Source organism: Streptomyces sp. 1-11 (genome assembly GCF_007176755.1).
Lineage (GTDB): Bacteria > Actinomycetota > Actinomycetes > Streptomycetales > Streptomycetaceae > Streptomyces.
The window spans coordinates 510022-565533 of the sequence record NZ_BJTV01000003.1; the positions used below are offsets into that span (position 1 = coordinate 510022).

Annotated in this window: 52 protein-coding genes, 4 tRNA genes and 2 pseudogenes (2 of these 58 cut by a window edge); 26 read left to right on the forward strand and 32 right to left on the reverse strand. The window is 73.3% G+C overall.

The window, feature by feature from the left end:
- The 3 genes from TNCT1_RS09370 to TNCT1_RS09380 form a co-directional block, all read right to left on the reverse strand.
- A protein-coding gene (locus TNCT1_RS09370; protein ID WP_143630351.1) for a DUF5926 family protein crosses the window boundary here: on the reverse strand, positions 1-716 show its 5' portion. The gene continues 250 nt to the left of window position 1, outside the view; 716 of the gene's 966 nt are visible here — the first part of the coding sequence; it begins with the start codon at positions 714-716; its stop codon lies beyond the left edge, outside the window.
- 144 nt (positions 717-860) lie between these two features.
- The gene (locus tag TNCT1_RS09375; RefSeq protein ID WP_143630353.1) at positions 861-1499 is read right to left on the reverse strand and encodes an ATP-binding protein; all 639 of its coding nucleotides are present in this window, start codon (positions 1497-1499) and stop codon (positions 861-863) included.
- A 202-nt stretch (positions 1500-1701) separates the two neighbouring features.
- Complete coding sequence (locus TNCT1_RS09380; RefSeq protein WP_143630355.1) at positions 1702-2529, reverse strand: glycerophosphodiester phosphodiesterase; 828 nt, start codon at positions 2527-2529, stop codon at positions 1702-1704.
- A 337-nt stretch (positions 2530-2866) separates the two neighbouring features.
- On the opposite strand from TNCT1_RS09380, the gene TNCT1_RS09390 reads away from it, so the two are divergent.
- Positions 2867-4432, forward strand: coding sequence for a S1C family serine protease (locus TNCT1_RS09390; RefSeq protein ID WP_143630357.1), 1566 nt, complete (start codon positions 2867-2869; stop codon positions 4430-4432).
- 109 nt (positions 4433-4541) lie between these two features.
- Positions 4542-4628: transfer RNA gene (locus TNCT1_RS09395), tRNA-Ser, on the forward strand.
- Between the two features lie 143 nt (positions 4629-4771).
- Here TNCT1_RS09395 and TNCT1_RS35500 read toward each other — a convergent pair.
- Positions 4772-4933 (reverse strand): hypothetical protein, encoded by a 162-nt coding sequence (locus TNCT1_RS35500; protein WP_160160381.1) that lies wholly within the window; start codon positions 4931-4933, stop codon positions 4772-4774.
- Positions 4934-5321: 388 nt separating this feature from the next.
- On the opposite strand from TNCT1_RS35500, the gene TNCT1_RS09400 reads away from it, so the two are divergent.
- Entirely contained in the window at positions 5322-5726 is a 405-nt protein-coding gene (locus tag TNCT1_RS09400) for a nuclear transport factor 2 family protein (protein ID WP_143630359.1), read from the forward strand.
- A 579-nt stretch (positions 5727-6305) separates the two neighbouring features.
- Here the strand turns inward: TNCT1_RS09400 and TNCT1_RS09405 are convergent.
- From TNCT1_RS09405 to TNCT1_RS09415, 3 genes and pseudogenes are all read right to left on the reverse strand, one after another.
- A complete protein-coding gene (locus TNCT1_RS09405; protein ID WP_143630361.1) occupies positions 6306-6971 on the reverse strand; it encodes a YdcF family protein in 666 nt (221 codons plus the stop codon).
- Positions 6971-7296, reverse strand: a pseudogene (locus TNCT1_RS36200) (UTRA domain-containing protein); the annotation flags it as partial. The gene TNCT1_RS09405 and the pseudogene TNCT1_RS36200, both read right to left, overlap by 1 nt.
- Positions 7297-7412: 116 nt before the next feature.
- Positions 7413-7820, reverse strand: a complete 408-nt coding sequence (locus TNCT1_RS09415; protein ID WP_216856601.1) for a hypothetical protein — start codon at positions 7818-7820, stop codon at positions 7413-7415.
- Positions 7821-8335: 515 nt separating this feature from the next.
- Here TNCT1_RS09415 and TNCT1_RS09425 point away from each other — a divergent pair.
- A complete protein-coding gene (locus tag TNCT1_RS09425) occupies positions 8336-8641 on the forward strand; it encodes a hypothetical protein (RefSeq protein WP_143630365.1) in 306 nt (101 codons plus the stop codon).
- 376 nt (positions 8642-9017) lie between these two features.
- Positions 9018-9494, forward strand: coding sequence for a hypothetical protein (locus TNCT1_RS09435; RefSeq protein ID WP_143630367.1), 477 nt, complete (start codon positions 9018-9020; stop codon positions 9492-9494).
- Positions 9495-9536: 42 nt separating this feature from the next.
- Here the strand turns inward: TNCT1_RS09435 and TNCT1_RS09440 are convergent, their stop codons facing one another.
- Positions 9537-9947, reverse strand: a complete 411-nt coding sequence (locus TNCT1_RS09440) for a VOC family protein (protein WP_143630368.1) — start codon at positions 9945-9947, stop codon at positions 9537-9539.
- Positions 9948-10159: 212 nt separating this feature from the next.
- Between TNCT1_RS09440 and TNCT1_RS09445 the strand changes: the two genes are divergently transcribed.
- Positions 10160-11386, forward strand: a complete 1227-nt coding sequence (locus TNCT1_RS09445) for an MFS transporter (RefSeq protein WP_174266206.1) — start codon at positions 10160-10162, stop codon at positions 11384-11386.
- Positions 11387-11503: 117 nt separating this feature from the next.
- Here TNCT1_RS09445 and TNCT1_RS09450 read toward each other — a convergent pair whose 3' ends face one another.
- Positions 11504-12370, reverse strand: a complete 867-nt coding sequence (locus tag TNCT1_RS09450; RefSeq protein ID WP_143630370.1) for a bifunctional DNA primase/polymerase — start codon at positions 12368-12370, stop codon at positions 11504-11506.
- A gap of 556 nt (positions 12371-12926) precedes the next feature.
- On the opposite strand from TNCT1_RS09450, the gene TNCT1_RS09455 reads away from it, so the two are divergent.
- The gene (locus TNCT1_RS09455; protein WP_143630372.1) at positions 12927-13484 is read left to right on the forward strand and encodes a SigE family RNA polymerase sigma factor; all 558 of its coding nucleotides are present in this window, start codon (positions 12927-12929) and stop codon (positions 13482-13484) included.
- A gap of 142 nt (positions 13485-13626) precedes the next feature.
- Complete coding sequence (locus TNCT1_RS09460; RefSeq protein WP_174266207.1) at positions 13627-15285, forward strand: long-chain fatty acid--CoA ligase; 1659 nt, start codon at positions 13627-13629, stop codon at positions 15283-15285.
- A gap of 88 nt (positions 15286-15373) precedes the next feature.
- Here the strand turns inward: TNCT1_RS09460 and TNCT1_RS09465 are convergent, their stop codons facing one another.
- Positions 15374-19861 carry a PAS domain-containing protein gene (locus TNCT1_RS09465; RefSeq protein ID WP_143630374.1) on the reverse strand — a complete coding sequence of 1496 codons (4488 nt, stop codon included), beginning with the start codon at positions 19859-19861 and terminating at the stop codon, positions 15374-15376.
- A gap of 402 nt (positions 19862-20263) precedes the next feature.
- A complete protein-coding gene (locus tag TNCT1_RS36205; protein WP_235902445.1) occupies positions 20264-20656 on the reverse strand; it encodes an SSI family serine proteinase inhibitor in 393 nt (130 codons plus the stop codon).
- A 407-nt stretch (positions 20657-21063) separates the two neighbouring features.
- On the opposite strand from TNCT1_RS36205, the gene TNCT1_RS09475 reads away from it, so the two are divergent.
- The 3 genes from TNCT1_RS09475 (at position 21064) to TNCT1_RS35510 (ending at position 21719) form a co-directional block, all read left to right on the forward strand.
- Positions 21064-21154: transfer RNA gene (locus tag TNCT1_RS09475), tRNA-Ser, on the forward strand.
- Between the two features lie 196 nt (positions 21155-21350).
- Positions 21351-21423, forward strand: a tRNA-Arg gene (locus TNCT1_RS09480).
- Positions 21424-21548: 125 nt separating this feature from the next.
- Positions 21549-21719 (forward strand): hypothetical protein, encoded by a 171-nt coding sequence (locus TNCT1_RS35510; RefSeq protein WP_160160383.1) that lies wholly within the window; start codon positions 21549-21551, stop codon positions 21717-21719.
- 218 nt (positions 21720-21937) lie between these two features.
- Here the strand turns inward: TNCT1_RS35510 and TNCT1_RS09490 are convergent, their stop codons facing one another.
- Positions 21938-22216, reverse strand: a complete 279-nt coding sequence (locus TNCT1_RS09490) for an SHOCT domain-containing protein (protein ID WP_143630380.1) — start codon at positions 22214-22216, stop codon at positions 21938-21940.
- 167 nt (positions 22217-22383) lie between these two features.
- Positions 22384-22875 (reverse strand): MarR family winged helix-turn-helix transcriptional regulator, encoded by a 492-nt coding sequence (locus tag TNCT1_RS09495; protein WP_143630382.1) that lies wholly within the window; start codon positions 22873-22875, stop codon positions 22384-22386.
- Between the two features lie 89 nt (positions 22876-22964).
- On the opposite strand from TNCT1_RS09495, the gene TNCT1_RS09500 reads away from it, so the two are divergent.
- The 7 genes from TNCT1_RS09500 (at position 22965) to TNCT1_RS09530 (ending at position 31542) form a co-directional block, all read left to right on the forward strand.
- Positions 22965-23330 (forward strand): HGxxPAAW family protein, encoded by a 366-nt coding sequence (locus TNCT1_RS09500; protein WP_143630384.1) that lies wholly within the window; start codon positions 22965-22967, stop codon positions 23328-23330.
- Positions 23331-23402: 72 nt separating this feature from the next.
- A complete protein-coding gene (locus tag TNCT1_RS09505; protein ID WP_143630385.1) occupies positions 23403-24281 on the forward strand; it encodes a DUF2797 domain-containing protein in 879 nt (292 codons plus the stop codon).
- Between the two features lie 118 nt (positions 24282-24399).
- Positions 24400-25137, forward strand: coding sequence for a response regulator transcription factor (locus TNCT1_RS09510; protein ID WP_174266208.1), 738 nt, complete (start codon positions 24400-24402; stop codon positions 25135-25137).
- Positions 25137-26780, forward strand: a complete 1644-nt coding sequence (locus TNCT1_RS09515; RefSeq protein WP_143630387.1) for a cell wall metabolism sensor histidine kinase WalK — start codon at positions 25137-25139, stop codon at positions 26778-26780. The genes TNCT1_RS09510 and TNCT1_RS09515 overlap by 1 nt, the downstream gene beginning before the upstream one ends.
- A gap of 14 nt (positions 26781-26794) precedes the next feature.
- The gene (locus tag TNCT1_RS09520; protein ID WP_143630388.1) at positions 26795-28333 is read left to right on the forward strand and encodes a bifunctional glycosyltransferase family 2/GtrA family protein; all 1539 of its coding nucleotides are present in this window, start codon (positions 26795-26797) and stop codon (positions 28331-28333) included.
- Positions 28330-30528, forward strand: coding sequence for a glycosyltransferase family 39 protein (locus TNCT1_RS09525; RefSeq protein WP_143630389.1), 2199 nt, complete (start codon positions 28330-28332; stop codon positions 30526-30528). Before TNCT1_RS09520 ends, TNCT1_RS09525 begins: the two co-directional genes overlap by 4 nt.
- A gap of 255 nt (positions 30529-30783) precedes the next feature.
- Positions 30784-31542 carry a TetR/AcrR family transcriptional regulator gene (locus TNCT1_RS09530; RefSeq protein WP_174266209.1) on the forward strand — a complete coding sequence of 253 codons (759 nt, stop codon included), beginning with the start codon at positions 30784-30786 and terminating at the stop codon, positions 31540-31542.
- Positions 31543-31651: 109 nt separating this feature from the next.
- Here the strand turns inward: TNCT1_RS09530 and TNCT1_RS09535 are convergent, their stop codons facing one another.
- Positions 31652-32122 carry a PPOX class F420-dependent oxidoreductase gene (locus TNCT1_RS09535; RefSeq protein ID WP_143630390.1) on the reverse strand — a complete coding sequence of 157 codons (471 nt, stop codon included), beginning with the start codon at positions 32120-32122 and terminating at the stop codon, positions 31652-31654.
- A 204-nt stretch (positions 32123-32326) separates the two neighbouring features.
- On the opposite strand from TNCT1_RS09535, the gene TNCT1_RS09540 reads away from it, so the two are divergent.
- Positions 32327-33025, forward strand: coding sequence for an ANTAR domain-containing protein (locus tag TNCT1_RS09540; protein ID WP_143630391.1), 699 nt, complete (start codon positions 32327-32329; stop codon positions 33023-33025).
- 103 nt (positions 33026-33128) lie between these two features.
- Here the strand turns inward: TNCT1_RS09540 and TNCT1_RS09545 are convergent, their stop codons facing one another.
- The 3 genes from TNCT1_RS09545 to TNCT1_RS09555 all read right to left on the reverse strand — a co-directional run bounded on the left by TNCT1_RS09545 (position 33129) and on the right by TNCT1_RS09555 (position 37087).
- Positions 33129-33950, reverse strand: coding sequence for a YceI family protein (locus TNCT1_RS09545; protein WP_143630392.1), 822 nt, complete (start codon positions 33948-33950; stop codon positions 33129-33131).
- 103 nt (positions 33951-34053) lie between these two features.
- On the reverse strand, positions 34054-36579 hold the full coding sequence (locus TNCT1_RS09550; RefSeq protein WP_143630393.1) for an MFS transporter: 2526 nt from the start codon (positions 36577-36579) through the stop codon (positions 34054-34056).
- Between the two features lie 13 nt (positions 36580-36592).
- The gene (locus TNCT1_RS09555) at positions 36593-37087 is read right to left on the reverse strand and encodes a MarR family winged helix-turn-helix transcriptional regulator (protein WP_143630394.1); all 495 of its coding nucleotides are present in this window, start codon (positions 37085-37087) and stop codon (positions 36593-36595) included.
- A 205-nt stretch (positions 37088-37292) separates the two neighbouring features.
- Between TNCT1_RS09555 and TNCT1_RS09560 the strand changes: the two genes are divergently transcribed.
- Positions 37293-37490, forward strand: coding sequence for a hypothetical protein (locus TNCT1_RS09560; RefSeq protein WP_174266210.1), 198 nt, complete (start codon positions 37293-37295; stop codon positions 37488-37490).
- Between the two features lie 131 nt (positions 37491-37621).
- Here TNCT1_RS09560 and TNCT1_RS09565 read toward each other — a convergent pair whose 3' ends face one another.
- The 8 genes from TNCT1_RS09565 to TNCT1_RS09600 all read right to left on the reverse strand — a co-directional run bounded on the left by TNCT1_RS09565 (position 37622) and on the right by TNCT1_RS09600 (position 42259).
- Complete coding sequence (locus TNCT1_RS09565; RefSeq protein ID WP_143630396.1) at positions 37622-38557, reverse strand: RNA polymerase sigma factor SigF; 936 nt, start codon at positions 38555-38557, stop codon at positions 37622-37624.
- 313 nt (positions 38558-38870) lie between these two features.
- Positions 38871-39707: an RNA polymerase sigma factor SigF gene (locus TNCT1_RS09570; protein WP_143630397.1), complete on the reverse strand. Its 837-nt coding sequence runs from the start codon at positions 39705-39707 to the stop codon at positions 38871-38873.
- Positions 39708-39882: 175 nt separating this feature from the next.
- Positions 39883-40176 carry a Dabb family protein gene (locus TNCT1_RS09575; protein ID WP_143630398.1) on the reverse strand — a complete coding sequence of 98 codons (294 nt, stop codon included), beginning with the start codon at positions 40174-40176 and terminating at the stop codon, positions 39883-39885.
- A 10-nt stretch (positions 40177-40186) separates the two neighbouring features.
- Positions 40187-40366 carry a hypothetical protein gene (locus tag TNCT1_RS09580; RefSeq protein WP_143630399.1) on the reverse strand — a complete coding sequence of 60 codons (180 nt, stop codon included), beginning with the start codon at positions 40364-40366 and terminating at the stop codon, positions 40187-40189.
- A 187-nt stretch (positions 40367-40553) separates the two neighbouring features.
- Positions 40554-40638: transfer RNA gene (locus tag TNCT1_RS09585), tRNA-Ser, on the reverse strand.
- Between the two features lie 45 nt (positions 40639-40683).
- Positions 40684-41115, reverse strand: coding sequence for a tRNA adenosine(34) deaminase TadA (tadA, locus tag TNCT1_RS09590; RefSeq protein WP_143630463.1), 432 nt, complete (start codon positions 41113-41115; stop codon positions 40684-40686).
- A gap of 56 nt (positions 41116-41171) precedes the next feature.
- Complete coding sequence (locus TNCT1_RS09595) at positions 41172-41708, reverse strand: hypothetical protein (RefSeq protein WP_143630400.1); 537 nt, start codon at positions 41706-41708, stop codon at positions 41172-41174.
- Positions 41709-42040: 332 nt separating this feature from the next.
- On the reverse strand, positions 42041-42259 hold the full coding sequence (locus TNCT1_RS09600) for a hypothetical protein (protein ID WP_373920464.1): 219 nt from the start codon (positions 42257-42259) through the stop codon (positions 42041-42043).
- A 97-nt stretch (positions 42260-42356) separates the two neighbouring features.
- Here TNCT1_RS09600 and upp point away from each other — a divergent pair, with 97 nt between their 5' ends.
- The gene (upp, locus tag TNCT1_RS09605; RefSeq protein ID WP_143630401.1) at positions 42357-42992 is read left to right on the forward strand and encodes a uracil phosphoribosyltransferase; all 636 of its coding nucleotides are present in this window, start codon (positions 42357-42359) and stop codon (positions 42990-42992) included.
- Between the two features lie 18 nt (positions 42993-43010).
- Here upp and TNCT1_RS09610 read toward each other — a convergent pair whose 3' ends face one another.
- Both TNCT1_RS09610 and TNCT1_RS09615 read right to left on the reverse strand, forming a co-directional pair.
- Positions 43011-43652 carry a LytR C-terminal domain-containing protein gene (locus TNCT1_RS09610; RefSeq protein ID WP_235902447.1) on the reverse strand — a complete coding sequence of 214 codons (642 nt, stop codon included), beginning with the start codon at positions 43650-43652 and terminating at the stop codon, positions 43011-43013.
- 96 nt (positions 43653-43748) lie between these two features.
- Positions 43749-44045, reverse strand: a complete 297-nt coding sequence (locus TNCT1_RS09615; RefSeq protein ID WP_004943146.1) for a type II toxin-antitoxin system VapB family antitoxin — start codon at positions 44043-44045, stop codon at positions 43749-43751.
- 115 nt (positions 44046-44160) lie between these two features.
- Here TNCT1_RS09615 and TNCT1_RS09620 point away from each other — a divergent pair.
- A pseudogene (locus tag TNCT1_RS09620) lies at positions 44161-45736 on the forward strand (helicase HerA-like domain-containing protein).
- A 17-nt stretch (positions 45737-45753) separates the two neighbouring features.
- Here the strand turns inward: TNCT1_RS09620 and TNCT1_RS36635 are convergent.
- The 4 genes from TNCT1_RS36635 to TNCT1_RS09635 form a co-directional block, all read right to left on the reverse strand.
- Positions 45754-45879, reverse strand: a complete 126-nt coding sequence (locus tag TNCT1_RS36635; protein WP_268894160.1) for a hypothetical protein — start codon at positions 45877-45879, stop codon at positions 45754-45756.
- Between the two features lie 46 nt (positions 45880-45925).
- Complete coding sequence (locus tag TNCT1_RS09625; RefSeq protein ID WP_143630402.1) at positions 45926-46246, reverse strand: hypothetical protein; 321 nt, start codon at positions 46244-46246, stop codon at positions 45926-45928.
- A 77-nt stretch (positions 46247-46323) separates the two neighbouring features.
- On the reverse strand, positions 46324-46992 hold the full coding sequence (locus TNCT1_RS09630; RefSeq protein WP_143630403.1) for an HdeD family acid-resistance protein: 669 nt from the start codon (positions 46990-46992) through the stop codon (positions 46324-46326).
- Positions 46993-47053: 61 nt separating this feature from the next.
- On the reverse strand, positions 47054-47656 hold the full coding sequence (locus TNCT1_RS09635) for an HhH-GPD-type base excision DNA repair protein (RefSeq protein ID WP_143630404.1): 603 nt from the start codon (positions 47654-47656) through the stop codon (positions 47054-47056).
- A 137-nt stretch (positions 47657-47793) separates the two neighbouring features.
- Between TNCT1_RS09635 and TNCT1_RS09640 the strand changes: the two genes are divergently transcribed.
- From TNCT1_RS09640 to TNCT1_RS09655, 4 genes are all read left to right on the forward strand, one after another.
- On the forward strand, positions 47794-49935 hold the full coding sequence (locus tag TNCT1_RS09640; RefSeq protein WP_143630405.1) for a penicillin acylase family protein: 2142 nt from the start codon (positions 47794-47796) through the stop codon (positions 49933-49935).
- Positions 49928-50524 carry a GNAT family N-acetyltransferase gene (locus tag TNCT1_RS09645; protein WP_143630406.1) on the forward strand — a complete coding sequence of 199 codons (597 nt, stop codon included), beginning with the start codon at positions 49928-49930 and terminating at the stop codon, positions 50522-50524. Before TNCT1_RS09640 ends, TNCT1_RS09645 begins: the two co-directional genes overlap by 8 nt.
- Before the next feature lie 110 nt (positions 50525-50634).
- Positions 50635-52494, forward strand: coding sequence for a copper resistance CopC family protein (locus TNCT1_RS09650; protein WP_143630407.1), 1860 nt, complete (start codon positions 50635-50637; stop codon positions 52492-52494).
- Positions 52495-52516: 22 nt separating this feature from the next.
- Complete coding sequence (locus tag TNCT1_RS09655) at positions 52517-53131, forward strand: poly-gamma-glutamate hydrolase family protein (protein ID WP_143630408.1); 615 nt, start codon at positions 52517-52519, stop codon at positions 53129-53131.
- 146 nt (positions 53132-53277) lie between these two features.
- Here TNCT1_RS09655 and TNCT1_RS09660 read toward each other — a convergent pair whose 3' ends face one another.
- Positions 53278-55512: the 3' portion of a SpoIIE family protein phosphatase/ATP-binding protein gene (locus TNCT1_RS09660; RefSeq protein ID WP_143630409.1), read on the reverse strand. The gene runs 564 nt beyond the window's last position; 2235 of the gene's 2799 nt are visible here — the last part of the coding sequence; the start codon falls outside the window, past its right edge; the stop codon is at positions 53278-53280.

Below are 55512 nucleotides of genomic sequence, written 5' to 3' on the forward strand. Positions count from 1 at the left end.
AGAGCGTCCAGAAGCTGCTCCTCCGGATGCGGCATGACCCAGCGCAGGTGGTTCTTCTCCGGGGTCTCGCACCAGTAGGCGGCGTCCACGCCGGACAGCTTCACGGTCGGGATGGCGGCGGCGTTGGCGCGCTCCAGGGAGGCGGCCACCTCCGGCGTGGCGTTCTCCGCGTCCGGCACCCAGAACTCGAAGCCGCTGTGCACGACCGGCTCGAACGCGCCTTCCGGGTCGAGCAGGTCCTGCAGTCTCGGGCCCTCGGCGGGCGCGCGGCGGCCCTCCACCGGCGAGCCCGGGTCCGCCTCGAGCGCCCGCTGGAGGGTGTCGGCGAGGTCGCGGCTGATGTCGCCGGAGGGCGTGTCGTTCTGCAGGCCGAGCAGGACCGAGCCGTCGTCGCGGCGCAGCGCCGGCCAGGCCATCGGCAGCACCGTGGCCAGCGTGACCGACGGGACGCCCTCGGGCAGGCCGCCGGCCAGGGGCAGTTCTACGGTGGCGGCCGGGACCAGCTCGCGCAGCGCCACCCAGTCGCACTCGCCGGGCAGCCCCTCGAACGGGCGGCGCACCAGCTCGGTCACGGCGTGCGCGGCGGCCCGGCCGTGGCACGCCTTGTAGCGCCGGCCGCTGCCGCAGGGGCAGGGCTCGCGGGCGCCGACCACCGGGATGTCCCCGTTTGCCTGCTGCGGGCGCTTGGCCTTCGTCTGGGGTCGCTTCTTGGCCATCGTGGGGTCTCCCGGTTACGGCTCGTCTCGTACGGGCGGGAGCCTAGTCGTTCGCGCCTTGACCCACGGGAACCTGTGGACAACGGACACGCGGGCGCCACCGACGGCGTACGGCCGCGGGCCCGCCGGCGGGCCGCTCGGGCCTCAGCCCAGTTCGTCGAGGGCGTCAGCGAAGTCGAGTTCGGCCATGGCCGGGACCGGGGAGGCCGTGACGCGCGTAGCGAAACCCCCGCGTCGGCACCCGGCGTCCGGATCATGGACGTCGTCGTGGACCACGACCCACACCGTCACCTCGCCCTGGACGTCGTCCCGGACGCCCCAGTCGTCGGCGAGCGCCGTGATGATGTTCAGCCCGCGGCCGCCGTGCGCGGTGACCGACGGAGTGGCCGGGGCCGGGCGGGTCGGGCCGCCGCCGTCCGTCACCTCGACGATGAGCCGGCCGCGCGCGTCCACCTTCCACGCGGCGCGCACGGCGCCGTCCCCGGCCGGGACGTCCCCGAGCGGCCGGCCGTGTTTGCAGGCATTGCTCAAGAGTTCGGAAAGGATCAGTACGGCGTCGTCGACGACCGACTCGGACACTCCGCCGCTGCGCAGTTGCGCACGCATGCGGTGTCTCGCCTTCCCCACGCCCGCAGGGCCATGGGGAACGGCCATGCTCGACGACGTGGGCACCTCCTGTGCCACCACCAACGCCACCCCCGAGACCTCCTTAGCCCCACGCCACGGTGTGGATGCCCCAATGGCCTGTACCGGAAACCGGCCAGTCCTCTTCCGCTGACGCATTCGCAACGACCGCACACGCGACGAACGCGCCGGAGCACTCCCTGTGACGAGTCGGTGACTCTGTGGCTGGATCTCATGGGTGTGGCCGAGAAGGGAGGATGCTGCAGCCCTCCGCCCGGGGTCAAGAGGTGCGCACCGGTCCTTACCCGGCTTTTGCGCCCCGCCGTGAGCGGTCGTAGCCGGGTCCTCGGGTTCCCTGTGCTCAGCGGCCCAGCCGGCTCAGCACCGCGCGCGGGCGGTTGGTGATGATGGCGTCGACACCCAGCCGGACGCACAGGTCGACGTCGGCGGGCTCGTTCACGGTCCAGACGTGGACCTGGTGACCGGCTCGTTTCAGCCGTTCCACATAGGCCGGGTGGCTGCGCAGGATGCGGATCGAGGGGCCCGCGATGCGCACGCCCGCCGGAAGTCGGCCGTCGCGCAGCCGGGGTGAGACGAACTGCATCAGGTAGACCGCCGGCAGCGTCGGCGCCGCGGCGTGCACCCGGTGCAGCGAGCGCGCCGAGAAGCTCATGATCCGGACCTGCGACTCGGCGGCCGTCGCGGGAGAGTCCAGTCCGAACCGTTTCAGCAGCTGCAGCAGCCGCTCCTCGACCTGGCCCGCCCAGCGCGTGGGGTGCTTGGTCTCGATGGCCAGCTCCACCCGCCGGCCGGAGTCCGCGACCAGTTCGAGCAGCCGCTCCAGGGTGAGCACGGAGGTGTCCGCCGGGTCCTCCGGCCGGTGCTCCCAGTCCGGTTCCTCGTCCCGTCCGTGCCAGGCTTCGCGGGTCTTCCAGGAGCCGAAGTCCAGCCCGGCCAGATCGGCCAGCTCCAGCGCGGACACGGCCCCGCGGCCGTTGGAGGTCCGGTTCACCCGCCGGTCGTGGACGCAGACCAGATGGCCGTCGGCGGTGAGGCGTACGTCGCACTCGAGGGCGTCCGCCCCGTCCTCGATCGCCTTCTTGTACGCGGCCAGGGTGTGCTCCGGCGCGTCCTCGGAGGCCCCCCGGTGGGCGACGACCTGGATGGTGTGCTGTGGTGCGTGGGTCACCGCGTCATGGTGCCACCGACGCGGGGTACACGGGGGCGGCGCGAGGCGGCGGCGGTCGCCCCGCGCGGCGAAGAGGCATCCGTTATGCGGGATCGCGAAACGTTTGCGAGAAAAATCCTATATAAAGAGTGGTCCTGGACCCACAGCCACCGCTTATGGTGCTCTGACGGCCCGTGGGAAAAGCTGACTGCATACAAGAGGAACACCGAACCATGCAGCGCTGCCGCACCGGGCCCGTGCCGCCCGGGCGACCGGCGCGCACGCCACGACGGGCGTGCCTGAGCGAGTGTGTCCGAGTGCGACCTGGAACAACAGCCGTGGATCGAGGAGAAGAGCTGTGAGCACCGAGAACGAGGGCAACGCGGTACCCCCGGCCCCGTCCGCACCTCCCGTGCCGGTGGCATCTCCCGCTGCTTCCCCGCAGGGCTCCGCGCCCGACGGGGGCTCGCCGACGGCTCCGCTGCCGCCGGTGCCCCAGGGCAGCCCGGCCGCCCCGGAGCAGCCCCCGGCGCCCGCGGCGCAGGCCCCCGTCGGCCCGCCGCAGGGCGCCCCCGACGCCCAGCAGCCCTACGGCGCACCCGGCGCCGGCGCCCAGCAGCCCTACGGGACCCCCGGCGCCCAGCAGCCCTACGGCGCACCCGGCGCCCACCAGGCGTACGGCGCCCCCGCGGCCGACGGCTCCTGGCCGCCGCCCACCGGCGCGCCCTCCTACGGCGACGGCGGCTCCGGCGGCGACGGCGCGGCCTGGGGCTCGTCCTACCAGCAGCAGCCCGCCCCCAAGCCCCGCAACGGGCGGGGCGGTCTGGTCGCCGCGGTCCTGGTGGCCGCGCTGGTCGCGGGCGGCCTCGGCGGCGGCATCGGCTACACCCTGGCCAGGGACAGCGACGGCTCCGGCTCCACCACCGTGTCCGCCTCCGACGGCGCCCAGATCAAGCGCGCCCCCGGCACCATCGCCAACGTGGCCTCCAAGGCGCTGCCCAGCACGGTCACCATCGAGGCGGAGAGCACCAGCGGCGAGGGCGGCACGGGCACCGGGTTCGTCTTCGACACCCAGGGCCACATCGTCACCAATAACCACGTGGTGGCCGACGCGGTGAACGGCGGCAAGCTCACCGCCACCTTCCCGAACGGCAGGAAGTACGACGCCGAGGTCGTCGGGCACGCCCAGGGGTACGACGTCGCCGTCATCAAGCTCAAGAACGCCCCCTCCGACCTCAAGCCGCTCGCCCTCGGCGACTCCGACAAGGTGGCCGTCGGCGACGAGACCATCGCCATCGGCGCCCCCTTCGGGCTGTCCAACACGGTCACCACGGGCATCATCAGCGCCAAGAACCGCCCGGTGGCCTCCAGCGACGGCAGCTCCTCCAGCAAGGCGTCCTACATGAGCGCCCTGCAGACCGACGCGTCGATCAACCCCGGCAACTCGGGCGGCCCGCTGCTGAACGCCGGCGGCGCGGTGATCGGCATCAACTCGGCGATCCAGTCCACCGGCAGCGGCGGCGGCTTCGGCTCCGGCCAGTCCGGGTCGATCGGCCTCGGCTTCGCCATCCCGATCAACCAGGCCAAGTACGTCGCCCAGCAGCTGATCAAGTCCGGCAAGCCGGTGTACGCCAAGATCGGCGCCTCCGTCTCCCTGGAGGACTCCACGTCCGGTGCGAAGATCACCGACCAGGGCGCGGCCGGTTCCGCCGCGGTCGAGTCCGGCGGCCCCGCCGACAAGGCCGGCCTGAAGCCCGGTGACGTCATCACCCGGCTCGACGACCACGTGATCGACAGCGGTCCCACCCTGATCGGCGAGATCTGGACCCACAAGCCCGGCGACAAGGTCTCGGTCACGTACAAGCGGGACGGCCAGGAGCACACGGTCGACCTCACCCTCGGCTCCCGGGCGGGCGACAGCTGACGTCCCGCGCGTCGGGTGCCGCGCGCGAACCCGCGGCACCCCTGTGTACCCACGGCCGCGCGCCGGGCCGGTAATGTGTACGCGCGCCGCCGATCACGGGCGGCCGCGGGGAGGCGTGCCCGAGCGGCCTAAGGGAACGGTCTTGAAAACCGTCGTGGCAGCGATGTCACCGTGGGTTCAAATCCCACCGCCTCCGCACGATGAGCAGTGAGAACGGCCCCTGACCTGGTGAGTAGGTCAGGGGCCGTTCTCGCGGGCATCGTCCGCCAGCGACCGTTGTTCCCCGCTGTTCCCCGACCGAACGGGCACGGAAGGGGCACGCCTACCTACCGGCCGTCTCTAGACGGCAAGCAGCCCGGCGAGCATCAAAGCCGCGACCGCAGCGACGACCCGCGGTTTCCTCCAGCCCGGTCCCGAAGCCTGGCGGGTCAGCTCCCAGATGATCACCAGACTGCCACCGAGGCCCAGCGCGCTCCGCAGCAGGAACAGGGCGGTGTGCACAAGAGCCTCCAATAGCCTCCGAACGGTCTGGAAGGCTATCCCTGGTGACTGCATCTCCGGAAGAAGTCCATGATCCGGGCAACGTGCGCCCTGACTGGTGGGCTGACAGGATTTGAACCTGTGGCCTCCCTTATCAGGTCGATGACGGGGGTCTGTCAACGTCGACCAACCGCCCCTGCGCCTCGATCGATCGTTCATTGGGGTCCGGCCTCGGCCGCCGTCGTTCGCGCTTGTTGGTGTCAGCCGCTGGTGTCAGCCGCCGCGCGCGGTCTTGACAAGGGCTGCCCCGATCCGGCCAAAGGGAGGACTTAGCAGCCCATGCCCGCCTGGCCCCGGCCCGGTTGTGCCCGGAGTGCCTACGCTGGCACTGCTACAGAAGGGCGGTGCCATGGATGCTGACTCCCGGACCAGGGCCGCGATCGAGGAGCATTGGCGGGCCTCGGAAAGCGGGAACATCGAAGCTGAGCATGCCATTTACGCCACGGACGCGATCCTGGACTACCCGCAGTCAGGAGAGCGATTCCGGGGTCGCGCAACGATTTTGGCGCAGCGCGGCGGGCACCCGGCCGACCGGCATTTCACCGTCCAGCAGATCACGGGCCACGCGAATCTATGGGTGAGCGAATGCATCATCACCTACGACGGCGTGCCTTCGTACTCGGTGAGCATCATGAAATTCGCTGACCAGCACGTGGTGCACGAGACGCAGTACTTCGCCGACCCCTTCGGCGCGCCGACCTGGCGGGCCGCGCTCGCGGAGCCGATGCCTGGCCGAACCATCGCCGGAGCCTGATTCTCGGCCTCACTCGGCTGATCAGCCAGTCACTTTGTTAGCGGTTCTAAGCGCCTCCATGTCTGCGCTTCATCCTTCGCCGCAGCACAGGACTCCACAACAACCCACCACTCTCCCCAGCTCCCATCCCGTCCGCCGTCGACCCACACACCGTGGAGCAGGCGTGGTTCAGGGGCGTCAAGGTGGAGCGCGCCACTGTACGAACGACCTTGACGCCCCTGGGCCGCGTCTGCTCGGCTCTGCCTGGGTCGATGGTGGACGGGATGGGAACTCCCCGCGCACACCACTACGGGCCCGCGGTCGGCGACGGCGCCCCCTCCATCCCGGTGCCGGCCGATCCCCCGCCGGAGGCATCGTCTTAACCGTGGGCCGCTCTATGCGGTGATCGACTCATGGCCTCCGGCCCTATCCACATGTGGGCGCGCGTCGGCGCAGCGCGGGCGGAGCGGGCCGGAGGCAGGAGCGGCGCCCGCAGCGGAGCCGGGAAGCGCGCCCGGCGGAGCGGAGCGCAGCCGGGGCTTGATGAGGTAGAGAAACCTGTAACAGCTCTCGGCCTGGTGGCTCAGGAAGCAGTGCGGCTCAGGCAGAGGGCTGGTTGGTAGCCAGGAGTCGGCTGGTGAAGCCCTCGTGACGCAGCCGGTCGTAAGCCTCGAGTACGTCGTTCGGCACGGGCTGGCTGATCATGAATCCCTGCGCCGGGTAGATCAGCAGTCGCTGCAATGCCCCGACAAGCATGTCGATCACCAGGCGGGCGTCCCCGATGGAGTCGGCGTACTCCTCCAGCGTCATCGGGCTGGACGCGCTGACGATCTCGACTGCGGGCCACAGCTGGCGCGCGGTGGCGTAGGCCCGCCTCTCCTCGTACGGCTTGCTGATCAGCAAGACGGAGGACACGTCGACGCCGGCCTCTTCCAACAGCTCTCGGGAGAAGCGGATGTTCTCACCCGTGTTCCGCGCTCGTGGCTCCACGAGGACGGCTGAGTCAGGGACGCCAAGCTCAAGTGCGCGCTCTCGGTAGTGCACGGCTTCGCCTCGGGGCATGCGTTCCCGCGTCGTGGGGCTGGTGGCTCCCGTGAACACAAGCAGTGGAGCCATGCCGCGCTTGTAGAGGTCTACCGCCGTCTCGGCCACCCCCAGGTCGTGACTGCCCAGGCCGATGGCGACTGAACACGGCCGCGGGGTGTGGCCCATCTGGTGGTAGTCCCACAGGCGTCGAGTGTCGGCCCATGCCTGTGCAGAGATCATCACTGCCCCTTCTTATCCTTCGCCGAGTCGGGGACCTTGAAGTCGTACTCCCAGGCGAAGCGCGAAGCCGCGTGCACACCGATCGCGAACTCGACCACTGTGCCAGAGGCTGTGTAGGTCGTCCGGTGCAACTCGACCACGGTTCGCCCGGCGGGAGCTGCAGGAGCTTCACTTCATCGGGCGTGGGAGCTCTGGCGAACAGCTCTTCCTTCATGTGGTCGATCTCGAATCCCGCGTCATACAGCACCCGAAAGCCACCGCCGCGGCCGGCCGGTCCCGGAGTTGGGTCCACCAGCCGCGTGCCTTCGACGTGCTCGGGTCGGTAGCCCACAACCTGCCTTTTGATCTTCCGTGGCCGTGAGGCTCCTAGGCCTCGTGTTCCGCCAATCCCTGCTCGATCAGGGCGTTCATCCTGTCCTCCTCGCCGTCCAGCACCTTGGCCTAGTAGCGCTGGAGTACTGCGACGCTCTGTCCCGCACGGCGGGCCGTCTCGGCCAGGCTCACCCCCGAGCGGAGCCAGAACGACACGCACGCGTGCCGCAGGTCGTACGGGATGGCGGCCAGAGGAGAGGCGACCTGCGCGGGCGTGAGCGCCTTGCGGCGGGCCTCCTTCCACACAGCGCCGTACTCCTGTGATCGGACGGGACCGCCGCGCACGGCGCTGAACAACCGGCCGTCGGCCGTGGCACCGGACGCTTCGAGGTGATCCCGCAGGATGCCGACCGGCACGGGCGGGATGGGGACCGGGCGGTCCGCGCGGCGGGCACGGTGCTTCAACTGCCGCTCCTCGTACGGCTTGCCGTCGTTCGTCCATGCCGACCCGACCTGTGGCCGTGCGCCGGCGAGCATGAGACGCCCCCACCCCTTCGATGGGAGGTCGCATTGATCGGCGCTGAGCATGGACACCTCCTCGGGCCGCATCGCTGCGTAGTAGATGCAGGCGAAGAACGCGACCAGCAGGGGCCTGGGTTGCTCGAAACGACTCTGCTCCGGGTCGCAGGTGGAGCAGAATCAGTCTGCGATCAGCGTGCAGACTGAGACTGCCTGAGGGGGGCGAGGGGTGGATCCGGAAGTAGTCGGACTCCTCACATCATCGTTGGGAGCACTCGTCGCATTGATGGCGAGTGATTCCTTTCGGCGCATCTTGAGATCGATCGTCCGCCGACCTCGCGAGACATCCCTGATCATCAAGGTGGGCGACAAGCGGGTGGAGTTGAGCGGACTGAAGGCCGCCGACGCTCAGGCAACCATTGCAAAGCTGCTCTCAGAGACAGCCGCAAAGGGCGCCGGGGCAACGGTTTCGGGCGATGACCAGTCACGTAAGCGCTCGCACGGCGCTGAGGCGGCGGCTGGGGGCCAAGCCGATGACTGAGAACATCACCGGCGCCACAGCTGCTGGGGTAACCGCTCAGTCCGGTACCACTGAGGAACAGGGGGCGCTCGGGGGCGCCGCCACGCCAGCCGTGACTACAGTGACGGCCCACTTCAAAATGGTCTTCCTCTGCGTGATGTCTATAACGCTGCTATGTCTGTTCGCGAGTCTTTACATAGGAGTCTTCGTCGAGAAGCCAACGGACGGCGCCAAGCAGGCAATGGACACCTGCCGCACTCTTGCGAACCTCGGCTTTGGTGCCATGGTCGGCTTGTTGGGTGGCAAGGCAGTGAACTAGCAGGGGCGGGCGCTCAACGCCTGCCCCGCTACTCACCGGACCTGTACGAGCGCTCCCGCTGGCCCATCATCGTCCTCCGGTTTGTTCCGGGCTGGCTCCCAGACGAGCCCGTCAACCCGTTCGGCGACCTCACTCCGGACCGTCGAGTAGTTCTTTCTATTCGTCGTAGTCCGTGCGTGGCGTACCTCGACCGATCGGTGTCGCGGAGAGCCATCCCTCCTCGGTCCAGGCGTCGCCGGCCCCTGCGCGTTCCGGGTCCTGCCGGGTGCGGTGGACCCGAAGCAGGTCTACAAGCTGTGAGGGTAGTCCGACCGTCCGTGCATCACCCCGCCGATAAGCCCTCGGCGCTGCCGGGAGGCAGCGGCAAGATGGCCGCATGGTCGACGATGGGAACAAGGGCTTCAACCTGCCACGGGGCGCGACAGGCTTTTACCGGCCGAACGACGGTCCACTCCCCGAAACAGACCTGCGGGCTTTCCGAAGCGCTCTGTACGCAGCCGCCCGTACCGCCGGAGGCAGGGTCGGCCAGTTCGAGCCGCAGGCGTACCCCCGCACGTTCCACACCGCGTCGGTCATCGATGACATGGGCGAGTGGACCCTTCTCTGCCACATGCATCACCCCTGGATCGCGTTCGCTCAGGAACGCGGGGACTGGTACAGCGAGGAGTTCGTCGCACCGCCGTCCTGGGCCGGCGCCTTCGCGCACGCCGGATTCGTAGTACTTGATCATGAACGGCTCACCACACCTCTTTCCGACGTGGACACCTCGGGGCTTACATCGGGCGAGTGGCGTGAAATCCGCTTCTACGGCGTCACCACGTTGGGCGGGGTGCTCTTCAATGCGTGGGACTGATGAGGCGCACCGGACGCCGGCCGCTGTGCGGCCCCCTGGGGCTCACGCCGGGAGGTTCAGCTGCCAGGAGACGCCGAAGCGGTCGTTGACCCAGCCGAACTTCGTGCTGAAGCCGTGGTTTCCCAGGGGCATGAGCGCGGAGCCCTGCTCGACGAGGGCCGCGTAGAGGCGGTCGATCTCGGCCTCGTCCGCGCACTGCACGAAGAGCGAGACGGCCGGCGTGAAGGTGAAGCCGTGCTTCACCGGGCTGTCGATGCACATGAACTGTTCGCCGGCGAGCGAGAACGTCGCGTGCTGCACGCTCCCGTCAGCGCCGGGGCCGTCGGCGCCGTAACGGGTGATGCTGACGATCTCGGCGTCGTCGAAGAGCGAGGTGTAGAAGGTCATCGCTTCCTCGGCGTTCCCCTCGAACATCAGGAACGTGGTGATCCTCTGTGACGTCACGATCTCCATGCCGCACGCTCCTCGGGCGCTGTCGGGCTGTCCATGCGTGGCCACGTTAGCGGCGATACCCGCCCGTGCCCCGCAAACACAGGGACCGGGCGTTCACCCCCCGTCCGCGTACTCCTCCGGCCGGCGCCCGCCGAGCGCCTCGATCCAGCCCTCGGGGACGGCCTCGGCGAAACGGCGCACACGGCCCCCGAAGCACCCCGAGAATCTGCCGCATGCGCAGCTACCGAACCCTGTTCCGCACTCCGGAGTTCACCCCGTTCCTGCTCTCCTTCGCCGCCTCCGCCGCGGCCCAGACGATCGGCTCCCTGGCCCTCGGCACGCTGGTCTTCCGGGCCACGGGCTCCCCGCTCCTGGCGGCGGTGAGCATGTTCGGCCCGCAGCTCGCGCAGTTGGCGGGGGCCACGTTCCTGCTCTCGGGCGCCGACCGGCTGCCTCCGCGCGCGATCCTGACCGGGCTCTCCCTCGCCTTCGCGGCCGGTACGGCGGTGCTGGCGCTGCCCGGGCTGCCGGTCCGGGCGGTGCTCGCCGTCGTACTGCTGCAGGGCCTGGTCGCGTCGCTGGGCGGGGGAGTGCGCGGCGGACTGCTGAACGACATCCTGACCAAGGACGGCTACGTCCTCGGCCGCTCGGTCTACAACATGCTCTGGGGCCTGACCCAGGTCGCCGGTTTCGCGGCGGGCGGCGCGCTGCTGGCACTGCTGTCCCCGCGCGCCTGCCTGCTCCTCGCGGCGGCGCTGTACCTGGTGTCGGCGCTCGGCTGCCGCCTGGGTCTCACGGCCCGGCCGCCGCGCGCCGCCGGCCGCCCGTCCTTCTCGGCGACCTGGCGCACCAACGCCCTCCTGTGGTCCTCCCGCTCCCGCCGCCTCACCTACCTGGGCCTGTGGGTCCCCAACGGCCTGGTGGTCGGCAGCGATTCGCTGTACGTCTCCTACGCCCCCGAAGCCGCCGGCACGCTGTACGCCTGCGGCGCGCTGGGCATGTTCCTGGGCGACATGGCGGTGGGCCGGCTGGTGCCGCCCGCGGTGCGCAACCGGCTCGCGACCCCGTTGCGCCTGCTGCTGGCGGCGCCCTACCTGTTCTTCGTCCTGCGGCCCGGGGTGGCGCTGTCGGCCGTCGCCGCCGCCGTGGCCTCCGTCGGTTTCGCCGCGAGCCTGGTGCTGCAGGAGCGGCTGATGTCCCTCACCCCCGACGACCTCACCGGCCAGGCCCTCGGCCTGCACGCCACCGGCATGGCCGCTCTGCAGGGCGTCGGCGCCGCCCTCGCCGGCACGCTGGCCCAACTGACGTCACCGGCGGCGGCGATGACGCTCATGGCGGCCGGATCGATCGCCGTGACCCTGGTCCTCGCGGCACTGGGCAGGCGGGAGCGGCGCCACCCGGCCGCCCCCGGTACGCGCTCGGACGGCCTTCCACTGCCCACGGCCACCGACCAGGCATGACACAGGAGGTCACAGGAGGTCCGGGCCTCGCTCGGCCGCTTCCGGCCCGGTCTGGGCCCGCCGGGTCGGGCCCGGTCGGCCGGTACCGGACCAGCAGGGGCCGGCCCGGCCCCGTCTTCAGGGCCGGTGCCCCGTCATGCGGGCCGCCGAGGCGATCGTCGCGCGGGCCTCGCGCTCGGTCAGGCCGGTGTCGAGGGCCGCTTCGAGCAGCGGGGACAGCAGGGCCGGCCCGATGCCGTTCTCGTAGGCGCGGCAGGCCGCCCAGAACAGGCGGGTGTTGCGCTGGCCCTCGTGCGCGGTGAGCACGAAGTGGACCAGGCCCCGGCCGTGGTCGCCCGCCGGCGGCGGCGCCGGGTGCGTGGCGCGCTGCGGGGGCAGGAGCAGGCGCAGCAGGGCCGTCGGACAGGCCGCGGGGGCCAGGTGGGCGGTCCCGGGCGCGGACGCGTACACGCCGTGGTCCGTGCGGGATCCCGGGCCGACGAGGTAGCCGCCGGCGCCCCGGATGTCGATGCCGGGGGCGAGCCGGCCGGCGGAGTTGGGGACGACGACGTCCGGCGGCCCGGTCAGCCACAGGTGACGGCCGCCGCTCGGGGTGGTCACCACGACCGTCTCCGGGATCGTGAACAGGTGCCGCAGCGCCAGTTCCCGCAGCGCCGCCGAGGAGTCGGTGCCGGTCTTGGTGTCCAGGTCGACGCCGATGAGGTGGTGCGGGGCCAGCCCGCAGGCGATGCCGTAGCCGCCGGCCCAGGGCGCGGCGGCGAACAGTTCGCGGATGCGGGTGGGGTCGGTGGAGGCGTCGTACACACCGTGGCCGAAGCGGCCGCACTCACCGTGGCAGGGGGTGGGCCGGGGGTCGTCGTGGTGGGGGGAGCGCAGGGCCGGGAGCTTGTTCCGGGACAGCGGAATGACGGCCAGGCCGCGCTCGGCGGCTGACAGGGCGTGTGCGAGGGCCAGCGTCGTGGCCTGCCGGTCGGTGGTGGCCATGGATCCATGTTCGTACGTACGTTCGAAAAAAGGAAGAGGGGGCCGGTCGTGCGCGCCGGAGGCGCGGTTCGCCGGTGGCGCGAAGCGGTGAAAGGTGGCGAAGGGGGTTTATCGACTTGTCATCACGCTTGCGTGCGAATGAGGCTTCAAGGAGGGTTCGCCCGGATCCGGCTGGCAAGTCTGGAGGTGCAAGCCGTACTTCACGAAACCGCCGGCCGTCTCGGCCGGCAGGCGACCGGTCCTGGAGGGACGACATGGCAAGTATCCGTACCGCCGCCCGCTTCGGCCGGCTGTGGTGAGCCGGGGGCGGGAGCCCCTGTGGTGAGGGCTCCCGCTGGGCGTGCTTCGGGGTCGTAGGACGGCCGCGCGGCGGTGCTTCGGCGCCGCCGCGCGGCCGTTTCCCGGGCCGGCCCGCAGGGGAGAACCCGCACAGGACCTCATCCCGCGGTCCACCTTCAGGAGGTGGGGACGGCCCCACCCCTACAACCTGAGGGGGACGCCGCATCGGGACCTGCGACCGATCCGCGGGCGGCAGGTCCGCTCCTAGCGTGGAGCCATGACCACACCCGTCTGCACCAGCGCCTCGGCCGCCGCCGCACCGGCGCGGCAGACCCACTCGTTCCCGTCGTTCACGTCGTATGTGCGGGCCCGCCAGCCGGTGCTGCTGCGCACCGCGCGGTCGCTCACCGCCAACCCGAGCGACGCCGAGGACCTGCTGCAGACCGCGCTGGCCAAGACCTACGTGGCCTGGGAGCGGATCGAGGACCACCGGGCGCTGGACGGCTACGTGCGCCGGGCGCTGCTGAACACCCGCACCTCGCAGTGGCGCAAGCGCAGGGTGGACGAGTTCGCCTGCGACGAACTGCCCGAACCCGAGCCCGCGCCCGGCGCCGGGGACCCGGCCGAGCGGCAGGCGCTGCACGACGCCATGTGGCGGGCGATCGCCCGGCTGCCCGCGCGACAGCGGGCGATGGTCGTCCTCAGGTACTACGAGGACCTCAGCGAGGCCCAGACGGCCGAGGTGCTCGGCGTCTCGGTGGGCACGGTGAAGTCGGCGGTCTCCCGCGCCCTCGGCAAGCTGCGCGAGGACCCCGAACTGGGCCTGGTCCGCTAGGCCGTGTCCGGGCCCGGACACGGAGGGCTCCGGGCGCCGTCGTCAAACTGTTTCCCTCCTCCTAGTGACATACCGCGCGGTATGTGAGCAGAATCAGCGCAACCCCGACCACCGCGTAGGCAAAGTCGCCCGGGAGGACGCCGTGCTGAGCACCATGCAGGACGTACCGCTGCTGATCTCGAGGATCCTGACCCACGGGTCGACGGTCCACGGGACGTCGCGGGTGACCACCTGGACCGGCGAGGCGGAGCCGCACCGCCGCACCTACGCCGAGATCGGGGCCCGTTCCGCCCAGCTCGCCCACGCGCTGCGCGACGGACTCGGAGTACGGGGCGACGAGCGTGTCGCCACCCTGATGTGGAACAACGCCGAGCACGTCGAGGCGTACTACGCCATCCCCTCCATGGGCGCCGTGCTGCACACGCTCAACCTGCGCCTGCCCGCCGAGCAGTTGGCGTGGATCGTCAACCACGCCGCCGACCGCGTGGTCATCGTCAACGGCTCGCTGATCCCGCTGCTCGCGCCGCTGCTGCCCAAGCTCCCGACCGTGGAGCACATCGTCGTCTCCGGGCCCGGCGACCGCGCCCCGCTCCAGGACGCCACCGCACGCGTCCACGAGTACGAGGAACTGATCGCCGGCCGGCCCACCGCCTACGACTGGCCCGAGCTGGACGAGCGCCGGGCCGCCGCCATGTGCTACACCTCCGGCACCACCGGCGACCCCAAGGGCGTGGTGTACAGCCACCGTTCGATCTACCTGCACTCCATGCAGGTCAACATGGCCGAGTCGATGGGCCTGACCGACCAGGACACCTCGCTGGTCGTGGTCCCCCAGTTCCACGTCAACGCCTGGGGCCTGCCGCACGCCGCGTTGATGACCGGCGTGAACATGCTGATGCCGGACCGCTTCCTGCAGCCGGCCCCGCTCGCCGAGATGATCGAGCGGGAGCGGCCGACGCACGCGGCGGCCGTCCCCACCATCTGGCAGGGCCTGCTCGCCGAGCTGACCGCCCGCCCCCGTGACGTCTCCGCCCTCACCCAGGTCACCATCGGCGGCTCGGCCTGCCCGCCCTCCCTGATGGAGGCCTTCGACGAGCTCGGCATGCGGGTCTGCCACGCCTGGGGCATGACGGAGACCTCCCCGCTGGGCACGGTGGCCCGCCCGCCGGCCGGCTCCATCGGCACCGACGAGGAGTTCGCCTACCGCCTGACCCAGGGCCGCTTCGCGGTGGGCGTGCAGGCCCGGCTCACCGGCCCCGGCGGCGAGCGCATCCCGTGGGACGGCGAGTCGGCGGGCGAGCTGGAGGTGCGCGGTCCCTGGATCGCGGGGGCCTACTACAACGGCCCGGACGCCGAACCGCTGCGCCCCGCCGACAAGTTCAGCGAGGACGGCTGGCTCAAGACCGGCGACGTAGGCACCATCTCCCCCGACGGCTTCCTCACCCTCACCGACCGCGCCAAGGACGTCATCAAGTCCGGCGGCGAGTGGATCTCCTCGGTCGAGCTGGAGAACGCGCTGATGTCCCACCCGGACGTCGCGGAGGCCGCCGTGGTCGCCGTGCCGGACGAGAAGTGGGGCGAGCGCCCGCTGGCCACCGTGGTCCTCCGGGAGGGCGCGAGCGCCGACTTCGAGACGCTGCGCGCGTTCCTCGCCGAGGAGGGCAAGATCGCCAAGTGGCAGCTCCCCGAGCGCTGGACGGTCATCGCGACGGTCCCGAAGACCAGCGTCGGCAAGTTCGACAAGAAGGTGCTCCGCAGGCAGTACGCGGAGGGCGGCCTGGACGTGACCAGGCTCGGCTGACGGCCGCCCCGTACGACGGACAGCCCCCGGCCAGGCGCCGGGGGCTGTCCGTCGTGTGCGGCGGGGGCGACGGCGGGCCGCCGTCCCGCTAGTTCGTGCCGATGCCGGCCAGCAGGTCGACGATCCGGTTCTGCACCTCGGGGCTGGTGGACCGCTCGGCGAGGAACAGCACGGTCTCGCCGGACGCCAGCCGGGGCAGGTCGGCCGGGTCGACGGCCGCGGTGTAGACGACGAGCGGAGTGCGGTTGAGCTGCCCGTTCGCCCGCAGCCAGTCGATGATCCCGCTGAACCCGGCCTGCCGGCGGTGCACCTGCATCAGGTCCATCACCACCAGGTTCGGCCGGAACTGCCCCGCCAGCGTCACCGCGTCGCCGTCGCTCGCGGCCCGCGCCACCTGCATCCCGCGCCGCTCCAGCGTCGAGGTCAGCGCCAGCGCGATCTCCGCGTGCTCCTCGATCAGCAGCACGCGCGGCGGATGCTGCTCGCTGTCGCGCGGCGCCAGCGCCTTCAGCAGCACGGCGGGGTCGGCGCCGTACGCCGCCTCCCGCGTCGCCTGCCCGAGTCCGGCCGTGACCAGCACCGGCACCTCGGCGGCCACCGCCGCCTGGCGCAGCGACTGCAGCGCGGTACGGGTGATCGGACCGGTCAGCGGGTCCACGAACAGCGCGGCGGGGAAGGCCGCGATCTGCGCGTCGACCTCCTCACGGGAGTGCACGACGACCGGCCGGTAGCCGCGGTCGCTCAGCGCCTGCTGCGTCGTCACGTCCGGCGCGGGCCACACCAGCAGCCGGCGCGGGTTGTCCAGCGGCTCCGGCGGCAGCTCGTCGTCCAGCGGCTGCGGACGCGGGGTGTCCGCGACCTCCACGGCCCCGCCGGGACCGTCCAGCGGCTCCGGGCCCTCGGCCGCGTTCGCGTCCGGGGCGCCTATGGCGTACGACCGTCCGCTGCCCTCCGTGGCGGGGGCGAGCCGGGACTGCCCCGCGAGCGAGGGCTGCGCGGGCGGCTGTTCGGCCGGCGGATGCGGCCGGGCGCCCTGCTCAGGCTGCGGCTCCTGGCGCGCGGCCGGGTCGGGCGGCGTGCCCAGCTTGCGCCGGCGGCCGGAACCGCCGGGGGCGTGCGGCGGCGGGGTGGCCGTCGGCTGCTGCTGCACCTGGAGGGCCTGCCGCGCGAACGGCACGCCCTGCCCGAGCGTGCGGACGCTGATCGCCCGGCCCTGGGTGGAGTTCGGGTCGGCGACGTTCCCCGGTGCCTCGGCCGGCAGGGGCTGCGCGGCCCGCGCCGGCTGCCCGGCGGCGTGCTCCGGCGGCAGCGGGGTGCCGCCGGCGGGGGTGACCGCCGGGCCGGGCTGCGGCGCGCCGCCCGCCGGCGGTACGGCCACGCCGGCGCCTGAGGTGCCGTCGGCACCGGGCCACTGCTGCGGTACGGCGGCCGGGGCGGCCGGCCCGGGCTGGGCCACCGGCGCCTGGCCGGCCGCCTCGGCGGGCAGCGGCTGGGCGGCCGGGGGAGTGGCCTGGGCCGGTACGGGCCCGACGTGAGCCGGGGCGCCCTGTGCGGGCACCGCCCGGCCGGGGCCGCCTTGCGCGGGTACCCCCTGGCCGTCGGTGTCCTGGGCGGGCACCGGGTGGCCGGTGGCGGCGGGCGCGGGCTGGGCCGGGGCGCCCTGGGCGGGTACGGGCTGACCGTGTGTGCCCTGGGCGGGCACGGGCCGGCCCTGGGCCGCCTGCGGGGGAACCGGGCGGCCGGAGGGGACGGGTGCGCCCTGGCCGGCGGTGCCCTGCGCGGGCACGGCGGCGTGCGGCACCGCCGTCATCGGCTGACCGGGGACGGCCTGGACCGCTGCGCCGGCCTGAGCCGCGCCACCCTGGCCGGCCGGGGCCGTCGGCGCGGCCCCGCCCTGCGCCGGAATGCCGTGCACCGCAGCGGGCTGCCCGGGAGCCGCCTGCGCGTGCCCCGCCTGCGGGTGGCCGGCCTGGGCCGGGACGGTCCGGGCCGGAGCGTCGGTGGCCTGGGCGGCCCCCCGCACCGGGTCCGTCGCCGCCTCGCCCGGCTGGGCCACGGCCCGCCGCCGGCGGCCGGTCGGCGCGCCGGTGGGGTGCGGCTGCGGAGGGGTGTGGTCCTCGGCCTGGTCCGGCGACATCGCGTCGTGCCGGCCGTCTTCGTCCGCGCCACCGGCGACGGCCGCCGGGGCCTGACGGGGAATCGGGGCCCGGCCGGGGACCGGGGCCTGACCGGTCACCGGGCCGACGCCCGTCGCCGCGCCGGCGGACCCGGGCGAGCGGTCGGCCTCGGCGGGGGGAAGAGCGAAGACCGTACGGGCGCCGGACTCCTGCGCCGCCGCACGCTCCTGCGCCGCGGCCAGCGCCCGTCGGCGCCGACCGGTCGGCTGCGCGTCCTCGGCCGCACCGGCCTGGGCCTGCTCCGCGCCGGCCGCGGGCAGCGCGGGCGGCAGAGCGGCCTGCGGTGCGTCCGGGTCACGCCGGGCACGGCGGCCCGCGGGCACCGGCACGCCCTGCGGCGGCACGGCGCCGCCGAGTCCGCTGCCCACCGCCGCGGTGCCCGCCGCGTGCTCGGCCGCCGTCATCACGGCGCCCTCGCTCACGCCCTCACCGTCGGCGGCGCCCGTCTCGGCCGCCCGGCCGCGCCGCCGTCCGGTCCCGCCGTCACCGGCCTCGGCCGTGACCGTGGCCGGGGCCGCGGCCTCGACCGCGGCCGCCGCACGCCTGCGGCGCCGCCCGGTCGGCGAGGGCGATTCCGTCCCGCCGTCGGCGGGCTCGCCGCTCTCACCGGGAACGTCGCTCTCCAGGAAGGCGTCCGTCGAGCCCCGGCGGGCCCTGCGGCGGCCCCCGGCGGCTCCTGCCCCGGCCTCCTCCGGCGCGGCCGCACCGGCGTCCGGAGCCTGGACGGCGACCGCCCCGGCCCCGCCGCCGAGCGGCACTTCGAGCACGTAGGCGCTGCCGCTCATGCCCGGTACCTCGTGCGTCTGCAGCACTCCGCCGTGCGCCCGGACGATCCCGCGCACGATCGGCTCGTGCACCGGGTCTCCCCCGCTGTACGGCCCGCGCACCTCGATCCGCGCGACCTCGCCGCGCTGGGCGGCGGCGACCACGACCGTGTTGTCCATGTACCCGCCCGCCGAGACGGGCGCGTTGCCGGTGGCGTCGACACCCGCCACGTCCGCGACGAGGTGCGCGAGAGCGGTGGCGAGCCGCTGGGCGTCGACCTCGGCCTCGATGGGCGGCGCGTGCACGGCGAACTGCACCCGGCCGGGCCCGATGAGCTCGACCGCCCCCTCCACACCGGCCGCCACGACGGCGTCGAGCATCACCTTCGTCCGGGTGATGTCCTCACCGCCGGAGTCGAGGTGCTGGTAGCCGAGGACGTTGTCGATGAGCGTGGTGATGCGCGAGTACCCGGCGGACAGGTGGTGCAGCACCTGGTTGGCCTCGGGCCAGAGCTGGCCGGCGTCGTCGGCGGCGAGGGCGGACAGCTCGCGGCGCAGTTCGTCCAGCGGCCCGCGCAGCGACCGGCCCAGCAGCGTGAGCAGTTGCTCGTGCCGTCCGGCGAGCGCCTCGTAGCGGTCCTTCTCCCGCTCGCCGAGGGCGGCGTACCGCTCCTCGCCGGCCGCCAGCTCCTCCAGGTGCTGCTCGCGCAGTTCCTCGAGCTCGGTGACGTGCTTCTGGCGCAGCGCGGTCAGGTCGGAGGCGTGCTCCTCGGAGAGCCGCTCCAACTCCTCGGCGTGCGCCTTCTCCAGGGCGTCCTTCTCCTCGGCGAGCACGTCGTACGGCCGCCGGTCGGCGAAGGTCATCACGGCGCCGACGAGCTGGTCGCCGTCGCGCACGGGCGCGGTGGTCAGGTCGACCGAGACCTGCTCCCCGCTCTTGGACCACAGCACCTGCCCGCGCACCCGGTGCTTGCGACCGGAGCGCAGGGTGTCGGCGAGCGGGGACTCCGCGTACGGGAAGGGGGAGCCGTCGGCGCGCGAGTGCAGCACGAGGGTGTGCAGCTCCTTGCCGCCCAGCTCACCGGCCCGGTAACCCAGTATCTGGGCGGCGGCCGGATTGACCAGCACGATCCGCCCGTCGGTGTCCGTGCCGACGACACCCTCCGAGGCCGCCCGCAGGATCATCTCGGTCTGCCGCTGCGAACGGGCCAGCTCCGCCTCGGTGTCCACGGTCCCCGACAGGTCCCGCACCACGAGCATCAGCAGCTCGTCACCGGTGTAGCCGTAACCGTCGTACGCCTGCTGCCCGTTCTCCAGATTCGCGCTCGTGACCTCGACCGGGAACTCCGTCCCGTCCGTCCGCCGGGCGATCATGCGGGTGGGCTTCGTCCGGCCGCGCGGGTCCATGTGATCGGGCCGCCGCATGGAGCCGGGGATGAGCCGCGAGTCGAACTGCGGCAGCAGATCGAGCAGCCCGCGCCCGACGAGGGCGGTGCCCGGCGCCTCGAAGGCCTCCAGGGCGATCGTGTTGGCGTTGACGACGGTTCCGTTGGCGTTGACCAGGACCAACGCGTCGGGCAGCGCGTCGAGTATGGCTGCGAGGCGAGCAGCGCCTCGGGATGGCCTGCTGCTCACGAGACGCTTCCTCCTTGTCACCGCACCTTGCCGACCGCTCGGGCCATCTTGCCAACCGGCCCGCGGGGTGTCACGCGAGGGAGTCTAAAGCCACGGGTTGCGCCGGCGACGTCGGATGAGAGGGAGGTCGCACGACGAAGTGACGGCGAACATGTGACCGCACGCGTCCGTCGCACGTCCGCCGTGCGGCCGTGATGCGCCCGTCGCGGGGGTGTCACCGCGCCGACCTCGCGCCGACCTCGCGCCGGCACCGTTCCGGGACCGTTCCCGGACCGTTCCACCGTCGTCGTCCGGGCTCCGCGAGACCTTCGCGGGACCTTTACGAGAGCGGTGGCCGGCCGCGCCGGGGACCGCCTGCGCGCTCGGACCGCGGGCTGCCGGCGCGGCTGGACCGGCGATCGCCTACGCGGTCGGGCCGAGGCCGGGCAGCAGCGGCACCATCCGGTCCCACCGCGCGATCTCGCATCCGTTGCCCCGGTCGTACGCGGCGTCGACCGGGCGCCCGGCCCAGGTGCCGGTGACCCGGGCGGTGGCCGGTCCGCCGTAGAGCATGGTGCAGACGCTGTCGGGGGCGACCGGGGCGAAGGTGTCCCGTCCCCACTGCGTGTTCGCGTCGAGCGCCCGGCAGGCTCCCGCCGCGTCCGGGTGATCACCGGCGGTGGGATGGCAGGACAACTCGTACGTGCCGTCGAGCCGGGGACCCGCGTTCCGGACGACGACACGGAGGTGATCGCCGGCCTCGTCCTCCGGCCGCGCCGGCGGGGGCATGAGGCCCGCGGTCCGCAGGGCGGGCATGAGCCGGGCGCCGCCGGCGGTCGCGATCGGGGAGGCCGATGCCGCCGGGGCTGCTTGGGCCGCCGATGCCGGCGGGGCTGCCGACGCCGCTTGGGCTGCCGATGCCGGCGGGGCGACCGATGCCGGTGGTGCCGCTGTGGCCGGTGTGGCGGTGAGGGCGGACAGGGACGGGACCGAGAGCGCGGCGAGGGCCGATACCAGGACGCCCCGCGGGACGACCGACAAGACAGAGACCATGCCCTGATCAACGCGCTCGGGCCCCGGACGTTGCGGCGCCGCGACACCGGGCGAAGCCCTTTGCCCTGCGGCCCCCGCTCCTAGTACCGTGGGGGTCGATTGGTGACAGCACGCTCGACTGTGTCATCATCTGCACGCACCAGTCGCGCGCTCGCGTGAGTGGTTGTGCTGGAGGCGTCGCCTAGTCCGGTCTATGGCGCCGCACTGCTAATGCGGTTTGGGCCTTAAAGCCCATCGAGGGTTCAAATCCCTCCGCCTCCGCGCCCATCCCGAAGCCCCGGTCCCAGGACCGGGGCTTCGGCGTTGTCGGCCTCTCACCCCTCGTTCGCACGTTTCCGCAGGTCACAAGGGGTGTGCGGATCGGATTTCACATGACGGCGGCAGTCATGTAATGTTCTTCCTGTCGCCGCGAGCGGGCCGGAAGGGCCGGGAGCGGAAGACAAAAACAAAAGAACAAGCACTCGTAGCTTAACGGATAGAGCATCTGACTACGGATCAGAAGGTTGCAGGTTCGAATCCTGCCGAGTGCACATAGGACGAAGGCCCCGGAGAGATCCGGGGCCTTCGGCGTTCTGCCGGGTGTTCGCGACCGGTGAGCGTGAGCCATGCTCGCCAACCTCGGGCGTGGTCACGAGCATCTGTTCTTGAGGGTGGCATGACCGATCGGGACTGGGACGACGACGGGGGCTGCGAGAACGCGGTCGAGCAGGCCGAGCGGACGACCCGGATCGGGTGGGCAGCGATCGCGGGTGTGACCGGACTGCTGGGCGTCGGTGTGATCGCCGTCGTCATCGGCATGGGGTACGTCGTGGTCGCCGTGCCCTAGCGCGTGAGCGGTTCAGGCAAGGGCGTTGCGCCGTTGCGTCAACCGCGCCTGACACCGCCTCAGCATCGGCGCGTCAGCGTCGTCGGCTCCGCGTTGTCGTGGGTCGCGGCCGCCGCGCCGGAGGCGATGCCGCGTGTGCCGGACGCCTGGCCGGGGCCGTCCGCCGGGCCGCCGCTGTGAGGGCGGTCGCCGCCCAGGCCGCTCAGCGCCGACGCGGGTCACCGGTGCTCCCGGAGCAGGGCGAGCCGGCGTTTGTACTCCTCTTCGTCGATCTCCCCGCGCGCGAACCGCTCGGCGAGCACGTTCTCCGCTCCCCAGCCCTGCCATCCGCCTCCGCCGGGCGGCGGGGGCGAGCCCGGCTGCTGATGACGACGCGTACCGGCGAGGTGGCGCACCAGTGCGATCAGGCCGGCGATCAGGACGGCCCAGAACAGCACCATGGACACCGTCATGACGAACCAGCCGCCCCAGCCCCATCCGCCGTCGTACCACATCATGCCGATCACTTCCCTCGGCTGATTGCCGCGTCAAGACCAGAATGGATCAGCGCGGCCCCCGGCGCCCTGGGCCATTGGTGCTCGGCCGTAGGGCCGGAGGGCCCAACGCCGCGATGACGGAGCCCCCGGCCCGCCGGTGCCGGAGCGGCTCATGGCGGGGCGGTCGCTCAGCAGTCCTCCTGCGGGTCGTCGCGGTTCAGCTTCTCCAGGTACTCATGGGCCAGTCCCGTGGCCCGGGTGAACCAGTCGGTGATGACCGACAGCTCTTCGGGGGAGTAGTCGGCGAACAGTTCCATGACGCGTTTGTAGTGGCCCGCGTACACCGCCTCGACCCGGGTCACCGCGGCCGGGACGGGGGCCACCCGGACGCGGCGGCGGTCGGCCGGGTCGGGGCGGCGGGTGACGTAGCCCGCGCGTTCCAGGCGGTTGAGGATCCCGGTGACCGCGCCGGTGGTCACGTGCGCCCGGGCCGCGAGGTCGCCGGCCGTGAGCAGTTCCTCGCCGGCCTCCAGGACGAAGCCGAAGCAGGTGAGGTCGGTGACGTTCAGGCCCAGCCGCCGGGCCAGTTCCTGCTGGCCGATCAGGTGGGCGGCGATGAGGTCGTCCATCGCCGACAGCGCCCGCGCCGGATCGGCGGGCGGTCGGGGCGTGCCGTCCATCTTCCTTATTCCCTTAGCTCGTGAGATATTCGGGAGGTAAATGCCTTAGCCCGTGAGGGAAAATCATCGCTGTCCCTGGAGGCGGCCTCATGAGTCTGTACGACGAGGGTCACACGATCGCCGGCTGGACCGGTGTCGCCGTCGCGACCACCGGATCCGCTGTGGCCGGATGGGGTGTCTGCGCAGCCTCGGCGGCGGGAGTCGCCGGCGGCCTGGTCGTCGTCGCCGCGAGCGTCCTGGTGACCTGGGCACTGCACCTGACCGGCTGGGGGAAGCCGCCGGGCGTGCGGCCGCGGGAGCAGTGGAGCCTGCGGTCCCGCGACACCCAGGCCCGCGACGGCCACCCGGGCTGCGTCGGCTGCCGCCTGGCGGGCCGGGGGCGGCGGAGCGCGGGCCGGGCGGCGGTGCCGGGAAGGGCGGCCGCCGAACCGGCGACCCTGCCCGCTGCCGACTGAGCCGCTCGCGCACCGTGGTGCCGCCGGTCGCGCCGAAGTCGTTGTCAGTGGTGGCCTCTACGCTCGCTGGTGATGGGACGCGTGTGGAAGTGTTCGGGGCTGCGGTGGACGCCGGACGGTCCCGTGCTGGTCTGGGACGGCGGCCGGCGCAGTGGGCTGACCTGGGGCAAGCGGGTGGCCTTCGCGGTGCCGGAGGGGGCCGTGCGGCGGTGCGTGGGGGCCCGGGGGAACCCGTGTCCGGTGGCGGCCGGGGTGCCGGGGCGGAGTACGGGGGCCCGGTGCGAGGAGTGCGCGCGGCTGGACCGGGCGCACTCGGTGGCCGCCGACACCCTCGCCGACGATCCGCGGCCGTACCGGGTGTACCTCGCCTGGTTCGGGCCCGGCATGGTCAAGGTCGGCATCACCGGCGTCGGGCGCGGTCCGGCGCGGCTGCTCGAACAGGGCGCCGTCTGTTTCACCTGGCTGGGCTCCGGTCCGCTGATGGCCGCCCGGCGGACCGAGGAGCTGCTGCGGGCCGCGCTCCGGGTGCCGGACCGGATCCCGTACGCCGACAAGCGGGCCGTGCGGGCGGCGTTGCCCGTGACGGCGGCCGAACGGGCGCGTGAGGTGGAGGAGTTGCACGCGCGGGCCGGCGTCCTCGCGGAGTGGCCGGAGTCGCTGGGCCGGGAGCCGTGCCGGGTGGTGGACCACGTGGAGCGGTTCGGGCTCCTCGGGCCGGCGGCGGCCGCCGGCGGCGATGTCGTGGAGCTGGCGCCGGGCGGGGCCGTGAGCGGGGAACTGGTCGCGGCCGCCGGGCCGGACCTGCATCTCGCGGTCGGCGGCCGGCGGGGGACCGTCGTCCTCGACACCCGGCTGATGACCGGGTGGGAGGTGACGCCCCGGTCGTCGGACACCGGTGAACTGAGCTTTCCGGTACGCGAGTTCACCAGGGCGCCGGACGGGCTGTTCTGACGGCGCCGGCCGGGGCGGGCCGTTCCCAGGTGTTCCCTGAGAGGCGCCTGTGTGTTTCTCAGGGAAATCACAGACTGGGGAAAGCGTCTTCTCAGAGGGCGCCGACAGGGTGTCCGCCATGACCACGACCTCGCCCCAGGGGCGCACCGAACTGCTGAGGCCGGACGGGAGCCCCGTCCGCGTGCTTGTGGTGGACGACGAACTGTCGATCACCGAACTGCTGAGCATGGCCCTTCGTTACGAGGGCTGGCAGATCAGGAGTGCGGGCGACGGGCAGGGCGCCGTCCGGACGGCCCGCGAGTTCCGGCCCGACGCCGTCGTCCTGGACATGATGCTGCCGGACATGGACGGGCTGGCCGCCCTGCAGCGGCTGCGCCGCGAGCTGCCCGACGTCCCCGTCCTCTTCCTGACCGCGAAGGACGCGGTGGAGGACCGGATCGCCGGTCTCACCGCCGGCGGCGACGACTACGTCACCAAGCCGTTCAGCCTGGAGGAGGTCGTGGCCCGGCTGCGCGGGCTGATCCGGCGCGCCGGCGCCGGCGGCCGGAGGTCCGACTCGATGCTCGTCGTGGGCGACCTGACCCTGGACGAGGACAGCCACGAGGTGTCGCGGGGCGGGGTCGACATCCACCTGACCGCCACCGAGTTCGAGCTGCTGCGCTTCCTGATGCGCAATCCGCGGCGCGTGCTCAGCAAGGCGCAGATCCTGGACCGCGTGTGGTCCTACGACTTCGGCGGCCAGGCCAACGTCGTCGAGCTGTACATCTCCTACCTCCGCAGGAAGATCGACGCCGGCCGGGAGCCGATGATCCACACCCGGCGAGGGGCCGGTTACCTGATCAAGCCGGCCGTGTGATGAGCGGACGACGACGGCCGCGTCCGCGGGAGCGAGCGCGGCAGCCGCGCACCCTGCGGACCCGGCTCGTCGTCGCGTCGGTGGTGCTGATCGCCGTGGTCTGCGCGGTGATCGGCACGGTCACCACGCTGGCGCTGCGTTCGCACCTGTACGACCAGCTCAACGGCCAGCTCGACGAGGTCGCCGCCCGCGCGTCCGGCTCCTTCGGGCCGCCGGGCGAGGAGCCCCGGGGCGCCCTGGCGCCGGGCGGGCAACAGCCCAGGACGCATCCGCCGGCCCTCACCGACTTCGTCACCAGGGGGCCGCAGCCGCAGGGCACCGTCGCGGCCACGGTCGAGAACGGTGTGATCACCGACGCCCGGCGGGGCGAGCAGTCCCCCAGTGATTTCGAGCTGAGGCCGAAGTCGCTGACCAAGGCGCAGACCGCCGCCCTGCAGGCCGTTCCACGGGAGGACGGGGCACAGCACACCGTCGGCCTCCCCGGCCTCGGCGAGTACCGGGCCGAGTACCGGACCGGAACCAACGGCGCCTACTACGTCGCCGTACCGACGGCATCGGTCGACAACACGATCGACACCCTGATCCTCGTCGAGATCAGCGTCACCGCGGCCGGCCTCGTCGCCGCCGTCATCGCGGGCTACGCGCTCGTCGGCGTCGCCACCCGCCCCCTGCGCAGGGTCGCCGCCACCGCCACCCGGGTCTCCGAACTGCGCCTGCACACCGGCGAGGTGAACCTGAGCGAGCGGGTGCCGGAGTCGGAGTGCGACCCGCACACCGAGGTCGGCCGGGTGGGCGCCGCGCTCAACCGCATGCTCGACCACGTGCACGGCGCGCTGCACGCCCGGCAGCGCAGCGAGACCCGGGTACGGCAGTTCGTCGCCGACGCCAGTCACGAGCTGCGCACGCCGCTCGCCTCCATCCGCGGCTACGCCGAACTCACCAGGCGCGGAGGCGAACAGGTCGGACCCGACACCCGGCACGCCCTCGGCCGCATCGAGTCCGAGGCCGGGCGGATGACCCTGCTCGTCGAGGACCTCCTGCTGCTCGCCCGGCTGGACGCCGGACGCCCGCTGCGCTTCGAGCGGACCGATCTCGTGCCGCTCGTCGTGGACACCGTCAGCGACGCCCGCGCGGCCGGCCTCGACCACAACTGGCGGCTCGACCTGCCGGACGCGCCGGCCCCCGTGGCCGCGGACGCGGCCCGCCTGCAGCAGGTGCTGGTCAACCTGCTGGGCAACGCCCGCAACCACACCCCGCCGGGGACGACCGTCACCGCGCGCGTGCGGCGGCGCGGGCCGTGGATCCGCGTGGACGTCGAGGACGACGGGCCGGGCATCCCGGCCGGCCTGCTGCCGCACGTCTTCGAGCGGTTCGCCCGCGGGGACTCGGCCCGCTCGCGCGCCACCGGGTCCACCGGCCTGGGACTCGCCATCGTGCAGGCCGTGGCCACCGCGCACGGCGGCGCCGTGACCGTGGACAGCGTGCCCGGGCGGACGGTGTTCACCGTGCACCTGCCCGCGCCGGGCTCCGCCGAGGCGCTGCCCGACGCCGGTGCGGACCGGGCGCCGCACCCGCCGGCCCCGCACGGCTCCCACTCACAGGTGCGGCACAGCACCACCACATGGGCGGAACAGGGCGCCTGAGCAGAGTCGGTGCCATGCGAACCGACCCTTCTCCCGGCACCCTGCCGGCGCGGGAGCACCTCCCGGCCGGAAACGCCGGTACGCCTGTCCTCGACGTAGTGATCCCCGTCTACAACGAGGAGAAGGACCTCCAGCCGTGCGTGCGCAGACTGCGCGAGCACCTCGCGCGCACCTTCCCGTACGCCTTCCGGATCACCGTCGCGGACAACGCCTCCACGGACAGCACCCCGCGGGTGGCGGCGCGGCTGGCCGCGGAGCTGCCCGAGGTCAGCGCCGTCCGGCTGGAGCAGAAGGGCCGGGGCCGCGCCCTGCGGACGGTGTGGTCCGCGTCCGACGCGCCGGTCCTGGCGTACATGGACGTCGATCTGTCCACCGACCTCAACGCCCTGCTGCCGCTGGTGGCGCCGCTGATCTCGGGCCACTCCGACCTCGCGATCGGCTCCCGGCTCGCCCGTGCCTCACGGGTGGTGCGGGGCCCCAGGCGTGAGTTCGTCAGCCGGGCCTACAACCTGATCCTGCGCGGCTCGCTGCAGGCCCGCTTCTCGGACGCCCAGTGCGGCTTCAAAGCCATCCGGCGGGACGTGGCGCGGGTGCTGCTGCCGCTGGTGGAGGACACCGGCTGGTTCTTCGACACCGAGATGCTGGTGCTCGCCGAGCGGGCGGGGCTGCGGATCCACGAGGTGCCGGTCGACTGGGTCGACGACCCCGACTCGACCGTGCACATCGTGCGGACCGCGACCGACGACCTCAAGGGCGTGTGGCGCGTCGGCCGGGCACTGGCCACCGGCTCGCTGCCGCTGGACCGGCTCACCCGGCCGTTCGGCGACGACCCGCGCGACCGGGAGATCCAGGTCGTGCCCCGCGGCCTCGCCCGCCAGCTCGTCGGGTTCTGCGTGGTCGGCGGCCTGTCGACCCTGTTCTACCTGCTGCTGTACAGCGGCTTCCGGCAGTTCTCCGGCCCGCAGACCGCCAACGCGCTCGCGCTGCTGGTCTCGGCGGTCGCCAACACGGCCGCCAACCGCCGGCTGACCTTCGGGGTGCGCGGCCGGGGCGGTGCGGTCCGGCACCAGGCGCAGGGCCTGGTCGTCTTCGCCATCGGACTCGCTCTGACCAGCGGCTCCCTGGCCGCGCTGAACGCGGCCGGCGGCAGTCCCGCGCACTCCACCGAGCTGGCGGTGCTCATCGCCGCCAACCTCGCGGCGACCGTGCTGCGCTTCCTGCTCTTCAGGGCCTGGGTGTTCCCGGACCGGCCGGAGGACGGCCCGGCCCGCCCCGTGGCCGCCGCGCACATCCGGTCCGCACACATCCCGTCCGCGGGCATCCCGTCCGCGCCGGACCGGGGCACGGCGCCGCCGCCGGCCGGCGCCACGACCGTGCCGCACCGGCCGGACGGCCCGCTGCCGCGCCGTCCGCTGCCGCACCCGGCCCACGGCCCGTACCGGACCACCGCCCAGGTCCGCGCCGGAGAGGCCGCGGACGGCACCTGGAGGGACGGCACCACGCCGCTGCGGCCGGCGCGCCCGCACGACACCGACCCGGGGGATCCTCGATGACCACGCACCACGACCAGCCCGCCCAGCAGGACTCCCCCGCCGCCTGGGGCCCGCCCCCGACGGCTCCCCCGCCGGAGGCGGGAGCGGCCGAGCCCCGCCGCCCCCTCGGGTCCCGGGTGTGGCGCGGCCGCCCCGAGGACCCGCGCTGGGCCCGCCCGGCCCTCCTCGTCCTGCTCGCCCTCACCCTCGTCACCTACCTGTACGGCCTGAGCGCCTCCGGCTACGCCAACTCCTTCTACTCGGCGGCCGTCCAGGCGGGCAGCAGGTCGTGGAAGGCGTTCTTCTTCGGCTCGCTGGACGCGGGCAACGCCATCACCGTCGACAAGCCCTCGGCCTTCATGTGGCCGATGGAGCTGTCGGTGCGGATCTTCGGCCTCAACTCGTGGGCGATCCTCACCCCGCAGGTGCTCATGGGCGTCGGCACGGTGGCGGTGGTGTACGCCGGGGTACGGCGGCGGTCCGGCCCCGCGGCCGGTCTGATCGCGGGTGCTGTGCTGGCGCTCACCCCGGTCGCCGCGCTGATGTTCCGGTTCAATAACCCGGACGCGCTGCTGGCCCTGCTGATGTCGCTGGCCTGCTACTTCGTCGTCCGAGCGGTGGAGGACGGGCGGACCCGGTGGCTGGTGTGGGCGGGCGTCGCGATCGGGTTCGCGTTCCTCGCCAAGACCCTGCAGGCGTTCCTCGTCCTGCCGCCGCTGGCGGTCGTCTACGCCGTCTGCGGTCCGGTCCGGCTGCGCAAGCGGCTGGGGCAACTGGCCCTCGCCACCGTGGCGCTCGTGGTGGCGGGCGGCTGGTGGGTGGCAATCGTGGAGCTGTGGCCGGCCTCCTCACGCCCCTACGTCGGCGGTTCGCAGAACAACAGCTTCCTCGAGCTGACCTTCGGCTACAACGGGCTGGGCCGGATCAGCGGCGACGAGACCGGCAGCGTCGGCGGCGGTGGCGGCGCGGGCGGCTCCGGGCAGTGGGGCCAGACCGGCTGGGACCGGATGTTCGACTCGGAGACCGGCAGCCAGATCTCCTGGCTCCTCCCGGCCGCGCTGATCCTGCTGGCCGCCGGCCTGTGGGCGACGCGCGGGGCCCGGCGGACGTCGGCGACGCGCGCCTCGTTCCTGGTCTGGGGCGGCTCGCTGCTGATCACCATGGTGGTCTTCAGCTACATGGCGGGCATCTTCCACCAGTACTACACGGTGGCCCTCGCCCCCTACGTGGCGGCCGTCACCGGCATGGGCGCCGGACTGCTGTGGGAGCGGCGCCGGGAGACCTGGGCCTCGATCACGCTCGCCGCCGCCGTGGTGGCCGCGGCCGCCTGGGGCTACGTCCTGCTCGACCGCACCCCCGGCTACCTGCCGTGGCTGAGGTGGCTGGTGCTGGTCGGCGGCCTCGCGGCCGCGTTCGGGCTGGTCTTCGCGGGGCGGATCTCCCGGCGGCTGGCACTCGGCGCGGCGGCGGCGGGCCTGGTGGCCGCACTGGCCGGCCCGGCCGCGTACACCCTCAGCACGGTGAACTCGGCACACACCGGCTCCATCCCGACGGCGGGTCCGGCGGGCGCGAGCAGGACGGGCTTCGGCGGCGGCCGCCCGGGCGGCGGCGACGGCGGCATGCCGGGTGGCTTCGGCGGCGGGATGCCGGGCCAGGGCGCGCAGAACCGGCAGGGCGGGCAGGGCGCGCCGAACGGGATCGCGAACCCCCCGGGTCAGGGCCAGGGCTTCCCCGGCGGGGGCATGCCGGGCGGGAACGGCAACGCCCAGGGCCAGGGCCAGGGGCCGGGGAACGGGAACGGCTTCCCGGGCGGGGGCGCCATGGGCGAGGGCGGTCGCGCGGGCGGCGGCGGTCTCCTGGACGGCGCGCAGGTCGGCTCGGCGGCGAAGAAGCTGCTGGAGGCGGACGCGGGGCAGTACACCTGGGTCGCCGCCTCCATCGGCTCCCAGAACGCCGCGAGCTACCAGCTCGCCACCGGCGACCCGGTGATGGCGATCGGCGGCTTCAACGGCACCGACCCGTCCCCGACACTGGCCCAGTTCAAGAAGTACGTGTCCGAAGGGAGGATCCATTACTTCATCGCCGGCGGTGGCATGGGCGGCGGCATGGGCGGCGGCAGCGGTTCGGCGTCGCGGATCAGCTCGTGGGTCCAGGGCAACTTCAAGAAGGTGACGGTCGGTTCGGCCACCTTCTACGACCTGACGAAGAGCGGCTGAGGCGCGGCGGCCCGAGCGGGACGCGCCGTTCACCGTCCGGCTCCGGCCGTGCGGTGAACGGCGCGTGCGTGTTCCACCCGGTCGGGGCGGGCTCCCGCGCGGACCGCCTAAGAACTCGCCGGTCGGGGTATGCGTGCCGCTGCGGGCGGTGTGCGGTCGGCCGCGCCCGAGCGGCGGAGCTTCGTACCGGCAGGGCCTCGCGCCACCGGGCCCCGGCGCCCCGGGCAGTGACCGGAGTTCGAGAGAGGTGCGTCGGTGGCCAGGAGCGGCGGCGGGTCGGCGCGGGACAGTGTGTGGCTGGAGGCGAGGACGCGGCGCGGCGGGCGCGGCGGCCAGCCCTCGGGGCTCGACCGGGAGCGGATCACCGCGGCCGGCGTGCGGCTGCTGGACGCCGAGGGCATGGCGAGGTTCTCCATGCGCCGGCTGGCCGCCGAGCTGAACGTCACCGCGATGTCCCTGTACTGGTACGTCGACACCAAGGACGACCTGCTCGAACTCGCCCTCGACGCCGTCTACGGCGAACTGCGGCTGCCGGACCCGCAGGACGACGGCGCCGACTGGCGTGAGCAGTTGCGGGAGCTGGCCGGCGAGTACCGGTCGCTGCTGGTGCGCCACGCCTGGCTGTCGCCGCTGGCCGGGCGCTACCTCAACATCGGACCCAACGCGCTGGCCTTCTCCCGCGTGGTCCAGCGGGTCGTGCGCCGTGCCGGGCTGCCCGCGCACGGCGTCACCGGCGCCATCTCGGCCGTCTTCCAGTTCGTGTACGGCTACGGCACGGTCGAGGCGCACTTCCTGGCCCGGACGGCGGACACCGGGCTGACCGCCGACGAGTACCACCGCCGGGCGGTGAGCCTGGTCGCCGATGATCCCGGGACCGCCGAGATGTTCCGGGAGTCCCGGGACCTCATGGCGGCCCGGGGCGGCGACACGGTCGGCGAGATGATGGACCGGGACTTCGGGTTCGCCCTCGACCTGCTGATCGCCGGCATCGAGGCGATGGTCGCCAGGGGCTGACCGCCGGTCGCCGGCCGCCGTCCCGGAGCGGGGCGCCGGGGGTACGGCCGGCCGCCGCCCCGCGCGGCCCGGCCTTACTCCGGCCGCCGGGGCCGCTCCCGCGGCGGCTCTAGTCGCCCTCGGCCAGCCGCGCCGGGAACCCGCCGGTCGCCACCGGGCCCCAGCGTTCCGGTGTCACCCGGATGATCGACTTCCCCTGCTTGCGCATCGCCTCGCGGTACTCGTCCCAGTCGGGGTGCTCGCCGGCGATGTTGCGGTAGTACTCGACCAGGGGTTCGACGGAGTCGGGGGTGTCGATGACCTCGGCCGTGCCGTCGATCTGGACCCAGGGCCCGTTCCAGTCGTCGCTGAGCACGATGAGGCTGACCCGGGAGTCCCGCTTGGCGTTGCGGGTCTTGGCGCGCTCGGGGTAGGTGGAGGCCACGATCCGGCCCGAGTCGTCCACCCCGCAGGTGAGCGGGGAGCCCTGGGGGCTGCCGTCGGCCCGGCGGGTGAGCAGGACGGCGCGGTGCCTGGGGCGTACGAAGTCGAGCAGTTCGGCCTGCGATACACGGGTGTTCGTCGCGATGTTCGGTGCCATGGACGCAGCCTAGGGCGAGCCGGGCCCGGTGAGACTGACCCTGCTGGGCACAGGATCATCCGGACGTCACTTCACCGCAACGGAGCAGCTAGAGTGCTGATGTCGTGTGCTCGCAGTCAGGAATGTGCTGCGGAGCTCTCCTGAGCATGGCCGTAAGGCTGTGACACCCGAGAGGTTCGTGTGGCTTCCCCTGACTTTTTCGACGTGACCCGTGCGCCTGTCGGCCTTGAGCTGGCGGAGGCGCTCACGCTTGCCGCTCGGCGGCTGCACGAGACGACCACCCCGCAGGCCACGCTGCGCACCGCCGTCGAGCTGGCCGTCGAGCTGCTGCCCGGCGCCGAGCACGCCGGCGTCCAGGAGATCGACCGCGCCGAGGGCCGCCGTACGGTCGCCTGGACCGATGACCTCGTGTGCGACGCCGAGACGCCGGAGCTGCCGCACTGGGAGCGGCTGTGGAGCTCGCCGGTGGTGCGGCTGCCCGCCAACGACGGCGACGGCGGCGAGGGTGGCGACGGCGAGGGCGAGTCCGAGCAGGTGACGGAACCGCTGGCGGACCTGGGGCTGCGCTCGGTGCTGTCGCTGCGGCTGCGCGCCGACCGGCGCCGGCTCACCGTGCTCACCGCCTACTCCGGCAAGCCGCGCGCCTTCGACGAGACCGCCGCGCGCCTCGGCCGGCTCTTCACCGCGCACGTCAGCCTGGCCCTGAACGCGGTGACCGTCCAGGAGCAGCTCACCGAGGCCATGCACACCAGGGACCTGATCGGCCAGGCCACCGGCGTCCTCATGGAGCGCCTCGACATCGACGCCGCGGCGGCGTTCGAGAGCCTGGTCCGCGCCTCCCAGCGGGAGAACGTCAAGCTGCGGGACCTGGCCCGGCGCATCGTGGGCGCCACCGGCAACTGAGCGACCGGCAACCGAGCGACCGGCGCCTGAGCAGCCGAGTCACCGGGAACGACGACGGCCCGCCGCCACGTCACACGTGGCGGCGGGCCGTCGGGCGTCTCCGTCAGGCGGTCGGCAGGGTCTCGCCCTGTACCGCCTGGATGTCCAGCTCGACCCTGAGGGTCGTGCCGATGGCGGCGATGCCCGCCTGGAGGACCTGGTTGTAGTTCATCGCGAAGTCCTCGCGGTGCAGTTCGGTGGTCGCCCGGAAGGCCGCGCGGGTGCCGCCCCACGGGTCGGCGCCGGTGCCGAGGTAGGCCAGGTCCAGGTCGACCGGCCGGATCACGCCGTGCATCGACAGCTCGCCGTGCACGGTCCAGCGGTCGGGGCCGGCCACCTCCACGCCGGTGGAGCGGTAGGTGATCTCCGGGTGCCGCTCGACGTCGAGGAAGTCCGCGGACCGCAGGTGCGTGTCCCGCATGCCGTTGCCCGTGTCGACCGACGCGGCCCGGATCACCGCCTCCACGCGGGACTTGGTGACGTCGTCCGGGGCGATCTCGATCGTCCCGCCGAACTCCGTGAACCGGCCGTGCACGCTGGAGATCCCCAGGTGCTGCGCCACGGCGGCGACGGACGAGTGCACCGGGTCGATGGTCCACGGGCCGGGCGGCGGCAGTTCGGTGCCGCCCTGCCGGGCCAGCGTGACGGTGCCGACCTCGGCCCGCCCGCTCGCGGTGACGATGGCGCTGGAGGCGGCGGGCGCGTAGCCGACGGCGGTCACGATCACCGTGTACGCCCCCGGCGTCAGCTCGGTGGCGTCCCGTACGGCACCCTCGGCGTCCGCCTCGGCCCGCAGCACCTGCGTACCGGTCATGTCGGTCATCGTGACGACGGCGTGCGACACGGCCCATCCGTCCCGGGTACGGATCCTCGCGGACAGTCCCATCCCGTTTTCTCCCTGAAAAGCCAGATAATTCGGTCGTATGGAACCGGCCCGTGACGGGCGCGTCTCGGCTCGAGGCGCGCGCCGTCACGGGCCGGGGATCGGACTACTCGCCGGGGTGGGCGAGTTCGATGTCGTGTCCGTCGACTCCGGTGCCGTTCACCGTCAGGGCCGTGGCCACCGGCGGGTAACCCGTCGCGATGACGGTGTAGTCGCCGCTGTCCAGGTCGGCGAAGGCGTACGCCCCGTCGGTCCCGGTGGTGGCCGTGCCGACCACGTTGCCCGCCTGGTCGACCAGGGTCACCCGGGCGTCGGCCAGCGCACCGTGCGGGGCCCGCACGACACCCTGCAGCCGGGCGCCGGCGTCCAGGTCGACCTCGATCCGGGTGACCCCGGTCGTGGCGACCTCGACCGGCAGCGCGCGCGGCCGGAAGCCGCTCGCGTTGACCGCGACGGTCACCGCGCCCGGCACCAGGTCGGTGAAGGCGAAGTCGCCCTGCTCACCGGTGGCGGCGGTGGCCAGCAGGTCGCCGCGCACATCGGTGACGATCACCATCGCGTCCTTGACCGGCAGCGCGCTCCCGGCCGAGCGGACCACACCGGTCAGCCCGCTGGTGCCGCTGAGCAGGATGTCGTAGGACAGCGGCTCCTCGCCCACCACGACCGTGGAGGCCTGCGGCTGGAAGCCGTCGGCGGAGGCGATCAGGACGTACGAGCCGGCGCCCGGCGCGTCCACCGCGTAGGAGCCGTCGCCCTGGGCGACCGAGCGGCCGAGCTGGCGGCCGGACAGCGAGATCAGCGTGACCGCGGCCTGCGGGACCGGGGCGCTCTCGGCGCCGCGGACGAACCCGTGCACCGGGGTGCCGTTGCCGGCGCCCGGCTCCGCGACCGTGGCGACCGCGGTCACCGGCTGCGCGGCGGCCGCCGCAGCGGTGCCCTCGGAGTCGGACGCGGTGGTCGCGGCGACCGCGACCGGGACCGGGACCGTCTGCGCCTCGGCGACGACCGGGGCGGCGGCCGGGTCCAGGGCCGGCGACTCGGTGTCCGCGGCCTGGGCCAGCGCACCCTTGGTCTTCAGCGGGACCTCCTTGATGAACAGCGTGATCAGGAAGGCGACGGCGGCGAGGGCGGCCGCGATGTAGAAGACATCGGCGATGCCGTGGCCGTAGGCGCTCTCCAGCAGCGTCCGGATGGGAAGCGGCAGCTTGTCCATGTCCGGGATGGTGTCGGTGGAGCCCGAAGCCGCCATGGCGGCCTGGTACTTGGGGCTCAGGGAGCCGATGCCGTCCGTGACGTAGTGGGTGATCCGGTGGGACATCACCGCGCCGAGCGCGGAGACGCCGACCGCACCGCCGAGGGAACGGAAGAAGGTGACCGTCGAGCTGGCCGAACCGAGGTCCGAGGGCGCCACCTGGTTCTGCGTGGCGAGGACCAGGTTCTGCATCATCATGCCGATGCCGAGACCCAGCAGGGCCATGAAGATGGCCATCTTCCAGTAGTCGGTGTCGTACCGGATGCCGCCCAGCAGGGCCAGCCCGGCCGTCACCAGCAGGCCACCGCTGACCAGCCAGGCCTTCCAGCGGCCGGTGCGGGTGATGAACTGACCCGACACGGTCGAGGAGATGAACAGGCCGCCGATCATCGGGATGGTCAGCACACCGGACATCGTCGGGGACTTGTCACGGGCGAGCTGGAAGTACTGGCTGAAGAACACGGTGCCGGTGAACATCGCGACACCGACGAACAGCGAGGCGAGCGACGCCAGCGTGATGGTGCGGTTGCGGAACAGGCGCATCGGGATGATCGGCTCGCTGGCCTTCGCCTCGACGAGGACGAAGAGCGCGCCGAGCACGACCGAACCGCCGACCATCACATAGGTCTGCCAGGACACCCAGTCGTACTTGTCACCGGCGAAGGTGACCCAGATGAGCAGCAGGGAGACGGCCGCCGAGATGAGGGACGCGCCGCCCCAGTCGACCTTGACCTCGCGCTTGACCACGGGCAGGTGCAGGGTCTTCTGCAGGACGATCAGCGCGATGACGGCGAACGGGACGCCGACGTAGAAGCACCAGCGCCAGCCCAGCCAGGAGGTGTCGGTGATGACACCGCCGAGCAGCGGGCCGCCGACGGTGGCGACGGCGAAGGTGGCGCCGAGGTAACCGGAGTAACGGCCCCGCTCACGCGGGGAGATCATGGCCGCCATGACGATCTGGGCCAGGGCCGACAGACCGCCGACGCCGATGCCCTGCACCACGCGGCAGACGATCAGCATGCCGGGGTTCTGCGACAGGCCGGCCGCCATCGAGGCGACGACGTAGATGACCAGGGCTATCTGGACGAGCGCCTTCTTGCTGTACAGGTCGGCGAGCTTGCCCCACAGGGGAGTGGCCGCGGTCATCGACAGCAGGGCGGCCGTGACCACCCAGGTGTAGGCCGACTGACCGCCGCCGAGGTCGCCGATGATCTCAGGCAGGGCGTTGGAGACGATCGTGGACGACAGGATCGCCACGAACATGCCGAGCAGGAGCCCGGACAGGGCCTCCATGATCTGCCGATGGGTCATCGGGGCGTGACCTGTGCCTCCCCCGTGCTTGGCGTGAGCCCGCACACCGGCTGGTGTGGTCGTTGCCATGGGCTTCCTTTACTTACGTGCTTGCGGGTGTACGGGTGGTCTCTTCGACTACGGGTGCGGGGATCCGGACCGGGGTCGAGCGGCAGTCGCCGAAGGACGCCCGCAGGCGCGCCATCAGCGCGATGAGCTGGCCGACCTCCTCGTCGGTCCAGTCGGCCAGCCGCTCGGCCAGCAGGTTCGAGGTCCGCCGGGACAGCTCGTCGACCTGCTCCAGACCGGCGGGCGACAGGCGCAGGATGCGCGAACGCTTGTCCGCGGGGTCCGGGTGCCGTTCGATCCAGCCGCGCGCCGCGACGTGCGCCACATGCCGGCTGGTGACCGACATGTCCACGGAGAGCAGCTCGGCGAGCTTGCTCATGCGCATGTCGCCGTGGCGGCCGAGCAGGGTCAGCACGGCGGCCGAGCCGGCCGGGCACTCGGACGGCAGTATCCGACCGAGGTCCCGTTTCACGGCTCCGAAGGCGCTGAACTGACGTACCAGCTCTTCGTACTGCGCCCGCTCGGCCATCACACCTCCCGTATTCGTTGCTTAGGGCAACCATAGAGCCGGTTGGTTGCTGCAGGCAAACAACCAGGGGCCTGGCGGCGCAAAAACTTGGCAAAGGCAAGTATTGCGATCGTAAATGCGCTGGTCGGAGTGGCCGCCCGCATCCCGTCTGTCCCGGTGGACCCGCACTTGGGTCGCACCACCGGATTCGCTAGTGTCTCGGGCCATGGCTAACACCCAGGGCCCCCAGGGCAATTACGACCCCGCAGGCAGCACCCAGATGTTCCGCGCGTTCGTCGACGAGGGCCCGCAGGGCCGGCAGCAGCAGCAGCCGGCCTCCTCCGGGCCCCGGGTCGGGCTGATCATCGGCATCGTGGTGGCCGTGGCCGTCGTCGCCGCCGTCGCCTGGCTCGCGCTCAAGTAGGACACCCACCGTCCGGACGCACGGGGGCCGCCGACGCTGCCGCAACGGCGCGTCGGCGGCCCTGTGACCGTGTGCCCGCGTAGGGGCGCGGACGGGAGAGGCCCGGGGGCGGGTGTGGCCCCCGTCGCCCGTCAGTCCGAGATGAGGCCCTCCCGCAGCTGGGCCAGGGTCCGGGTCAGCAGCCGGGAGACGTGCATCTGGGAGATGCCGACCTCCTCGCCGATCTGCGACTGGGTCATGTTGGCGAAGAAGCGCAGCATGATGATCCGGCGCTCCCGGGGCGGGAGCTTGGCCAGCAGCGGCTTCAGGGACTCCCGGTACTCCACGCCCTCCAGCGCGCTGTCCTCGTAGCCGAGACGGTCGGCCAGGGAGCCCTCGCCGCCGTCGTCCTCGGGCGCCGGGGAGTCGAGCGAGGAGGCGGTGTACGCGTTGCCGACCGCGAGGCCGTCGACGACGTCCTCCTCGGAGACGCCGAGCACGGCGGCCAGCTCGGTGACCGTCGGGGAGCGGTCCAGCTTCTGGGACAGCTCGTCGCTGGCCTTGGTGAGGGCCAGGCGCAGCTCCTGGAGCCGGCGCGGGACGCGCACCGACCAGGAGGTGTCACGGAAGAAGCGCTTGATCTCGCCCACGACCGTCGGCATCGCGAACGTCGGGAACTCCACGCCCCGTTCGCAGTCGAAGCGGTCGATCGCCTTGATCAGGCCGATGGTGCCGACCTGGACGATGTCCTCCATCGGCTCGTTGCGCGAGCGGAAGCGGGCCGCCGCGTAGCGCACGAGGGGGAGGTTCAGCTCGATCAGGGTGTCCCGGACGTACGCGCGCTCGGGACTGCTCTCGTCGAGCGCGGCGAGCCGCAGGAACAGGGACCGGGACAGGGTCCTGGTGTCGATGTCCGCCGCGGCCGGCGGGGCCGGGGCAGGGGCGGCGGCCGGGTCGGCCTGGGCCGGCACGGCATCGAGGGCCGTGACGCCCTCGATGCCGTCGAGGACGTCGAGAGCGTCGAGCTCCTTGGGCGCTGCCTCGCTCGTGGGCGTGAGCACCTTCGAGCTGCCCTGGTCTGCGGACATGCCACCCCCTTTGGGTCGCGGGACGGTCGCGGCGGCGCCGTCATTGCGAGCGACGCAGCCTTCACCTGAATACCGGCGCCGGAGCTCCGGCAAACGCGCTTCCCGCAGAATGTCACATGTCGGCAACACGCTGTAGTGACATGTCGACATGTGAGTTGCGAATCGGCCCTGGAAAGAAGGGGTCTGACGGTCTTTCGGCGCACAACTGTCGGGAACCGCCCCACTGGGCGATTCGCTCTCGCCGGTGAGTGATCGATCCCGCTTTCGAACGGCCGTGGGCTGGTGTGTTCCGGCGCGTGCTCCCGTGCGCCGGTTATGCCTCGATGCGATTCGCGGATCGCAGCCGTTGGAAGCTGCGCGCGAGCAGCCGGGACACGTGCATCTGGGACACACCGAGCTCCGCGCTGATCTGTGACTGGGTCAGATTGCTGTAGTAGCGAAGCAGCAGGATTCTCTGTTCCCGTTCCGGGAGCTGGACCAGCAGATGGCGGACCAGGTCGCGGTGTTCCACGCCGTCCAGGGCCGGGTCCTCGTAGCCGATGCGGTCCAGCAGGCCGGGCAGCCCGTCGCCCTCCTGCGCGGCCTCCAGGGAGGTGGCGTGGTACGAGCGTCCCGCCTCGATGCAGGAGAGGACCTCCTCCTCGCTGATCCTGAGCCGCTCGGCGATCTCGGCGGTCGTCGGGGAGCGCCCGAAGGCGGTGGTGAGGTCCTCGGTGGCGCTGTTGACCTGCACCCACAGCTCGTGCAGCCGGCGCGGTACGTGGACCGTGCGGACGTTGTCCCGGAAGTACCGCTTGATCTCGCCCACCACGGTCGGCATCGCGAAGGTGGGGAACTGCACCCCCCGGTCGGGGTCGAAGCGGTCGATGGCGTTGATCAGGCCGATGGTGCCGACCTGGACCACGTCCTCCATCGGCTCGTTTCGGGAGCGGAACCTGGCGGCCGCGTAGCGCACCAGCGGGAGGTTGGCCTCGATCAGCGCCCCGCGCACCCGGTCGTGCTCCGGCGAGCCCGGGGTCAGCTCCTTCAGCTCGCCGAAGAGCACCTGGGTCAGGGCGCGGGTGTCGGCGCCGCGGCGCTTCTCGGGGGCAGGAGGGGAGGGGCTGGGCACCTCGTCCTGGGGCGGCGCAGTACTGGCCGACACGGTCAACGCCACCTCTTCATCGGTCAGTCATCCGTCAAAAGCGGTCATAGCATCACAAGACATGTGCACTGTGTGCAAGCACCGCATAACGCCGTGTTGTGGCCGGATGACGCCCAGTTCGGGGCCCGGGAAGCGGAGAAGCCCCCCATGTCTTCCATGGAGGGCTCCGGGCGTGCGGGGGTCAGAACTCGTAGTCGGCGATCACCCACGTGGCGAACTCCCGCCACTGCGCGACGCCTGCCTGGTGGGCCGGGTGTTCGAGGTAGCGCCGCAGCGCTTCCCGGTCGTCGACCGCCGAGTTGATCGCGAAGTCGTACGCGATGGGCCGGTCGCTGATGTTCCAGGCGCACTCCCAGAACCGCAGCTCCTCGATCTGCCCGCCGAGCGCCCTGAACGCCTCCGCGCCCGCCACGACCCGCGGATCGTCGCGCTCGACGCCCTCGTTGAGCCTGAAGAGGACCAAGTGGCGGATCATGGGGCGTACCTCAGTTCTTTCCTCCGTTGGCGGCCCAGGTCATGAAGTCGCCTATGGCCTTGGCCGCGTCCGATATGCCCTCGAAGCCTATCTGGACGTAGTCGGCCGCCTTGGCCGGGTCGGTGATGATCACGTACAGCGCGAAGACCACGAGCACGAACACGGCGATCTTCTTGGCGTTCACCGCCACCGCGGCCTCCCCTGTACCTGTGACTCCTCGGCGCCCTGTTGTCGGCGGTGAGTTTATCCGCCCGCTCGTGTGTTCCGGCCGGGGAATTGTGTGCGAGTCGCGGGGGAGTCCCAACGCGGGCCGGTGCGGGGGGAGTCGGAAAAGCCCCGAGGGGCCCGGTCCAATGGACCGGGCCCCTCGTACGGAGCGGTAGCGGAGGGATTTGAACCCTCGGTGACTTGCGCCACACTCGCTTTCGAGGCGAGCTCCTTCGGCCGCTCGGACACGCTACCGAGGGAGACCCTACAGCAAGGTGGGGCGTGGTCAGAAATCGGTATTCAGCGGTCCCGGAAGAACTCCGTGAGCACCCCGGCGCAGTCCTCCGCCAGGACGCCCTCGACGACCTCGGGGCGGTGGTTGAGCCGCCGGTCGCGCACGACGTCCCAGAGCGAGCCGGCCGCTCCCGCCTTCTCGTCCCGGGCGCCGTAGACCACCCGGTCCACCCGGGACTGCACCAGCGCGCCCGCGCACATCGTGCAGGGCTCCAGGGTGACGACCAGCGTGCAGCCGGCCAGCCGCCACTGCCCGAGCTTCGCGGCGGCCCGCCGCAGGGCGAGGACCTCCGCGTGCGCCGTCGGGTCGCCGGTGACCTCGCGCTCGTTGTGCCCGGCGGCCAGCACCGTCGTGCCGTCCGGGGCCAGCAGGACGGCGCCGACGGGGACGTCGCCGCCCCGCACGGCCAGCCGGGCCTCGTCCAGGGCGAGCCGCATCGCGGCCCGCCAGGGACCGCGCACCGGGTCGGGTGCGCCGGCGGTGTGCTCGGTGCTCAGCGGACGGTCTCCAGCACCTCCGAGGCGCCCAGGGCCTCGGCGATCGTGCCCAGCGCGTCGTCGGCCTCCAGGGTGCGCAGCTCCTTCTCGCTGATGCCCAGGTCGTCGAGGATCTCGCTGTCGCCCACCGGGCTGTGCGGCACCGCGTCGGCCGAGGCGCCGGCCGTGTCGTCCTCGTCGTCCTCGGACTCGCCGTCCTCCGTGCCGTCGAGGTCGAGGGCGTCCAGGTCGGGGCCGTCGTCGGCGCCCGGCTCCCGGCCCAGCAGCTCGTCGGTGAGCAGCAGCTCGCCGTAGGCGCTGCGGGCGGCGGCGGCCGCGTCCGAGACGTAGATGCGAGGATCCTCCTCGCCGTCCACGCGGACGACACCGAACCAGGCGTCCTCCTGCTCGATCAGCACGAGCACGGTGTCCTCCTCCGGAGAGGCTTCCCGGGCCAGGTCGGCGAGATCCGACAGGGTCTCCACATCGTCGAGCTCCGTGTCGCTCGCTTCCCACCCGTCTTCGGTGCGCGCGAGCAGTGCGGCGAAGTACACCGTGACTCTCCCACTGGTCATAGGCGTGCCGGTTGGGGGTCCCCCCGGCGGAGGTCATGGGCGGGAAGAGCTGGGCTCCGGGCCCCGTCCACTCGGAATCGTGGCAGAAACAAGACGTTCAGGGGACGTCTTCGGCTCCCTGTGTCCGGCTGTTTTGATCGTGGATCCGTGACCGGCCCACGTGTGTGTCCGTTGCCGCCACCTGCGGATCGTACGCGGCCTCACCGGCGTGTGCGCACGTCCGCCGGAGCAACACCGGCGCTGGTGCCGGTCTTTCCTACCGGCTTCCTTCCCACGGGTCTCTTCCCACCCGACCGTACGCCGGAATCCCCCTACCAGCGGAAGGTTCGCATCCGCATGGCGTGGCGCAGCCGGGCCGCCTTGGCGCGCCGGGGCTGGACGCGGTCGCGCAGCGCCCGGGCCTCGGCGAGGTCGCGCAGGAACTGGGCGCGTCGGCGCCGGCGCTCGGCGTCCGTCTCGGGCCGTCGGGGGCCTGTCGCGCTCCCGGCGTCCACGGCGGCGACGGTCTTCTGATCAGGCAGGTCAGGCACAGTTCACACCACCCCGGGTCCGTCCCTCCCACCTTCCCTCGGACGGGCGGTTTGATGCCAGCGCCGGGCGCGGCCGAGCGCGGTTACTGTTAGGGACATGCGTCTCCACGTCGTCGACCACCCCCTGGTCGCCCACAAGCTCACCACGCTGCGCGACCAGCGCACCGACTCCGCGACCTTCCGGCGGCTCGCCGACGAGCTGGTCACCCTGCTCGCCTACGAGGCGACCCGGGACGTGCGCACGGAACAGGTCGACATCAACACGCCGGTCGCCCGGACCACCGGCGTCAAGCTCGCCCGCCCGCGCCCGCTGGTGGTGCCGATCCTGCGGGCCGGCCTCGGCATGCTGGACGGCATGGTCCGGCTGCTGCCGACCGCCGAGGTGGGCTTCCTCGGCATGATCCGCAACGAGGAGACCCTGCAGGCCTCCACCTACGCCTCGCGCATGCCGGAGGACCTCTCGGGCCGCCAGGTGTACGTCCTGGACCCGATGCTGGCGACCGGCGGCACCCTGGTCGCGGCCATCCAGGAGCTGATCAAGCGCGGCGCCGACGACGTCACCGCCGTGGTGCTGCTCGCCGCGCCCGAGGGCGTCGAGGTCATGGAGCGGGAGCTCGCGGGCACCCCGGTCACGGTCGTCACGGCGGCCGTCGACGACCACCTCAACGAGCACGGCTACATCATCCCCGGCCTCGGGGACGCGGGGGACCGGCTGTACGGCGCCGCCGAGTAGGGCTCGGGCCCGGCCCGTTCAGCAGCCCTTCGGCGACGCGGCGGTCGTCCGCTTCGGTTCACTCAGCCGGGCCAGCGCCTGGTCGGCGGCCGCCCGCTGCGTCAGGCCGCCGAACCGGTCGCCGATGATCAGGTCGAGGTCGGCCCCCTTGCGGCCGGCCTCGGTGCGGGGCTCGGCGCCGGCGAGCTGGGTGGCGAGCACCGGCAGCGAGGTGTTCAGCGCGGCGGCGGGGCCGAGCAGCACCCCGGAGCCCTTGACCTTCTTGTCGAACTCCTTGGGCGCGTTGCCCACGTCGCCGATCCGGAAGCCGCGCTTCTTCAGCTCGTCCGCGGTGGCCTTGGCGAGGCCGCTGCGGGTGGTGGCGTTGTAGACGTTCACGGTGATGGCGCGGGGCGCGGGCAGCGCCGCCCTGGCGGGCGCCGCTGACGCCTTCGCGACGGGGCACTCGGCCCTGCCGCCGTCCGCCTCGGACTTCTTCCCGCTCCCGGTGAAGACGTCGATGAGCTGCAGGGTGCCCCAGCCGATCAGGCCGAGCGCGGCGACGGAGGCCAGCACGGCGGCGACGAGCCTGCCGCGCCGCCGGGGAGGGCGCATCCGAGGGTATTTGCCCCCCGTGATCCGGTACTGGCCGCCCATGCCGGGAGGAGTCAGCATGCTCATGAGCGCAGCGTAGTGTGCCTGAGCGGCGATGCCTATTAGATGATCAGCAGACGCCGTTCAGTGGACCCGAAAGGGGCAACGGCCGTGTCGGCCGGGTCAGTCGAGTTCGAGCACGCGTGCGTGCAGCACCTGGCGCTGCTGGAGGGCGGCGCGCACCGCCCGGTGGAGGCCGTCCTCCAGGTAGAGATCGCCCTGCCACTTCACGACGTGCGCGAAGAGGTCGCCGTAGAACGTCGAGTCCTCGGCCAGCAGGGTCTCCAGATCGAGCTGCTGCTTGGTGGTCACGAGCTGATCGAGGCGGACCGGGCGCGGCGCGACGTCCGCCCACTGCCGGGTGCTTTCCCGGCCGTGGTCGGGGTACGGCCGGCCGTTTCCGATGCGCTTGAAGATCACACGGAAAGCCTACCGGGCCAGACGTTCCGGGCGCAGCCATGGCGCCGCAGTGCGACGCTGGAATTGCCGGAGCGAAGAGGCCCATAACGGGTGCTATCGGAGACAGGGGCCGTGGATGAGTGACAGCGAGGCGCTCCCCGCCGAGGCCGAACGGATCCGCGCCGGATACGCCTTCACCGGCCCCGCCCTGGATCTCGGCGCCCTGCTCTGGGACGGCCGCTGCCTCGCCGGGGCGCCGGTGCGGATCCCGCTGCCCGTGCTCAACCGGCACGGGCTGGTCGCGGGCGCCACCGGCACCGGCAAGACCAAGACGCTCCAGCTCATGGCCGAGCAACTGTCCGCGCAGGGCGTGCCGGTGTTCCTCGCGGACATCAAGGGCGACCTGTCCGGCATCTCCCGGCCGGGCGTGTCGAACGACCGCGTCCAGGGGCGGGCGGCCGAGGTGGGCCAGAGCTGGGCGCCGGCCGGTTTCCCCGCGGAGTTCCTCGCGCTCGGCGGGTCGGGCCACGGCATCCCGGTGCGGGCCACCGTCACCAGCTTCGGCCCGGTGCTGCTGTCCAAGGTGCTCCGGCTCAACCAGACCCAGGAGCAGTCCCTCGGACTGATCTTCCACTACGCCGACACCAAGGGCCTGGACCTGGTCGACCTCAAGGACCTCAGGGCCGTGGTCGCCTTCCTCACCTCGGACGAGGGCCGGGCCGAACTGACGGACATCGGCGGGCTGTCCCGTGCCACGGCCGGGGTGATCCTGCGCTCCCTGACGGCCTTCGAGGCCCAGGGCATGGCGGACTTCTTCGGCGAGCCGGAGTTCGACACGGCCGACCTGCTGCGGACGGCGCCGGACGGGCGGGGCGTCGTCTCCGTGCTGGAGCTGCCCGCCGTCCAGGACCGGCCGCAGCTGTTCTCCACCTTCCTGATGTGGATGCTGGCCGACCTCTTCCACGACCTGCCCGAGCTCGGCGACGTCGACAAGCCCCGGCTGGTCTTCTTCTTCGACGAGGCGCACCTGCTGTTCAGCGACGCCTCCCGGGCGTTCCTCGAGTCGATCACGCGGACCGTGCGCCTGATTCGCTCGAAAGGGGTCGGCGTCTTCTTCGTCACCCAGACCCCGAAGGACGTGCCGTCCGACGTCCTCGGCCAGTTGGGAAACCGCGTCCAGCACGCGCTGCGCGCCTTCACCCCGGACGACCAGAAGGCCCTGAAGGCGACCGTGCGGACCTTCCCCGACTCCGCCTACGACCTGGAGGAGCTGCTGACCGGCCTCGGGACCGGCGAGGCCGTGGTGACCGTGCTCGGCGAGACCGGCGCCCCGACCCCGGTCGCCGCGACCCGGCTGCGCGCGCCGCAGTCCCTGATGGGACCGGTGGACGGGCCGGGCCTGGACCTGGCGGTGCGGGAGTCCGCGCTGCACGGGCGTTATGCACAGGCTGTGGACCGCGAGTCCGCGTACGAGCGGCTGAGCGAGCGGCCGCCGGCGGCCGGGGCCCCGGCCGCCGGCGCGGACCGGCCGGGCCGCACCCGCTCCGCGAGCCGCCCGGACCCCCGGGGCGAAGGGGCCCGAGGAGGAGCCGTCGCTGGTCGAACAGGTGGTGGGCAGCGGGGTGTTCAAGTCGCTGGCCCGCTCGGTCGGCACCCAGATCGGCCGCGAGATCACCCGCTCCCTGTTCGGCACGGCACGGCGGAGGCGGTGACCGCCTCCGCCGGCTGATCAGCGGCCGTCCTCCTTCACGGGCCGCTGCGGTGGCGGGTTCGTTCCCTCCGGCCGGGCCGGCGCGCTGCGCCTGGCCTCCGCGCGCAGCAGGGCGCGCAGGACCGCGTACGGGTCTGTGGGCATGGTGGTTCCTCGCGTCGGACTGACTGGGCCTGGGGATGAGGCCCGGTCAGCAGCGCAGGACCACCGTCCGCAGCAGGGGCACGGCCTCCGGCGGGCGCGGCACGGCGGGGCGCGGTGCCGCCGCCGCGGGGGCGGGCGCCGGTCCGGCCGGGGGCGCGGGGCGTTCGGGGGACCCGGCCGGGTGGCAGACACGGGCGGACGGCCGGAGCGGGGTGTCGGTGTGGTCGTGCTCGGCGGCGCCGGCCGCCGCGGCCGGGGCGGGCGCCGCAAGGGCCTGCACATGGGCGCCGGGCACCCACACCGCGAGGAGCAGGACGAGCACCCGCAGCCAGGTGCGGCTGCGGGGGATGCGCGCGGTCCTGCTCACACGGGGTCTGTGCCCGCCGGGCCGCCCCGGCACATCGCGCGCCGCCCGGGATGCGCCCGTTCGGCGCAGCGCCGGCCTCACACCGTGCGCGGCACCTGCCGGGCCACGCCCCGGACGCGTACCGCGGTGACGATCTCCACGATGCCGACCACCACCAGCCACCAGCCGGCGACCAGGGTCAGCACGGCGACCGAGGTGAGGGGCGAGTCGATCAGCACGATGCCGGCGACGAAGGTGACGATGCCCAGGAAGATCTGCCAGCCCCGGGCGGGCATGCCGGAGTCGGAGGCGGCGGCCAGGGTCTGGGTGATGCCCCGGACCACCCAGCCGATGCCGATCCACAGGGCGAGCAGCAGGGTCGACTGCATCGGCCCGCGGAAGCAGAACAGGCCCAGCAGGACCGACAGGGCGCCGCTGACGAAGGCGAGGACGCGCAGCGAGGTCCGCCGGTGGGTGCCGAAGGCGGCGGCGAGCTGGAAGACGCCGCTGGCCACGAGGTAGAGCCCGAACAGCACGCCGGCGACGAGCAGGGAGGGGCCCGGCCAGACCAGTACGAGGACGCCGAGGACCAGCGAGGCGATCCCCGTGCCCAGGACGACCTGCCAGGCGGCCCTGGACAGGGCGTGCAGGGGCCCTTCGAGGGGCGGTTCCGGCTCGTGGCGGGCCTGCTGGGCGTGGCCCGCGTGGACGCTCCGGTCGTCGTACTCACGGTCCCAGGAGGGGCCGCCGCCAGGTGCCTCGGTCATGGTCCATGCTCGGATCGCCCGGGCTCGCGCCGCCACCCGGGCGGGGCCGTCCGGCTGAGGTCTACCTGCCCGCTGCCTTCGCCGCCCCGGCGGCCTTGGCGGCGGCCTTCATCTCCTGTTTGTGCGCCCGGACCTTGGCCAGCGACTCGGGCCCGGTGATGTCGGCGACGGACCGGAAGGACCGCTCCTCCCCGTACGCCCCGGCGGCCTCCCGCCAGCCCGTGGGCCGTACGCCGAGCTGCTTGCCGAGCAGCGCCAGGAAGATCTGCGCCTTCTGCCGGCCGAAGCCGGGCAGCTCCTCCAGCCGCTTCAGCAACGCGGGCCCGTCGCCGGCGTCCCGCCAGACGGCCTCGGCGTCCCCGTCGTAGTGGTCGACCAGGTACCGGCAGAGCTGCTGGATCCGCTTGGCCATCGAGCCGGGGTAGCGGTGCACGGCGGGCTTCTCGGAGAGCAGGGCGGCGAACGCCTCCGGGTCCATGGCCGCGATCTCGTGGGCGTCCAGGTCCCGGGCGCCCATCCGGCCCGCGATGGTCGCCGGTCCCTTGAACGCCCACTCCATCGGGATCTGCTGGTCCAGCAGCATCCCGGTGAGCGCGGCGAGCGGGCTGCGCCCGAGCAGGGCGTCGGCCTCGGGGTCCTGGGCGAGGTGCAGAGTCGCTTCCATGGCTCGATGGTGCCCCGGAGGACCCGGCGGCGCAGCCGGGCGGCGCCGCGCGCGGCCGGCCGGCCTCCCCGGGCGGCGGGGCGTCGCGTACGATTCGCATTAACTTAGGCAAGGCTTACCTAAAGAGGTGCTCCGAGGTGACCAGCGAGATCCACCGTGATGCCTGGGGCATCCCGCACGTGCGGGCCGCCGACGCCCGGGCCCTGGCCCGCGCCCAGGGCCGGGTCACCGCGCTGGACCGCGCCTGGCAGCTCGAGGTCGAGCGGCACCGGGCCCGGGGCACCTCGGCCTCCTTCCTGGGCGCGGCCGCGCTCCCCTGGGACGTGTTCGCCCGCCGCGCCCGCCTCGACGACACCGCGCGGCGCTGCTTCCGCGCGCTGGAGGCACGGGACGCGGAGACGGCCGACTGGGTCCGGGCGTACGTGGACGGCGTCAACGAGGGCCTGGTGGCCGGCGCCCGCCGCGCGCCCGAGTTCGGGCGCTCGGGCCTCGCCCCCGGCCGCTGGGAGCCCTGGACCCCGCTCGGGATCTGGCTCGCCACGCACATCCTGTTCGCCGGTTTCCCCGCCAAGCTGTGGCGCGAGGAGGCGATACGGCACCTCGGCCCCGAGGCGCCCGGCCTGTTCGCCGCCGACGGCCCCGGCACCGCCGGCAGCAACGGCTGGCTGCTGTCCGGCGACCGCACGGCCACCGGGCGGCCCATCGTCGCCGGGGACCCGCACCGCTTCATCGAGGACCCCGGCGTCTACCAGCAGATCCGCCTGTCCTGCCCCGAGTTCGACGTCGTCGGCCTCGCCGTCCCCGGTGTGCCCGGCATCCCCCACTTCGGCCACACCGGCGCCGTCGCCTGGGCCATCACCAACGCCATGGCCGACTACCAGGACGTCTACCGCGAGCGGCTGCGGCGCACCGGCATTGGTGTGGAGGCCCTCGGCCCCGACGGGGTCTGGCGCCGGGCGCGGCGGCACACGGAGACCGTGGAGGTCGCCGGGGAGGCGCCGGTCGGGATCGAGGTGATCGAGACCGAGCGGGGCCCGGTGATCGCCGGCGGACCGGAGGGCCTCGACGCGGGCGTCACGGCCGCCACCCCCCGCGTGAAGGGCGTCGCCTGGGAGGACGGCCCGGAACTGCCCACCGCCCTCGCCCTGCGCTACCCGCCCCGCGTCACGGAGGACCTCGGTTTCGGCTGTCTGCTCCCGCTCCTGCGCGCCCGCACGGCCGGCGACGTCGACCGGGCGCTGGACGGCTGGGCCGAACCGGTCAACGTCGTGCAGGCCGCCGACACCGAGGGCGGGCTGCTGCACCGGGTGGCCGGCCGCGTCCCCGTGCGCGCGGCGGACAACCGGGTCCGGACGGTCCCCGCCTGGCGGCCGGGCCACGAGTGGCGCGGCTGGCACGAGACGCCGTACGGCGAACTCACCGACGGCGTCGCCGTGATGGCCAACCAACGCGGCCCGGCCGCCCCCCTCGGCGTCGAGTTCGCGCCGCCGCACCGCGCCGACCGCATCCGCGCCCTGCTCCAGGAACGCCGCACCTGGTCGGCCGCCGGCCTGCACACCGTCCACACCGACACCCACCTCGCCTCGGCCGGTCCGCTGCTCGACCGGATCGCCACCCTCGACGGCCTCACCCCCGAGGCGGCCCGCCTCCGCGACCGCCTGCTGGCCTGGGACCGCCGCATGGACGCCGGCAGCACCGGCGCGGCGGCCTACGCCGCGGTGCGCACGGCGGTCGTCCGCCGGCTCGCCGCGCACCCGGCGTTCGCCGCCCTCACCGAACCACCCGCCTACCCCGAGGTCCTGCTGCCCTGGCTCGCGCTCGTGCCGCGCATCGGTCACGCCCTGGAACACCTCCTGAAGGCACGGGAGTTGTACGGCATCGACCGGGACGCCGTGGTGCGGGAGGCCCTGACGCGGACCGCCGCCGCCGGGCCCGCCGGCACCTGGGCGGACACCCACCGCCTCGCCCCCTGGCGGGCACTGCCCGGTCAGCGGCCGGACCCGGAACCCGGCCTGGCCGGCGACCACGACTGCGTGCTGTGCACCTCGGCCGTGCCCGGCCTCACCGACCTCGCGGCCCGCGGCCCGGCCGCCCGCTACGTCTGGGACCTGGCCCGCCGCGAGGACAGCCGCTGGGTGGTCCCCTTCGGCGCCGACGGCGTGCCCGGCGCACCGCACCACCGCGACCAGCTCCCCCTCTGGCTGGAGGGGGAGCTGGCCCCGGTCGTCACCGACTGGGCCCTGCTCACCCCCGAGGACACCCAGGAGAACGATGTCTGACCTGTTCGAACGGCACATCGACGGCTACGGCACCGTCCGCGTCCGCCCCCTCGACCCGGCGGGCGACGCGGAGGTGGTGCACGCCTGGGTGAGCGAGGAACGCGCCGCGTTCTGGGGCATGACCGGCCTGACCCGCTCCCAAGTGGCCGACGTCTACGCCCACATGGCCACCCTCGACACCCACCACGCCCACCTCGTCACCAAGGACGGCGAACCGGCCGCCCTGCTGCAGACCTACGAGCCCGGCGCCGACCGGGTCGGCGAGACCTACGAGGTCCGCCCCGGCGACATCGGCCTCCACGTGCTCCTCGCCCCCGCCGGGCCCGCCGGCCGCCGCCCCGGCTGGACCTCGGCCCTGCTGACCGGGATGACGGCGTACGCCCTGCTGGCGCTCGGCCGCCGCCGGATCGTGGTCGACCCGGACGTCCGCAACACCAGGGCGATCGCCCGCTTCCGGCGCCAGGGCTTCGAGACGGGCCCCGCGGTCGTCCTGCCCGAGGTGGACATCCCCGACGTGCACCTGCCCGCGAAGCACGCCCGACTGGCGTTCCTGACCAGGCAGGCGGCCTTCCCGGACGATCCCGCCTGACCCGGTGACCCGGCCGGTGCCACCGGTCCGGGCACATCGGGCGGCCGGTGCGGTGAGCACGGCGGCCGATCGCCGCGTACCCATGGGGAGGGCTGACGTACCCGGAGCGCATGCGGCCGCCCGGGCCCGGTGGACGGAGGGGTGAGGTGCGCGACGCACACCGGTGGCTGCGGAGGCTGACCGTGCTCGGCACGGGCCTGCTGCTGCTCCTCCTCGGCACCGCGGTCCCCGCCTCGGCCCACGCCGCCCTGCGCGGCACCGACCCCGCCGACGGCACCGTCCTGAAGTCGGCGCCGCGCCGGGTGACGCTCACCTTCACGGAGTCCGTCGGCCTGCTGACCGACTCGTTCCGCGTCTACGACCCGGGCAACCGCCGCCTGCGCACCGGCGAGGCGGACCACGCCCCGGGCCGCTCCGACACGGCCCGCGTCCCGCTGCCCGCCCGGCTGGGCACCGGCACCTACACGGTGACCTGGCGGGTGGTCTCGGCCGACAGCCACCCGGTGTCGGGCGCGCTCACCTTCTCGGTGGGCGAGCGCACGGCGGCACCGGCGGCCCGGCTCCCGGACCGCGCGGAGAACCGGGCGACCACGAGCCTCTACGACATCGCCCGCTACCTCGCCTACCTGTCCGTGGCGCTGCTCCTCGGCACGGTGGCCTTCGTGGCGTACTGCCGCCCGCCGGGCCGGGCCCGGCTGCGCCGGCCGGCGCTGGCCGCCTGGTGGGTCCTGCTCGCCTCGACCGCCGCCCTCTACCTGCTGAGGGCGCCCTACGAGGAGGGCACGTCCCCCGGGCGGGCGTTCGCGCTGTCCGCGCTCACCCGCACGGCCACCACCCGCCCCGGCGAACTCCTGCTCGCCCGCCTCGCCCTGCTGCTCCTGGCGGCGGCCTGCGTCCCGTTCCTGCGCCGGGGCCCGTGGCGGCGGGTCCCCCGCCGGGCCCTGCTGACCGCGGCCGCTCTCGGCTCCGCGGCCCTCTCCGTGACCTGGGCGGCGGCCGAACACGCCTCGGCCGGGCCGCAGGTACCCGTCGCCGTCGCCTCCACCGCGCTGCACCTGCTGGCCATGTCCGCCTGGCTGGGCGGCCTGGCGGCCCTGCTGCTGACGCTGCGCCGGGACACGGCGGCGGAACCGGCCCACGCGGCCGCCGGGGCGGCGGAGCCGGTCGCGCGGACCGTCGCCCGCTTCTCCCGCCTGGCCTTCGCCTCGGTGACGGTCCTCGCGGTGACCGGCGTCTACCAGTCCTGGCGGGGCCTGGGCTCCTGGCAGGCGCTCACCGGGACGGCGTACGGGCACATCCTGCTGGCCAAGCTGGCGGCGGTGGCCCTGCTCCTGGCGGCCGCCTCCCGCTCCCGGCGCTGGACGGCCCGCCTGGCGAGCCCGGCCCCGGCGGCGCGCCCGGCCCGCGTCCCCGAGCCGGCCACCGGCCCGCCGCTGCCCGCCGGGCCCCCGACGCCCGTACCGGACACCCCGGCCGCCCCCGCCCCGCACCACCTGCGCCGCCCGGTGCTGGCCGAACTGGCGACCGGGGTCCTCGTCCTGGTGCTGACCACCCTCCTGACCAGCACTCTGCCCGGCCGGGCCGAGGCCGAGGCGGCGCGGTCGGAGGCGACGACGGCCGGCATCCCGGCCGCGTCGGTCACCACCGTCCCGTTCGACGTCGGCACCCCCGGCGGCCACGGCAAGGTGCAGATCACCCTCGACCCCGGCCGGGTCGGCGCCAACACCGTCCAGGCGGTCGTCTACGGCCCCGACGGCGGCCTGGCCTCCGTCCCCGAACTCCGCCTCGCGATGGTCCTCCCGGCCCAGCGGGTCGGCCCCCTGGACGCCCGGCTCACCGACCGCGGCGGCTACTGGGCGGCCGACTCCTTCGCCCTGCCGATCCCCGGAACGTGGACCATGAAGGTGACGGTGCGCGTGTCGGACGTGGACCAGGTGACCGTGTCGAAGAGCGTACGGGTGGCGCGGTGACGGTCCGGGGGGAGAGGGCGGGATGGAGCACGGCGAACGAGTCGTCCGGGTCGTCGTCGAGGGCGTGGAGTTCGAGGCCGCGCTGACGGTCCGGTCGGACACCGGTCTGCTGGCCCTGCACGGCGCCGGCGAGGGCGGCACGGCGGAACTGGCCCGCGAGGTGGCGGCCCGCACCGGAGCCAGCGCACTGGTCTTCACCCAGCCCTCGGGACCCCCGGTCCACATCCCCTCGCACCGGATGGCCGCGGCCCCCTGCGAGGCCCTGCGGGAGTTCCTCGCGCACGTCTCCCTCACCGTCTCCCTGCACGGTCATCTGCGTCCCGACGCCCCCCGGTCGATCTTCCTGGGCGGCGCCAACCGCGCGGCGGCGCGGGTCCTGGGGCGCCGGCTCGCCCTGCTCGCCCCCTCCTTCGACACCGTCACCGACCTGGAGCTGATCCCGGACGGGCTGCGGGGCCTCGGCCCGCGCAACCCCGTGAACCTGACCCGTGCCGGAGGCGTCCAGGTGGAACTGCCGCCGGCCGCGCGGACCGCGCGCCCGCAGAAGGTGCCAGGAGTGCCCGAGACACCCCCGCGGGCGGTGGCGGACGCGCTGACCGCCGGGGTCGCGGAGCTGGCGGCGGGAGGGTTCGGCTGACGCCGGGACGGCGAGGCGGGCCGGCGCGGCCCGGCGCGCGCCGCCGCAGGCCGCTGGAGACCGACGCGGCCCGGCGGCCGACGCCGCCTCGCCGAGTGTGAGTGTGAGTGTGGGCGTGGGCGTGGGCCGCAAGCCGTGGGACCGGCTCACAGCTCGGGGTCGTCGAAGTGTTCGAGCAGGAAGTCGACCGGTACGTGACCGGCGGCGACGGCCGCGCCGTCGTGGAGCTGCTGTTCCGTCCAGATGACCTTGCCGCGGCTGGTGTACCGGGTGCCCCAGCGCTGGGCGAACTGCGCGACCAGGAACAGCCCGCGGCCGCCCTCGTCCGTAATCGCCGCCCGCCGCAGCCGCGGCGAGGTGCTGCTGCCGTCCGACACCTCGCAGGTCAGACAGCGGCTGTGCAGCAGCCGTACGGTCACCGGGGGCGAGCCGTACCGGATCGCGTTGGTGACCAGCTCGCTGAGGATCAGCTCCGTGGTGAAGGCGGCCTCCTCCAGCCCCCACACCAGCAGCGTCTCGCGGCAGCGCGCCCGCACCGAGGGCACCAGCGCCGGATCCGAGGGCACCTCCCACTCGGCCACCCGGGAGGACGGGAACCTCCGGGTGCGGGCCGCCAGCAGCGCGATGTCGTCCGAGGAGTGGGCCGGCTTCAGTGCGTCGATCACCGTTTGGCAGACCTCGTCCGGAGGGCGGTTTCCGGACCCGTCCAGCGCCCGGCGCAGCCGCTCCATGCCGACGTCGATGTCCTGGCCGCGGTCCTCCACCAGGCCGTCGGTGTACAGCAGCAGCTGGGAGCCCTCCGGCAGGGACAGCTCGGCCGTCTCGAAGGGGTAGCCGCCGAGGCCGAGCGGCGCGGACGCCGGCACGCCCGGGCAGAGGACCGTGCCGTCGGGGTGCACGAGCACCGGTTCCGGGTGCCCCGCGCGGGCCATCGTGCAGGCCCCCGTCACGGCGTCGTAGACCGCGTACAGGCAGGTCGCCCCGGTCACTCCCTCGCCCTCCAGGCCCTCCGCCGCCTCGCCCCCGCGCTCCTCGTTGTCCATGCGGGCGACCAGGTCGTCCAGGTTGCCGAGCACCTCGTCCACGGGCAGGTCCAGGGTGGCGAAGTTGTGCACCGCGGTGCGCAGCCGGCCCATCGTCGCCGCCGCGTGCAGCCCGCGTCCGACGACGTCGCCCATCACCAGGGCAACCCGGGCGCCGGGCAGCGGGATGACGTCGAACCAGTCGCCGCCGACCCCGCCCTCCGCGGGCAGGTACCGCCACGCGACCTCGAGGGCGTCCTGCTCCGGCTGCCCGCGCGGCAGCAGACTGCGCTGCAGCGTCACCGCCATCGCGTGCTCCCGGGTGAAGCGGCGCGCGTTGTCGATGGCGACCGCCGCCCGCGCCGCCAGTTCCTCGGCGAAGGAGAGGTCGTCCGGCTCGAACGGCTGCGACTCGCGCCGGTAGAAGTTCGCCACGCCCAGCGGCACACCCCGCGCCCGCAGCGGCACCGCCACCAGCGAACGCAGCCCGCACTCCAGAAACAGCCGGGCCCGCTCCGGGTCCTGCTCGTGCCAGCCGGGGGACTGCCGCAGGTCCGGCTCCAGCATGCCGCGCCCCTCCTGCAGGGTCCGCATCTGCGGGGCCAGGGGCGAGAAGTCGATCACTTCGCCGAGCGGGTACACCGGGACCTTCTGCGCTGCGCCGGCGATCGCGGCGCGCCGCAGGTGCCGCCAGCCCTCCGCCGTCGGCTCCCATCCGCGCAGCACCGCGTCCAGCAGGTCCACCGTCACCAGGTCGGCGAAGCGCGGCACCGCCACATCGGCCAGTTCCTGGGCCGTGCGCCCCACGTCCAGCGTCGTGCCGACCCGCACCCCGGCGTCGTACAGCAGGTTGAGCCGCTGGCGCGCGAACTCGGCCCGGCCGGTGATCGCCGTCAGCTCGGTGGTGTCCCGCAGCGTCACCACGCTGCCCCCGCGTCCGGACCGCGGGTAGGTGGGACGCTTGTTCACCGCCAGCAGCCGATCCCCCACGAGGTGCACCGCGTCGGTGACCGGCTCCGGCGTGGTCAGCAGCCGCTGGACCGGCTCCGGCAGGCCCAGCTCCTCCACCGGACGGCCCCGCGCGTCGTCGGGCAGCCCGAGCAGCCGCGTCGCCTCCTCGTTGGCCAGCAGCAGCCGGTCCTCGGCGTCGGTGATCAGCACGCCCTCGCGCACGGAGTGCAGAACCGCCTCGTGGTGCTCGTACAGCTCCGCCAGCTCCGAAGGGGCCAGGCCGTGCGTCTGCCGCAGCAGCCGCCGGGACACCAGGGTCGTCCCCCCTACGCCCAGCGCCAGCGCGACCGCGGCGGCGCCCAGGGTGATCGGCAGCTCCGGCATCCACAGCGCCGCCACGTTCCTGAC

Excerpts from the sequence above, each read along its gene's own strand:
- TNCT1_RS36635 (WP_268894160.1), bottom strand. The coding sequence starts at position 45,879 with ATGCCCACAGACCCGTACGCGGTCCTGCGCGCCCTGCTGCGCGCGGAG.
- TNCT1_RS09535 (WP_143630390.1), bottom strand. The coding sequence starts at position 32,122 with ATGGCACCGAACATCGCGACGAACACCCGTGTATCGCAGGCCGAACTG.
- TNCT1_RS09525 (WP_143630389.1), top strand. The coding sequence starts at position 28,330 with ATGACCACGCACCACGACCAGCCCGCCCAGCAGGACTCCCCCGCCGCC.
- TNCT1_RS09425 (WP_143630365.1), top strand. The coding sequence starts at position 8,336 with ATGACTGAGAACATCACCGGCGCCACAGCTGCTGGGGTAACCGCTCAG.
- TNCT1_RS09630 (WP_143630403.1), bottom strand. The coding sequence starts at position 46,992 with ATGACCGAGGCACCTGGCGGCGGCCCCTCCTGGGACCGTGAGTACGAC.
- TNCT1_RS09510 (WP_174266208.1), top strand. The coding sequence starts at position 24,400 with ATGACCACGACCTCGCCCCAGGGGCGCACCGAACTGCTGAGGCCGGAC.
- TNCT1_RS09655 (WP_143630408.1), top strand. The coding sequence starts at position 52,517 with ATGGAGCACGGCGAACGAGTCGTCCGGGTCGTCGTCGAGGGCGTGGAG.
- TNCT1_RS09645 (WP_143630406.1), top strand. The coding sequence starts at position 49,928 with ATGTCTGACCTGTTCGAACGGCACATCGACGGCTACGGCACCGTCCGC.
- TNCT1_RS09610 (WP_235902447.1), bottom strand. The coding sequence starts at position 43,652 with ATGAGCATGCTGACTCCTCCCGGCATGGGCGGCCAGTACCGGATCACG.
- TNCT1_RS09415 (WP_216856601.1), bottom strand. The coding sequence starts at position 7,820 with ATGCTCGCCGGCGCACGGCCACAGGTCGGGTCGGCATGGACGAACGAC.
- TNCT1_RS09435 (WP_143630367.1), top strand. The coding sequence starts at position 9,018 with ATGGTCGACGATGGGAACAAGGGCTTCAACCTGCCACGGGGCGCGACA.
- TNCT1_RS09560 (WP_174266210.1), top strand. The coding sequence starts at position 37,293 with ATGGCTAACACCCAGGGCCCCCAGGGCAATTACGACCCCGCAGGCAGC.
- upp (WP_143630401.1), top strand. The coding sequence starts at position 42,357 with ATGCGTCTCCACGTCGTCGACCACCCCCTGGTCGCCCACAAGCTCACC.
- TNCT1_RS09500 (WP_143630384.1), top strand. The coding sequence starts at position 22,965 with ATGAGTCTGTACGACGAGGGTCACACGATCGCCGGCTGGACCGGTGTC.
- TNCT1_RS09455 (WP_143630372.1), top strand. The coding sequence starts at position 12,927 with ATGACCACACCCGTCTGCACCAGCGCCTCGGCCGCCGCCGCACCGGCG.
- TNCT1_RS09505 (WP_143630385.1), top strand. The coding sequence starts at position 23,403 with ATGGGACGCGTGTGGAAGTGTTCGGGGCTGCGGTGGACGCCGGACGGT.
- TNCT1_RS09405 (WP_143630361.1), bottom strand. The coding sequence starts at position 6,971 with ATGATCTCTGCACAGGCATGGGCCGACACTCGACGCCTGTGGGACTAC.
- tadA (WP_143630463.1), bottom strand. The coding sequence starts at position 41,115 with ATGCGGCTCGCCCTGGACGAGGCCCGGCTGGCCGTGCGGGGCGGCGAC.
- TNCT1_RS09550 (WP_143630393.1), bottom strand. The coding sequence starts at position 36,579 with ATGGCAACGACCACACCAGCCGGTGTGCGGGCTCACGCCAAGCACGGG.
- TNCT1_RS09555 (WP_143630394.1), bottom strand. The coding sequence starts at position 37,087 with ATGGCCGAGCGGGCGCAGTACGAAGAGCTGGTACGTCAGTTCAGCGCC.
- TNCT1_RS09575 (WP_143630398.1), bottom strand. The coding sequence starts at position 40,176 with ATGATCCGCCACTTGGTCCTCTTCAGGCTCAACGAGGGCGTCGAGCGC.
- TNCT1_RS09445 (WP_174266206.1), top strand. The coding sequence starts at position 10,160 with ATGCGCAGCTACCGAACCCTGTTCCGCACTCCGGAGTTCACCCCGTTC.
- TNCT1_RS09400 (WP_143630359.1), top strand. The coding sequence starts at position 5,322 with ATGGATGCTGACTCCCGGACCAGGGCCGCGATCGAGGAGCATTGGCGG.
- TNCT1_RS09375 (WP_143630353.1), bottom strand. The coding sequence starts at position 1,499 with ATGCGTCAGCGGAAGAGGACTGGCCGGTTTCCGGTACAGGCCATTGGG.
- TNCT1_RS09545 (WP_143630392.1), bottom strand. The coding sequence starts at position 33,950 with ATGGGACTGTCCGCGAGGATCCGTACCCGGGACGGATGGGCCGTGTCG.
- TNCT1_RS36205 (WP_235902445.1), bottom strand. The coding sequence starts at position 20,656 with ATGCCCGCCCTGCGGACCGCGGGCCTCATGCCCCCGCCGGCGCGGCCG.
- TNCT1_RS35510 (WP_160160383.1), top strand. The coding sequence starts at position 21,549 with ATGACCGATCGGGACTGGGACGACGACGGGGGCTGCGAGAACGCGGTC.
- TNCT1_RS09450 (WP_143630370.1), bottom strand. The coding sequence starts at position 12,370 with ATGGCCACCACCGACCGGCAGGCCACGACGCTGGCCCTCGCACACGCC.
- TNCT1_RS09515 (WP_143630387.1), top strand. The coding sequence starts at position 25,137 with ATGAGCGGACGACGACGGCCGCGTCCGCGGGAGCGAGCGCGGCAGCCG.
- TNCT1_RS09650 (WP_143630407.1), top strand. The coding sequence starts at position 50,635 with ATGCGGCCGCCCGGGCCCGGTGGACGGAGGGGTGAGGTGCGCGACGCA.
- TNCT1_RS09520 (WP_143630388.1), top strand. The coding sequence starts at position 26,795 with ATGCGAACCGACCCTTCTCCCGGCACCCTGCCGGCGCGGGAGCACCTC.
- TNCT1_RS09490 (WP_143630380.1), bottom strand. The coding sequence starts at position 22,216 with ATGATGTGGTACGACGGCGGATGGGGCTGGGGCGGCTGGTTCGTCATG.
- TNCT1_RS09565 (WP_143630396.1), bottom strand. The coding sequence starts at position 38,557 with ATGTCCGCAGACCAGGGCAGCTCGAAGGTGCTCACGCCCACGAGCGAG.
- TNCT1_RS09635 (WP_143630404.1), bottom strand. The coding sequence starts at position 47,656 with ATGGAAGCGACTCTGCACCTCGCCCAGGACCCCGAGGCCGACGCCCTG.
- TNCT1_RS09495 (WP_143630382.1), bottom strand. The coding sequence starts at position 22,875 with ATGGACGGCACGCCCCGACCGCCCGCCGATCCGGCGCGGGCGCTGTCG.
- TNCT1_RS09440 (WP_143630368.1), bottom strand. The coding sequence starts at position 9,947 with ATGGAGATCGTGACGTCACAGAGGATCACCACGTTCCTGATGTTCGAG.